36 protein-coding genes, 3 pseudogenes and 1 other annotated feature are annotated in these 56,364 nt (G+C 37.5%); of the genes and pseudogenes, 27 read left to right on the plus strand and 12 right to left on the minus strand.

Features of this window, described 5'->3' with window-relative positions; all coding sequences use genetic code 11:
- The first annotated feature begins 1,097 nt into the window (after positions 1-1,097).
- Both AAHB12_RS22595 and AAHB12_RS22600 read left to right on the plus strand, forming a co-directional pair.
- On the plus strand, positions 1,098-1,511 hold the full coding sequence (locus AAHB12_RS22595; protein WP_379949766.1) for a hypothetical protein: 414 nt from the start codon (positions 1,098-1,100) through the stop codon (positions 1,509-1,511).
- Between the two features lie 25 nt (positions 1,512-1,536).
- Positions 1,537-2,985: a cell division protein FtsZ gene (locus AAHB12_RS22600; protein WP_342047269.1), complete on the plus strand. Its 1,449-nt coding sequence runs from the start codon at positions 1,537-1,539 to the stop codon at positions 2,983-2,985.
- Positions 2,986-3,651: 666 nt separating this feature from the next.
- Here AAHB12_RS22600 and AAHB12_RS22605 read toward each other — a convergent pair.
- The 3 genes from AAHB12_RS22605 to AAHB12_RS22615 form a co-directional block, all read right to left on the minus strand.
- Positions 3,652-3,792: a hypothetical protein gene (locus AAHB12_RS22605; protein WP_165350911.1), complete on the minus strand. Its 141-nt coding sequence runs from the start codon at positions 3,790-3,792 to the stop codon at positions 3,652-3,654.
- A 102-nt stretch (positions 3,793-3,894) separates the two neighbouring features.
- On the minus strand, positions 3,895-4,143 hold the full coding sequence (locus AAHB12_RS22610; RefSeq protein WP_129731773.1) for a hypothetical protein: 249 nt from the start codon (positions 4,141-4,143) through the stop codon (positions 3,895-3,897).
- Between the two features lie 1,856 nt (positions 4,144-5,999).
- A complete protein-coding gene (locus AAHB12_RS22615) occupies positions 6,000-6,704 on the minus strand; it encodes a hypothetical protein (RefSeq protein WP_129731771.1) in 705 nt (234 codons plus the stop codon).
- A 553-nt stretch (positions 6,705-7,257) separates the two neighbouring features.
- Between AAHB12_RS22615 and AAHB12_RS22620 the strand changes: the two are divergent.
- Positions 7,258-7,832, plus strand: a pseudogene (locus tag AAHB12_RS22620) (transposase); the annotation flags it as partial.
- 149 nt (positions 7,833-7,981) lie between these two features.
- Here the strand turns inward: AAHB12_RS22620 and AAHB12_RS22625 are convergent.
- The gene (locus tag AAHB12_RS22625; protein WP_342047227.1) at positions 7,982-8,608 is read right to left on the minus strand and encodes a hypothetical protein; all 627 of its coding nucleotides are present in this window, start codon (positions 8,606-8,608) and stop codon (positions 7,982-7,984) included.
- Between the two features lie 158 nt (positions 8,609-8,766).
- On the opposite strand from AAHB12_RS22625, the gene AAHB12_RS22630 reads away from it, so the two are divergent.
- The 8 genes from AAHB12_RS22630 (at position 8,767) to AAHB12_RS22665 (ending at position 19,664) form a co-directional block, all read left to right on the plus strand.
- Positions 8,767-8,892: a hypothetical protein gene (locus tag AAHB12_RS22630; protein ID WP_342047228.1), complete on the plus strand. Its 126-nt coding sequence runs from the start codon at positions 8,767-8,769 to the stop codon at positions 8,890-8,892.
- A 431-nt stretch (positions 8,893-9,323) separates the two neighbouring features.
- Positions 9,324-10,514: an IS200/IS605 family element RNA-guided endonuclease TnpB gene (tnpB, locus tag AAHB12_RS22635; protein ID WP_342047230.1), complete on the plus strand. Its 1,191-nt coding sequence runs from the start codon at positions 9,324-9,326 to the stop codon at positions 10,512-10,514.
- Positions 10,515-10,972: 458 nt separating this feature from the next.
- Positions 10,973-12,310, plus strand: coding sequence for an RNA-guided endonuclease IscB (gene iscB / locus AAHB12_RS22640; RefSeq protein ID WP_342047232.1), 1,338 nt, complete (start codon positions 10,973-10,975; stop codon positions 12,308-12,310).
- A gap of 762 nt (positions 12,311-13,072) precedes the next feature.
- A complete protein-coding gene (locus AAHB12_RS22645; protein ID WP_129728826.1) occupies positions 13,073-14,056 on the plus strand; it encodes a LacI family DNA-binding transcriptional regulator in 984 nt (327 codons plus the stop codon).
- 400 nt (positions 14,057-14,456) lie between these two features.
- Positions 14,457-15,980 (plus strand): glycoside hydrolase family 32 protein, encoded by a 1,524-nt coding sequence (locus AAHB12_RS22650; protein ID WP_342047234.1) that lies wholly within the window; start codon positions 14,457-14,459, stop codon positions 15,978-15,980.
- Between the two features lie 175 nt (positions 15,981-16,155).
- Positions 16,156-17,127 carry a carbohydrate kinase family protein gene (locus tag AAHB12_RS22655; protein ID WP_129728828.1) on the plus strand — a complete coding sequence of 324 codons (972 nt, stop codon included), beginning with the start codon at positions 16,156-16,158 and terminating at the stop codon, positions 17,125-17,127.
- 321 nt (positions 17,128-17,448) lie between these two features.
- Positions 17,449-18,246 (plus strand): GNAT family N-acetyltransferase, encoded by a 798-nt coding sequence (locus AAHB12_RS22660; RefSeq protein ID WP_342047236.1) that lies wholly within the window; start codon positions 17,449-17,451, stop codon positions 18,244-18,246.
- 1,229 nt (positions 18,247-19,475) lie between these two features.
- Positions 19,476-19,664: a hypothetical protein gene (locus AAHB12_RS22665; protein ID WP_342047238.1), complete on the plus strand. Its 189-nt coding sequence runs from the start codon at positions 19,476-19,478 to the stop codon at positions 19,662-19,664.
- A gap of 881 nt (positions 19,665-20,545) precedes the next feature.
- Here AAHB12_RS22665 and AAHB12_RS22670 read toward each other — a convergent pair.
- Positions 20,546-21,400 (minus strand): AraC family transcriptional regulator, encoded by an 855-nt coding sequence (locus AAHB12_RS22670; protein ID WP_342047239.1) that lies wholly within the window; start codon positions 21,398-21,400, stop codon positions 20,546-20,548.
- Positions 21,401-21,553: 153 nt separating this feature from the next.
- Here AAHB12_RS22670 and AAHB12_RS22675 point away from each other — a divergent pair, with 153 nt between their 5' ends.
- Positions 21,554-22,963, plus strand: a complete 1,410-nt coding sequence (locus AAHB12_RS22675; protein WP_342047240.1) for a family 4 glycosyl hydrolase — start codon at positions 21,554-21,556, stop codon at positions 22,961-22,963.
- A 1,090-nt stretch (positions 22,964-24,053) separates the two neighbouring features.
- Here AAHB12_RS22675 and AAHB12_RS22680 read toward each other — a convergent pair.
- Positions 24,054-25,709, minus strand: coding sequence for a hypothetical protein (locus AAHB12_RS22680; RefSeq protein WP_342047241.1), 1,656 nt, complete (start codon positions 25,707-25,709; stop codon positions 24,054-24,056).
- Between the two features lie 1,138 nt (positions 25,710-26,847).
- Between AAHB12_RS22680 and AAHB12_RS22685 the strand changes: the two genes are divergently transcribed.
- Both AAHB12_RS22685 and AAHB12_RS22690 read left to right on the plus strand, forming a co-directional pair.
- Positions 26,848-28,563 carry a helix-turn-helix domain-containing protein gene (locus AAHB12_RS22685; protein ID WP_342047242.1) on the plus strand — a complete coding sequence of 572 codons (1,716 nt, stop codon included), beginning with the start codon at positions 26,848-26,850 and terminating at the stop codon, positions 28,561-28,563.
- A 244-nt stretch (positions 28,564-28,807) separates the two neighbouring features.
- A complete protein-coding gene (locus tag AAHB12_RS22690; RefSeq protein ID WP_165350817.1) occupies positions 28,808-28,966 on the plus strand; it encodes a hypothetical protein in 159 nt (52 codons plus the stop codon).
- Between the two features lie 163 nt (positions 28,967-29,129).
- On the opposite strand, the gene AAHB12_RS22695 is transcribed toward AAHB12_RS22690, so the two are convergent.
- Positions 29,130-29,291: a GntR family transcriptional regulator gene (locus AAHB12_RS22695; protein ID WP_446715600.1), complete on the minus strand. Its 162-nt coding sequence runs from the start codon at positions 29,289-29,291 to the stop codon at positions 29,130-29,132.
- Positions 29,292-29,809: 518 nt separating this feature from the next.
- Here AAHB12_RS22695 and araD point away from each other — a divergent pair.
- The 5 genes from araD (at position 29,810) to AAHB12_RS22720 (ending at position 36,281) form a co-directional block, all read left to right on the plus strand.
- Complete coding sequence (gene araD / locus AAHB12_RS22700) at positions 29,810-30,505, plus strand: L-ribulose-5-phosphate 4-epimerase (RefSeq protein ID WP_342047244.1); 696 nt, start codon at positions 29,810-29,812, stop codon at positions 30,503-30,505.
- Between the two features lie 130 nt (positions 30,506-30,635).
- Positions 30,636-32,120, plus strand: coding sequence for an L-arabinose isomerase (araA, locus tag AAHB12_RS22705; protein WP_342047246.1), 1,485 nt, complete (start codon positions 30,636-30,638; stop codon positions 32,118-32,120).
- Positions 32,121-32,864: 744 nt separating this feature from the next.
- Positions 32,865-33,152: a hypothetical protein gene (locus tag AAHB12_RS22710; protein ID WP_342047247.1), complete on the plus strand. Its 288-nt coding sequence runs from the start codon at positions 32,865-32,867 to the stop codon at positions 33,150-33,152.
- 627 nt (positions 33,153-33,779) lie between these two features.
- Positions 33,780-33,995 (plus strand): spore germination protein, encoded by a 216-nt coding sequence (locus AAHB12_RS22715; RefSeq protein WP_342047249.1) that lies wholly within the window; start codon positions 33,780-33,782, stop codon positions 33,993-33,995.
- A 424-nt stretch (positions 33,996-34,419) separates the two neighbouring features.
- Positions 34,420-34,661, plus strand: a binding site (T-box leader).
- A 54-nt stretch (positions 34,662-34,715) separates the two neighbouring features.
- Positions 34,716-36,281 (plus strand): 2-isopropylmalate synthase, encoded by a 1,566-nt coding sequence (locus tag AAHB12_RS22720; RefSeq protein ID WP_342047250.1) that lies wholly within the window; start codon positions 34,716-34,718, stop codon positions 36,279-36,281.
- A gap of 253 nt (positions 36,282-36,534) precedes the next feature.
- On the opposite strand, the gene AAHB12_RS22725 is transcribed toward AAHB12_RS22720, so the two are convergent.
- The gene (locus AAHB12_RS22725) at positions 36,535-37,695 is read right to left on the minus strand and encodes a GntR family transcriptional regulator (RefSeq protein WP_342047251.1); all 1,161 of its coding nucleotides are present in this window, start codon (positions 37,693-37,695) and stop codon (positions 36,535-36,537) included.
- 727 nt (positions 37,696-38,422) lie between these two features.
- On the opposite strand from AAHB12_RS22725, the gene AAHB12_RS22730 reads away from it, so the two are divergent.
- A complete protein-coding gene (locus AAHB12_RS22730; RefSeq protein ID WP_342047252.1) occupies positions 38,423-40,018 on the plus strand; it encodes a xylulokinase in 1,596 nt (531 codons plus the stop codon).
- 320 nt (positions 40,019-40,338) lie between these two features.
- On the opposite strand, the gene AAHB12_RS22735 is transcribed toward AAHB12_RS22730, so the two are convergent.
- A complete protein-coding gene (locus tag AAHB12_RS22735) occupies positions 40,339-41,463 on the minus strand; it encodes an ROK family transcriptional regulator (RefSeq protein ID WP_342047253.1) in 1,125 nt (374 codons plus the stop codon).
- A gap of 219 nt (positions 41,464-41,682) precedes the next feature.
- On the opposite strand from AAHB12_RS22735, the gene AAHB12_RS22740 reads away from it, so the two are divergent.
- From AAHB12_RS22740 to AAHB12_RS22770, 7 genes and pseudogenes are all read left to right on the plus strand, one after another.
- Complete coding sequence (locus tag AAHB12_RS22740) at positions 41,683-42,459, plus strand: SDR family oxidoreductase (RefSeq protein ID WP_342047254.1); 777 nt, start codon at positions 41,683-41,685, stop codon at positions 42,457-42,459.
- 42 nt (positions 42,460-42,501) lie between these two features.
- Complete coding sequence (locus tag AAHB12_RS22745) at positions 42,502-44,031, plus strand: FGGY-family carbohydrate kinase (RefSeq protein WP_342047257.1); 1,530 nt, start codon at positions 42,502-42,504, stop codon at positions 44,029-44,031.
- A 109-nt stretch (positions 44,032-44,140) separates the two neighbouring features.
- A pseudogene (locus tag AAHB12_RS22750) lies at positions 44,141-44,321 on the plus strand (DDE-type integrase/transposase/recombinase); the annotation flags it as partial.
- Positions 44,322-44,471: 150 nt separating this feature from the next.
- Positions 44,472-45,995 (plus strand): extracellular solute-binding protein, encoded by a 1,524-nt coding sequence (locus AAHB12_RS22755; protein ID WP_342047258.1) that lies wholly within the window; start codon positions 44,472-44,474, stop codon positions 45,993-45,995.
- Between the two features lie 41 nt (positions 45,996-46,036).
- On the plus strand, positions 46,037-48,187 hold the full coding sequence (locus AAHB12_RS22760; protein WP_342047260.1) for a BglG family transcription antiterminator: 2,151 nt from the start codon (positions 46,037-46,039) through the stop codon (positions 48,185-48,187).
- Positions 48,184-49,614, plus strand: a complete 1,431-nt coding sequence (locus AAHB12_RS22765) for a PTS mannitol transporter subunit IICB (protein ID WP_342047262.1) — start codon at positions 48,184-48,186, stop codon at positions 49,612-49,614. The genes AAHB12_RS22760 and AAHB12_RS22765 overlap by 4 nt, the downstream gene beginning before the upstream one ends.
- Before the next feature lie 455 nt (positions 49,615-50,069).
- Entirely contained in the window at positions 50,070-51,350 is a 1,281-nt protein-coding gene (locus AAHB12_RS22770) for an MFS transporter (RefSeq protein WP_342047264.1), read from the plus strand.
- Positions 51,351-51,792: 442 nt separating this feature from the next.
- Here the strand turns inward: AAHB12_RS22770 and AAHB12_RS22775 are convergent, their stop codons facing one another.
- The 3 genes and pseudogenes from AAHB12_RS22775 to AAHB12_RS22785 form a co-directional block, all read right to left on the minus strand.
- Positions 51,793-53,121 carry an RNA-guided endonuclease InsQ/TnpB family protein gene (locus AAHB12_RS22775; RefSeq protein ID WP_342047265.1) on the minus strand — a complete coding sequence of 443 codons (1,329 nt, stop codon included), beginning with the start codon at positions 53,119-53,121 and terminating at the stop codon, positions 51,793-51,795.
- Positions 53,122-53,344: 223 nt separating this feature from the next.
- A pseudogene (locus AAHB12_RS22780) lies at positions 53,345-54,803 on the minus strand (IS1182 family transposase).
- Between the two features lie 419 nt (positions 54,804-55,222).
- Positions 55,223-55,699 (minus strand): hypothetical protein, encoded by a 477-nt coding sequence (locus AAHB12_RS22785; protein WP_342047268.1) that lies wholly within the window; start codon positions 55,697-55,699, stop codon positions 55,223-55,225.
- Positions 55,700-56,364: the final 665 nt, after the last annotated feature.

Here is a 56,364-nt window from a genome sequence, read left to right on the forward strand (position 1 = left end):
TGTTGATGTCCACAATATGTATGTTGTTGCGTTCTAAAAGAACCCAAATCAATGATAACTAACCTTGCTCGATATCATGTGCATTTGTAGATTATTCTTTGACTCCAGCTACTAACACTCTTGAAATGACTTTAATCCACTTTTAGTTCCTCGGAACACTGTGTACCACAAGTCCTCCACATACACTATTGAATCATTAATATGATTCCATTACCTCTTAGAAATACGTACATAAAACAGCGCAACTTTGTATATGTCCACTTATCCATTATGTCTTCATATGTACAGAACATCGATCACCAATAAAGTGTAGTGGACAACATGTGGAGAAAAAAGAAATTATTGAAACTAGATGAAACAAACACACACTTCTAACTACTGGATAGTGTGGAGCACCAGTGGATGTCGCTTGTTTGCCATGATCTTTATTCCAGCCCTTGGACTAGGAATCCCTATCTACATGTAACCATAATCAACATAATGAACTCATGGACAAGTGATCTATCTATCACAACAATATAGCACTCTAGCCGATTCTCTTGTGAATCTTATCATAGCTCTTTCAGTAGAAAAGAGAAGGATAAAAAATCCAATAAATACTCATTACATCCAACAACCCTAACAACGGATTTTATTACCATATATTAGGATATAAAAACAATCACTTAATATAGTTACTATATATAGTTATCAATAATAGTAATTATATAAAATTAATTCAATAACATTCAGATAAAACCCAATCAAAATAAGGATATATTTATAGTAACCATTTAAATTAACTATTATACATAACTATCATTTTATTAATCATGAATTCTCCTGATTTTCGAGGTAAAAGAATCATTATTTATTCTTTTTGTCTCTTTTCCTAATTATATAGCCCAAAAAAATCTGATATATCTCTCATTAATCACTAATGATAACTATAATTAGTTACCATAATGAAATCATTGATAATACTAAATTTATTACGGTTAATTATATAAAGATTATACTGAACAGAACTATAAATAGTTACTTGATATGATTACCATAATCTGCTACTATATGATTACTCATCTAAGTTTCGTTGGAAGTAGGAGGTGTGAAAAACATTGAATGAAGCTCTTCACCGAACATACATAGACTTGAAGTTTGATGACGATACATCAGCAATGTTTGCTGATATTATTTCTAAGGATACTGTTTTAACAGAGGTATTTTTATACATAGGGCGCGAACTAAATAAACAGTACAAAGACCATAACCAAATGCTAGGCATTACAGTAAATGAAGTGATAGAAAACGTAGTTTTAGATAGGCTCACCCGAAAGCCTAAGGGCAAAACCTTTGTGTTTGAACAATCGCACACCAATATAAGCAGAAAAGCAGCTGAAAAGTGTGTAGACAAGTTACTTGATATGTCGTTGCTTTACGAGAAACCTAAAAAACCTTACAAATATCTCTTTTTAACAGTTCGTGGTCAACAAGTGTTGGTTTCGTTATCGAAAAAACAAAGCGCAGAATAAAAAATATGGAGGAGTGAAATTTTATATGGCGAAAAATTTCTTTAATAATGAGCCGGCTATTAAAATGACAATGGTTGGATTTGGTCAAGCTGGTACTCGTATGGTAGACACATTTGCAGCAATCAAGAAAGTTGACGGTTCATCTGTCTACAATTGTCTTGCACTGAATTCAAATGATGGAGACTTAACTGAACTAAGGTATATCCCAAAAAACAATCAAGTTTCTTTAAACCTTGGGGGGCTTGGAAAAGATCCGGCTAAGGCTACAAGAGTGTTGGAAGAAGACGAAGTTGCAAAAGAAAAATTAAAATCCTTTATTACAGAACGTGTACGTCCAGACGATGAATTAGTCTTATTCTTTGCAGGCCTTGGTGGGGGAACAGGAACTTCTACGATTGTGAAAGCAATTGAGGAGTTTTCTGCATTCCATAACAGACCTATTATTGCAGAGGAATTAAGAAAAATTGCTGCAGAACATTCCGTAGCTGAAATTAAAGCAAACCAAAACCGATTTAAGAGATTGGCACTAGAAAATGCTATTGATCGTAAAGACTTTATTAAAATTGGTATCGTTGTTACGCTCCCTGTTCGTGCTGATGGTCCAAATGTCTTAAAACAAGTAAATGACTTCTCACAACAAATCTGGAGCCTAGCGAACGACAAGACAAAAGGTGTTGCTTTTGTTATCTTTGCAGACAATCAGCATTTTTATGATGAGTATAATAGTTTAAATGAAAACGAGAAAAAGAACATCGTGAACTCTCGCGATTATGCAAATAAAAGAATTTGTGAGGTTATCCATGAGCTGAATACCGCAGCAACTATTGGCGGTACTGGGGTTGTTTTAGATCCAGCAGACTTCAAACGCATTCTTCTCGAAAAAACAGGTTGCCTAGTAATTAACCGTGTTTCAAAATCAATGGGTGAAATTCAAAATGCTAAGGATATTCAAGAAATGTTTACTGAGAGTATCAAAGGAAGTTCATTCCACGAACCAATTGAACTTATGCAAAAGGATGACCACGGTAATATTGTTACGTCTAAAATCCATCACTTTGGTATGTTAGCTGTTTTAGACCAACCAAAAGGATTTGGAGATGCTTTTATTGATGATGCCAAAGCAGATATCATTCAAAGATTACCGATTCGTGAGACTGTATTTAACGGATACATTGTAAGCAAGAATGACTTTAATACAAGTGTATATACTTTCTTCAAGACAGAGGCCCTGCCTACCCGTCTAGCTAAAGGACTTGTTGAGGAGTATAAAGAATATCAAGAGAAAAACAACAAGTTTATCTATCAACAATCTTCTATCGCTTCTATCAACAGTATTGAAGATGATGAGGACGATTTTGATTTCAACCTTTCTGATTTTATTGATCTGGGTGAAGAGAATACAGAGAACAGCAACCCATCAGAAAAAGAGGAAGAATTAGCAGATTTTCTAGATCCTGAGAAAATGAAATTCTAATTACTGCCCTAAGAATGCAAAGAGAATTAGATTATACGCTTTGCAAAACCTAGTCTATTTAACAGGAATTTAAGCACCACTAGCCTAGATTATTCTAGGCTTTTTTACACTGTAGGAAAGTATAAATTTCCAGCTAGAAGTGAATTCGACGCAGCCGGAAATTTTAGGAATACAGTGTAAGTGCAACTACGCCTCTGTCTTCGCCCAAGGGCAGGGCTCGCCAATCGGCGAGTTTTCTTTATATACCAAATTATTGGGATGGGGCCTGTATCCCCTTCTGAAACTATACAACTTCTTTCAAAACACTGGTGAATTACTCTGACAACCCTACAAAGACACAGGCACGAAACAGGATAGATTCTTAAGTTATAATCCTGGTTCATAAAACTTACTGAAAGTTATCGTTACGCACAAAACTAGAAGTTTTGCATCTCCTTTCGAAGACGTGTGCCCACAGGATTGCACACTAGGGGACTGCTCTTGCTCAGCCAATAAGAGATATTCTTGTTCCTTATTACAGATGTAATCTGTCCCCCAAAAGCTCTCCCTAGCCTTCTTCACGATGTTCCAACTAGGGAGTATTCATTTTTGTAACTATATTCAAAAAAGGGAAAGGTATACTTGAGAAAGATTCTATCCGCTTTAGACAGCTTGTCTGCCTATCATTTAAGCCTTCGCTGCTTTTAATCGTTCCAATTGCAGTTCTACCTCAAGCTGCAAAATAGTGTTTACCCTAGGCCGCCTGTGAGCCGCAAAAGCTTGACCCGCTTTTACCTCTGCTTCTAAAGTCCAGATGCACTCTTCCATTCGGACAAAGCCACGTATTGTATCGTCTGTGCTAAAAGAGTTGATCGTTGTTTGAATGGCCTTTACAGCCTTTGCTGCATCCGCTCTTGCAATGAGTTCCTGCTACTTTAGCTTCAGCTCTTCATGCTTACCCTTCAGCTTTTTTATTTTTTCATACAGGTTAGCAGCTTGTGCCTGGATGGTCTCCTGCTGCTTATACGATGCAAACTTGCGCTCCGGCACAATTTTATTCTGTAATGCTATCTTAGCAACGTTGTCTTCGTTTCGATCCACAGCTAGGTTTGCCTGTCTGACACGCTTTTCAATGATGTTATCTGCTTCTGCAACAAGCACCTTATACTTCATCTCCAAAAACAACTGATCAGCTACTACTTTCTGAACTCTTATAAGCTGCCCCCCCTGTTCACGCAGGTATTATACTGCCATGCTAATTGGACCTTCTGCCTGATTAAGCACCTCGTGAATGTCCGCAAGTACAACATTCTTGATACATTTAAAAATATCCATCTGAGTTTCCTGGCCATCTCAATAATCAAGTTTTTGTAGGTCTAAGTTAGAGAATCCTGTTCCCCCTATTTGTACATATTGTACATAGCTTGCAGAAGAAGTATTGTCATTTCGTCTGATTTTATGCGTAAAGTAAGCGACCATAAGAATAACGGGCAGAATCAGTACCTACGCGAACAGTCTCCAATTCCATCAGTGCAAGTCTGACCCATTTGCAGAGACGCTCTGCCAGCTTCCAGGTGGTCCAGCTAGCTACGATAGCCTTAAATCTCTAGTTTTGGGTTTATATAGCCCCGTATCACCTGTAAGATCCCAAATAAAAGGGATTCTTATTGGGTAAAAATAGACACATTAAAGACTTCTCTTCAATCATCCCCTTATAATATCGTTATAAATGTGGTCCCTTTGTGGTATGTACTACACATGTGCATAACGATTTATGCATAAGTGCATCAATACAAGTAACGTTTTACAATGCGTCCACTATGCCACCTAACATTCTACAGAAATACTTAATCCACTACGGTACCACACTTTTAATTAACAACAAAATAGAATTCTATTAAGATATACAGCCCTTCGAACTATTCCCTCTTTCCCTAGAGAAAAGCATTCGCACGCCTTGAATCCCTAGTTTTCGACTCATCTAGTTCTGTATCACCAAGGCCCGAATAGAAAGAGGGTTTCTTTGTATGAAAAACAGATTAGAGTTCTGTAGGAATTTCTCTCCAAACAATCCCTTATAATGCCCCCATAATTGTAGTCCCCCTGTGGTATGTTCTACACATGTTCATGACGATTTATGCATAAGTACATTAACACAAGTGAAGTCTTACAACACACTAACCATGTAGCTTTAACATTTCATAGAAAGATTTTATCTGCATAATACTGTATTATTAATTAACAACAAAACAGAACTTCATCAAGATCCTCAACTTTTCAAACTAACTTCTAGACAATAAAAGATAGTTAAAAATGTAGTCCATTTGTGATTTGTTGTCCACCTGTGCATTAACATATATGCATAGGTACACGAGTACAAGTACACTCTGGTATTTCTATCTAACTAGAATCATCTAAGTTGGCTATGTTTATAAATAGTAATTATTACGAATCATCAGGAGGTCATCTATCTTAGTGTGCTCTTTTGTAATATCTACATGATTACTAATCATCTATAATTACAGTATCTGTATTGAATGTAATTAGTTCTTTTATGTGTCCCACTTGTGCTTTGTTGTGACTAAATACACCTCAACATGTGCACAAGTTGAGGTGTAAAACCTAGGTATTCTTCACTTGTATCAAATAAAAATTGAAGATGCTTAGTAGATCTAAATCACGTTTATGCCTGAATTATAAAAGCAAAATGGGGATTGATTATTGTGCAGACCGAAGAAAAGTTAGGCAGGGATTCTCCTAGTCAGAGATCCTATCCTTACTAATTTCTGTTAAATCCATAGAAAAAAGGGGGAGATAACCACTACTTATTGAAATTCATAACTCCTCAAAAACACTTCTCCAGTTACAATATTTGTTCTTATTCTATGAAAGATAATAAAGGCACTTCCCAATACCACATAATACTTGTTATTGAATTTCTGATTCCTTAGGTGTCTACAAGTAATCTCTAATTCGAAGCGCTAGTGATAAAAGAGATACAAATAAAATAAGGGTTAGCAGTGGGGGATCAGCTGCTAACCCTTAAAATGTTCTTCAATTCTAGCTTCCAAATACTTATTTATATAGTCGTTAATAAATCTTTGCATCTTTACCACATCTTCACTCTTGCTAAATAAGCCTGTACGTATTTTACGCTCAGAATCAGGTTTTTGCTCCCAAAGTTCTAGGGCTTCCTGCTCTAATTTGGCACGTATCCTTGTTGTAGCAATGGTCCGCTCTATTCGCTCAGCCCGTATTTGTTCAGAAGGTTTAGGTTCCGGGAGTTGTTTCCTTAATTCTAGTTGCATCTGAGCTGTAATGTGGCTTAGAGTTTCCTTCATATGCTGCTCATACTCATATTTAATTTCTTTACGTATTGATTCTTGAGCTTCCTTAAGAAGGTTAGAAAACTCATCTCTCATTCTACTTATAGCAGAATTCACATCAATCCCAGTTTCTCCATCATTGAAATCGTCTGGAAAAGGTCTTGTATCAAAGTTACTCTCAATATAGGAATATATCCCGTTCAAAGGCCACTTTGCTTCTCTAAGAGCTACGATTCGTTTTCCAATTTCAAGATCGTGTTCTGTAAATATCTTTTCATTATTAACCCTTAAGTTATAATGAATCCGTCGTTTTTCGAGCTCATTAAACCATTGCGTTACCGTATTAGGATGCCTTTCAAGCATCGCAGCAAATTCAGCTATTTGCCACGAATTAATAATCTCCTCGGTTTTCATCTAATCACCCTTTTCGTTATTTACTATACATTCTAGGTAATCTTTGTAAACATGTGTACCACAACCTATGTATATATGTGCAGAATCCTAGTTTTATTTTTAAAAACAGTGCATTTGTAGACCAAAACATATCTACATAAATAGCGCATAATAAAATGTTACACACTAAAACACTTAAAGTAAATAGATGATTTTGTTCCCTGCCTAAAACCTTAGGGCTTAATAAAGTACATTTGTATAGTTATATATTCTCTCAAAATCAATTAAACCCCTTTATTTGTAGACACCTTGTGCTTCGTGTAGCACATGTGCATTAATACTTGTGCACACATACAAAGAAAATAGGCAGAGGTTCCTAGGTCTCCATGTAACCAAGGAAGAGAAATTGAGTACACCTATTCATAAAGACAGGGAAAGCCTTGTAAATTATCAATTAATTTCATAAGATGTTTCCTTAGGCTGTGGAGAAAGTCTTCTCCACAGCCTGTTTTTATGTTTGAGAGCTCTTTTATCTGTCAACACTGATAGAAAAGAAGAAAAGGAGTGATGCTGTATGATGGGAGCGTTAAATAACCATCGAGAGGAACGAGTTATGGTGTCGGTAGAGGAATTAGTTCCAGAGGATCACTTTTTACGTACAGTAGAAGCAACCATTGACTTTGATTTCATAGAAGAAAAACTGCGTCCGTATTATTGTAAGGACAATGGGCGTCCGTCCCTACATCCGATTACACTGTTCAAAATGATTTTTATTGGGTATTTTTATGGTATTCGTTCCGAACGCCAGTTAGAAAAAGAAATCAAAACCAATGTCGCTTATCGCTGATTTTTAGGATTTTCTCTATCAGATCGTGTTCCTGATCATACAACGATTAGCTGGAATCGTCGGACACGCTTCGTTCATACGAATATTTTTGAAGAAATCTTTGATGAAATTGTTCAACAAGCCTCTGCATACGGCATGGTAGGGGCAGACTCGACTCATATCAAAGCAAATGCCAACAAAAATAAGTTTGTGCGCAAAGCGAAGGAAGAGCGTCCGAAAGCCTATCTTGAAGGACTAGAAGCTGCCGGTAAAGGGGACTGTGTGGAACACGTAAAAAAGAACTAAAACAAAAAAAGGAAAATGCCGCTAAAGATGACTTATATTTTACAACTCTCATATTTTTCACAGCTATGAAGTATAGTCATGCATTCTATGTATTATTTTTGTGAAAATAAAAACCCCTTCCCAGATCAAGCTCTAAGGTCAGTAGGGAAAGGGGATTTACCAATGTCTATTTCTCAATATATTGTTCAATAAATTGTACAAAGGTTCTCTTGAAGTCCTTTGTCTTTGTAGACGCTTTATCTAAGATATAGCTTACTAACATACGTATATCGATAGGCTCCTCCTTATTACTTTCATTAATGAAATCAACAATGTACTGCAACTGATTCATTCTAGCTTCTGTAGTCTCATCATCTAGATGTTTTAGAATATAATCTACAAAAATGCTAGATTCATAAATAGCCGTTTTCAGTAAGAGTGCGGTAGTGCTTGATACAGTCATATCCAATGCATAGGCTAATTCGCTCAATTTATCATGAACTGATTGAGAAAATCGAATTGAGATTCTTCTCTTTTGACTATCGCCATCTTTAAATGTATAGGGCGCTCTGCTTACGTCCCCCCGAATAAGCTTCCGTTCTTGAATCCAATAGTCTCTTCTAAAATAACCGGCCAGCAAATCTATAGTCTTCTCTGATTGCAAGCCCAGTACACATATCTCTTCAGCCACATCCTTAATAGGATTTGTAGTCATATAAGAAAGCCGATCTATACATTCATACAAACTCATAGTAATTGTAGGTTTTACTTCTCGTTTTTTATCTGAACGAACCTTCCTCACTCTTTCCAACATTTGCTCTTCCCCTCCAAATTTTTCAAAAATATAGCAGCGACACTTTCGCTCTGTCTCTTGTACATCCTATGAAAGGGGAGGGGTTGGTATACATGTTTATTTTTAATACAGCCTGTCCATAATAGATATATATAAACTCCTACTGAGAAGGTGAAGGTATGAAGGTAAAGATAACAAAAAAAGAGGCGAAACAATTGTCTAAAGATATCCGCAATGTTGCTAAAAAATATGGGTTCTCTACTCCGGGCTCCAAAGCTAATGATAAGCAAGCGGCTAAATCATGATGACAGAAATATATACTATATCCCTAGGAATCTGTCCCAGACATAATAGAATATCCTAGAGACACTGTATTGACCCTACATTTGATTGGTGGAATTTCCTCTAAAATATCCAGGCAATTTTATTTCTTGATTTTATGGTTTTCTATAAGCTATGAAGAGGGCTTTTCTTACACTTTAAGAAAATATAAGGGCAACTACGCCGCTGTCTTCGTCCAAGAGCAGGGCTCGCCAGTCGGCGAGTTTTCTTTGTTACAGATTTTCCGAACGGGAAAGCCCACTCCTTCAGGTGTGGGCTGAAAGTGAGATCAAACAAGACGTACCTTTAGGTACGTCAATTGTTTGATTTTTTTATGTTGTCTGTCATAATTGCTTTTCAAATATTTCCTTTTTTTGTATAATAGATACAGAACGTATGTACTGGAGGTGGGGAAATGAAAATTCACAAGGGATATAAGTTTAGAATCTATCCAACTAAAGAGCAGAGAATGTCAATACATAAAACATTAGGATGTTGCCGTTATATTTGGAACCTGGCTTTAGGTGCTCAAAAGAAACAAGATGCTTATTCGTATATAACTGAGGAAATGGTTCAAAACGGACAACTTCCTGAAAACCGATGGGAATGGGATTTTTTTAACGCAGAGAAGGAACAAAAAGAATTAACAGAATTGAAAAAACAATTGGATTGGTTAAAAGAAGCAGATTCTACTGCTTTGCAAAATTCTCTACAAGATTTAGGGGAATCCTTTAAACAATACTACCAAAAGAAAAAGAGAAAACCTAAGTTTAAAAGTAAGAAAAATGAGGTACATTCCTATACGTCCAAATGTAACTATAGTAAAAGTGGTCCAACTATTCGGATGGAACAAGGCCGTTTTATGAAAATCCCAAAGTTAGGGCTCGTTGAATTGGTTCCCGCACAACAAGTGAAGGGAAAAATATTGTCTGCTACAGTCAGTATGAATGCAACAGGAAAATATTTTGTTTCGCTTCTAACCGAGCAAGAAATTGAATTTGTACAACCTTCACTCTTTCAAGTGGGTATAGATGTGGGATTAAAAGATTTTGCTACATTTTCCGATGGAACAAAAATTGAAAATCCAAAGTGGCTTCGGAAACTAGAAGACAAACTCATAAAAGCACAACGGGTTCTATCAAGACGGAAATACAACAGCTCCAATTGGAATAAACAACGCAAAAAGGTAGCGAAAATTCATGAGAAAATAGTCAATGCTCGTACAGATTTCCTGCACAAGATAACTTCTTCGCTTGTTCACGAAAACCAAGTGATATGCATAGAAGATCTTCGTGTGAAGAATATGTTGAAGAATGGGAAATTGGCAAAAGCACTATCTGAGGTCTCTTGGTTTGAGTTTCGACGTATGTTGGAATATAAGTGTAAGTGGTATGGTAAAACACTTGTCGTCGTAGGCTCCAATTTTGCTTCTTCTCAATTATGTTCATGTTGTGGGCATAAGAATCCAGAGGTAAAGAACTTAGGAGTCCGAGAATGGACATGTTCAGAATGCAATACAATTCATGACAGAGACGTAAATGCTGCAAATAATATCTTGGCTGAAGGGCTGAGAATTTTCGTCGATGGGCAGTCGATGATAGCCTAATGGGTACCGAGCAGTAAGAGGTACATCCTTTTTGAACCGAAAGTTCAAATGACGTAGGAAAACCTGACAGCACAGATTGACCGCTGTGAAGCGTTATGTCTAACGGGGTGGGAGGTTAGAATCCCACTGCTTCAGCTGTGGGATTCTCAAAAAACCAAAAATATATATAAAGCCGTCCTAGATACTGCAAATCACTTATGTCAACTACCCACCACTTAAACGTTAACACGTTTTGAAGTGGGGGCTTGTAAAAGCCTAGTTGTCTAGTCTGAGTCTCCGGTATATGGTGAGCCATAGCGAGTGACTACGTTGGGTAAGTCAATACGGCTTTGTGTGATTCCCAAGCACAATCTGTCGTTCAGGCTCTGTAACAGTTCTGAGAGGAGGAACGGTCAACCTGAGGCAAGAAGCTTATCCAACATGGACGAAGGGAAACAAACTCTAAGGAGGGACGAAACTTGCGAGTATTCGTCAGAAACTTACGAGGAGAGCCACTTACGCCTTGTTCGACTCGTAAGGCTAGAATTCTACTCAAAGAACAAAAAGCAACCATTGTAAGATACAACCCTTTTACCATTCAGTTATCGTATACAACTGGAGAAACAACACAAGAAACAAAATTAGGTATTGATTTAGGTGCAAAGCACATGGGAGCTGCCGTTACATCCGATGAAAAGGTTTTTGGAAAAGCAGAAATAGAGCTGCGTCAAGATGTAAAAAGCAACCTAGAAACAAAGAAAATCTATAGAAGAAGCAGAAGAAATCGTAAAACACGATACAGAAAGTCAAAATTCAAGTACAAAACAAAACGTGTGTATGTAGAAGGGAAAGGAAAAAAGAAAGGAGGATATCGTAAAATATCCATATCCTTCACTTTATCCCGTCCAAAGGGTTGGCTTCCACCTTCTATTCAGAGCAGAATAAATAACACATTTCATTGGATAGATACCTTTTATTCATTCCTTCCAACATGTAAACTTCACATAGAAGTAGGAAAGTTTGACGTACAAAAGATGATGAATCCAGACATTCAGGGCAAGGAATATCAAGAAGGTGATACCTTTGGGTATTATGATGTACGATATTTTGTCTTTGCAAGAGACAACTATACTTGCCAAGTCTGCAAGAAAAAAGGCGGCATTTTACAAACGCACCATATCATCTATAGGAGCCATGATGGCAGCAATGCAGCATCCAACTTAATTACGGTTTGCACAACTTGCCATACCCATGAGAATCATCAGGAAGGTAACATTCTTTGGAAGTGGATGGTTGAGAAGAAGAAAACCAAACGCTACAAAGAAGGCCCCTTTATGAACATCCTTCGTAGAAGGGTATTTGATCAGTATTCAGATGCCCACATTACATATGGCAGCATCACTACACCAAGAAGAAAAGAACTTCAACTGGAAAAAACACATTATCATGATGCCGTTGCAGCTACAGGGATAACAAACATCAAAGAAAATACAGATCACGTTCTCTACATCAAACAATTTAGAAAGAAAAAACGCTCTTTACATGAAGCAACTGCACGTAAGGGCAGAAAAGAGAAGAATAGAACAGCTACACGCAATGAAAAGAATACAAAATCAGTTGGTTCCTGGCATTTGAATGACAAAGTTTGTGTGTTTGGACAAGTTGGTTGGATTAGTGGATTTAGTGGACAAAGTTGTTATGTAAAAAACATACAAGGAGATTACATTACGGTTCCAGGCAAATCTTATAAACAGGTGAATTTGAGTCGTTTAGAATTGCTTTGCCACAATAATAACTGGCAATTCTCAGTTTTGTAGGCTTGCGCCTACCGGAAATTCATCCCCCACCTACTCGTTTGGGCTATGCCCTTCCCACTTCTTGAGGAGGGGGACTTCTTTCCGGAAAATCTGTTAAAGATAGTACGGAAAAATGGTTCCATGTGCTTATATCGATATAGATTGTTGCAACTCATAAAGACCTGTGCAATACCATATGTCCTAATACACCTTTATGTGGATGATCATTCCTTTGGCATCCTATTACCTCAAAAGGCTTCACTTTTTCTAAGACAAACGTTGTATAATTTGCTTATTTGATCCTACATAAATTGTTTAAAATAAGTGCTCATGAATAGTATCCATATGAGGTCCCTAACACCTCTGACATTCATATTTGGTTTGTTTTTTGTAAGATATCTATGATTGATAAACTAATGGTTATATATAATAGTGACCCTATATAATCACTATAATTTATACATCTATAACACTACTTTAAATTGATTTTAAAGGAAACCGGTTTGAAATAGATACCTTTATCAATAACTTTTTATAGTGACTATATTGGGTGACTTTATTTCTGATTATACTCTTTGTTATATAGTGAGGCTTTCACAGAAGGAAACCTGAGTGATTAGCTTTTCACGTAGGATGCGTATTATAATGTTTATAAAGTTAGAAACGGGCAGGAAATGCCTGTTTTTTTATGAAATTTATTTATTTGTAATAAACAAGAACTTTCCTAGCTGTTTGGGTACTAGTATAATATGTATGGGTTTTAAAAGCGCAGGAGGACATGGAATGAAGCCTAAAATTGAGGATGTGGCAAGATTAGCAGGTGTTTCACGAACAACGGTTTCTAGGGTATTGAATAATCGTGGTTACATCAGTACGGAAACAAGAGAAAATGTTCACAAGGCAATGAATGAATTGAATTATTTTCCAAACGATGTTGCACGCTCTTTATTTAATAAACGAACGAACTTGATAGGATTAATTTTTCCAACAATAAGTAATCCGTTTTTTGGTGAACTCACCTTTCACATAGAGAATATCTGTGCCAAATTAGGTTATAAAGTGTTGCTTTGCAACAGCTTAAATCGTATAGATGAAGAAGAGAAATATTTAGAAATGCTTATGCGAAATCAAGTAGATGGAATCATTGTTGGGACACACAATCGAGGTATTCTGAATTATCATCAGCAAAATTTAAATGTTGTAGCAATTGATCGTAACCTCTCAGAAACAATTCCTGTAGTTAGTTCCGACAATTATGCGGGTGGTGAAACAGCGACAGAATTGTTAATCTCGAAAGGCTGTCAACATATTGTTCATATTAATGGATCAGGCGAGTTGGAAACACCGGCAAAATTAAGGAGAAAAGCGTATGAGGATGTAATGGAAAGGTACGGGAGAACCCCCATTACATATGAAATTCTAGAGGCATTTGATCGGCCAAGTCAACAAGAAGTAATGAGTAAGATCCTTGATGAACAACCAGAAGTAGACGGTATTTTTGCGAGTAGTGATTTATTTGCAGCCGCCTTCATGGCTGAGGCAAAAAAACGAGGGAAAGATATACCAAAACAAATAAAAGTTGTCGGTTATGACGGAACAGAAACGGGTCAAATATTACTGCCGGAATTGACAACGATACAGCAGCCAATTAGTTTAATTGCCCAAACGGCAATTGATATATTATTAAAAAAAATTGAAGGTGAAGTTACTGATTTACCACTGGAAATCCGCCTTCCAATTAAACTTTTAAAAGGGGAAACTACGTAAAAGCTAATTTGTTCATGTAACAAATTTAACAGCTTACAGTTGAAAAGCTTTATAACAAGTTGAAAAAGAAACAAATTATACTCCATTTTTCAAATAACCTAAAAAACATTGCCGTTATACAATGTTTTTTAGGTTTTATATATCATGTGACCTATTTGTGAAACCGGTTGACATGTGAAACCGGTTGACATATAATACAGTTGAAAATGCTTGCACTATTCAAGTAAAAGGTTCTAAATCTTTCTTTCAGGGGAGAAGTTTAAAAATCCTGTATTGGAAGTTAAGTATGTATGTTTTCTTTTTTATTCACAACATAGGCTTCAACTTTACCTTATAAAAAAAGCAAAGGCTTACAAGACAATTCGAAAAATTACAAAAGGATAGATAGGGAGAGGATAGGATGTTAGCAGTAACCAAACTTCAACAGGCGGAAGAAGCACTTAAGAATGCTAAAGAAAAAGTAAACGATCACTACCGACTGGGATACCATATTATGGCACCGGCTAATTGGATTAATGATCCTAATGGTTTAGTTCAGTATAAAGGGGAATATCATGTGTTTTACCAGCATCATCCATATGACGAAAATTGGGGACCGATGCACTGGGGGCATGTTAAAAGCAAAGACCTGGTTCACTGGGAACACTTGCCGATTGCGCTTGCACCGACAGAAGCGTATGACAAGGATGGCTGTTTTTCAGGAAGCGCAGTTGATGATAACGGAGTACTGACGTTAATTTACACAGGTAACATATGGGTTGATCGTGAGAAGGATATTCTTGACCAATCACAATGTATTGCGACAAGTACGGACGGTATTCATTTTACAAAAGAAGCTGTCAATCCGGTTATCGCGAAACACCCTGAGGAAGGATCTGGGCATTTCCGCGATCCAAAAGTATGGAAGCATGAAGACCATTGGTATATGGTCCTAGGAACTAGAAAAGAAGATACTGGAAAAGTTGTTTTATATAAGTCAAAAGATTTAAGACAGTGGGAATATCTTGGCGTATTGGAAGAAAGCGATGGAACAGAAGGATATATGTGGGAGTGCCCTGATTTCTTTGAACTTGGCGGAAAGCATGTGCTGTTATTTTCACCACAGGGAATGGCAGCTGAAGGAGAGAAGTATCAAAATCTGTTCCAAACAGGTTATATTGTGGGAGATTTTGATTATGATACACTCAAATTTTCGCATGGTGAGTTTACAGAGTTAGATTATGGACACGATTTCTATGCTGTTCAAACGTTGCTTGATGATCAAGGTCGACGTATCGCTTTCGGCTGGATGGATATGTGGGAATCCCCGATGCCAACAAAGGAGCATGGTTGGGCCGGTGCTTTAACATTGCCTCGCGAGCTGACTCTTGCTGATGATGGAAAGCTTGCGATGAATCCTGTTTCTGAGCTGGCAATGCTTCGTGAGAAACCCATTGATCTATCTATAGAGGCCATTAATAATGAGAGCATTCATACAGGGATCAAAGAAGAACTGCTCGAAATAAAAGTAGAATTTTCACTGAAAGATGTGACAGCAGATGAGTTTGGTTTAAAACTTAGATGTAATGAGGAAGGAACAGAGGAGACAATCGTTGGATTTAATGTTAAGACCTCTAAATTATTTATTGACCGTGAAAAATCAGGTAGTGGTGTAAGTGGGATTCGCAACAGTAAAGTCGAACTGCAATCTGATACGTTGTCACTTCATCTTTATCTAGATCGCTCATCTGTCGAGGTATTTGCTAACGAAGGTTTTAATGTAATGACAAGTAGAATCTATCCACAAACATCAAGTTTGGATTTTCAACTCTACGCGAAAAATGGAGCGGTTCGTATCAAAGATTTAAAAGTGTGGAAATTGAAAGATATTTGGAAAGAAAATAAAAAAAGTAGTTTGTTTCAAGAATCTGTTACGTACAGCTAGGATTATGTCCTTATGTTATGTTGCTCCATAGGTTTAGAAAAAGAAATATAATAGATTTCCTTTAAGGAATTTATCAAAATTAAAGTTCGCCAAGTGCTTTCACAAAAAGCCTTGGCTTCTTAATTATAATTTGAGCTAAGAACAGGAGTTTTAAACTATAAATGAGGTGGAACATGTGGGAAAGCTATATTGTATTGGAGAAGCACTAATTGATTTTATCGCACTGCAAAAAGGGGAGCAACTAAAGCACGTATCAACTTTTGAGAAAGTACCGGGCGGGGCTCCAGCAAATGTTGCTGTGGCTGTTGCTAAGTATGGAGGAAAATCCTCCCTCATTACAAAGCTGGGTAATGATGCATTTGGAGATTTTCTCATTGATACTCTAAAACATAATGATGTTGAGGTAGATAAAATTTTCCGAACAAATGAAGCGAATACGGGTTTAGCTTTTGTCTCTGTGAAAGAAGATGGGGAACGTGACTTTGCATTCTATCGTAACCCATCAGCTGATTTATTGTTAACAGATCATGATATACAATCAGATTGGTTTTCAACAGGAGATATTCTTCACTTTGGTTCAGTAGATTTAGTGGAAAGCCCTATGAAATATGCTCATGGAAAAGCCATTGAAGCAGTAAAATCCTGTGGGGGCATTATCAGCTTTGACCCGAATATACGACTGCCTCTCTGGAATAGTCCTGCAGCATGCCGAGACACAGTCCTAGCATTCCTGCCGCTAGCTCACATTGTTAAAGTGTCTGATGAAGAATTGGAGTTTATTACGGGCATTTCGGATATAACTGAAGCAATCCAGTCTTTATTTGTAGGAGATGTTCAAGCTGTTTTATATACACAAGGTGCAAAAGGTGCCGAATTATATACTAAAGAAGGGATGTATAAATCCTCAGGGTTTAAGGTAACCGTTGCTGATACAACTGGGGCGGGAGATGCATTTATGGGAGGATTTTTATATAAATTACTTGAAAAGGATGTTCAAGTGACAAACCTGGTTCAGTTATTAAATATGCATCACAAGGAAATTTTGGAGTTTTCCAATGCTAGCGGAGCCCTTACAGCCTCTGTAAAGGGAGCAATACCTGCAATACCTGCAAAGAAACATATTTTAACCTTTTTAAGTACTAGATAAAATAAGCTGCTAGTATCATGTTGTTCATCTTTGTGAGAGTGGTAATGGAAATAGTCTCAATTCCTAAGGGATTGAGGCTATTTCCATTTTAGAAGGGGGGATCCAGTGATTAAGCACATCAAGAAGATTTTAGGGACTAATAAGGGCTGGACAACAAATGTATCAAGCAGGATTCCATCAACATAAAGAAAATTTTATATATATTTTAAGATCATTTGGAGTGGAGGGATCATTTATTAAATAGAGTTTTCATCCTGTGGGTAAGACAATATATTGTATGAGTTGTTCATGAGGTCAACAAAAAATAGGGGGTATTCAAACATGAGTTTCTATTTTCAAGAATGTGCACAAACTGATGTTGAAAAAGTAATCCAGAAATATGTAAGTACATTAAGCTCTCCTATCGATTCCTTCTTGGAGGAGCACATTCTCAATTCCGCATTTTATACTATCAATTATAATTCTAAAGTGGCAGGTTATTTTGCCGTTCATAGTAATCAGTATCTTACACAATTTTATTTAGAGTTACGCTATTATAAGGAATCTCAGGAGATTTTTAAAAATGTTCTTAGAGATCATTCCGTCCAATCCATCATGGTTCCAACATGCGACGAACTTTTTTTAAGCTTGGCATTAGATCATGATTATAAAATTGAAAAACAAGCTTACTTTTTCCAAGATAACAAAGTGGAAATTCCAACAGAAAAACTTTATAAAGAGGGGGAATTCAGAGCTGCCGTTCCTAATGATGCTAGCAAAATAACCGAGGTATGTCAGGACTTCATTGATAAAGTGGAACAACGCATTGAAAATAGAGAAATATTCACCTTCATCAAAGGAAATATACTGCTTGGAATAGGAATTGTAGAACGAAGTAAATTACTTGACGGGTATGCAAGTATCGGAATGTTTACAAATGAACAGTACAGAAAACAAGGAATAGGTCGAACAATCATACATCACCTAAAGGAATGGTGTTATGACAATAAACTAAATCCGATTTGTGGGTGCTGGTATTATAATGTTCCCTCAAAGCAAACGTTAGAAAGTGCTGGTATGGTCTCTAAAACAAGACTATTAAATATCAAAGTCCCCGAATGCTATGAAAATTTGAAATAAATACCTTATACAAGGAATGGAGAGATGGAAAGATTCATAAACGGAGGCATTTTTCACATAAAAACGCCGACTCGTTTTTTTATTTTTGTGAGTCGGCTAGTGAATTTTATGATACGGAGAAATCATTATTATTTACTCCTCGCTTTTGATGACTTAAGTTAAAAAACTTATTTGGTACGAATCCGAGCATTTCCGTATGCATCCATTAATTTTCCGTACTCTTCCATTGCTGTAGCGACTAAATTTAAAAGTTTTTTCATTTGAATTACCTCCTTAGTGTATTGACTACACTTTATATTTTTTATGCTTTTTTAGCAAACTGGCTATAGAGTCGTGGCAACGGAAACAATGAAACTGAAAACGAATAACTGTTTTATTTGAACTACCAATACGACATGTTAGGTACATTTAGAAACATTTTGGGTGCCGTTTTTCAGAAAGGTAGAAGAGCATAAGGGGTTTTTGTCCCCACTCTGGGTGTGGAGTCAGGCAAAGCCTGACAAAACCATGGGTACACGAAAATGGTAAAAATGTCTCCATTGTGTCCCCCTATTTTTGAGTGGTGTCCCTACCGTGTCCCCATAAAAAGTAACTCCTGTCCCCCTTACGTCCCCATCACTTTTTCACGAGTCCGAATATTTTTAATCCAATCCATCCGAAAAAACAGACAGAATCCAAGTAGATAAAGAAAAAAATTATGTTATCAAAGTCCCTCAATTTTATCTAAGGAACAATTATATACTTGCTTCATAAATGCCCATTGCAAAGTTATTTTGGATTTATTTTTCCCACAGCGGCTTAGGCTAAATGGAAGCAAGAAAAAGAACAGAAAAAATATCCAAAACCTAAAGAAAGTGATACAGTTCTAAAAAATGTCGTGAAGAATTTAGGTGCTAAACTTATTGAAAACATTATATGGTATATCGCTTTGTCTACTGGGGAGTTTCTTGATGGGATTAACAGTTAATAGTCTTGGAGACATGGGTAATAGCCTAATGAAAGTAATAGGGATTATATGTATTGCATTAGGTATCAGAACAGTAATAAAACATAAGAAAAAATTAAACTAAATTACTCAAGAAAAAGGCTGTCTACTGACAGTCTTTTTTACGCTTTAAGTATCATAACTTAAGAGCTATGGCAGGGGTTCTTTTCAACGAACAGGACAGAAAAGTTTCAATAAGGATATGTTAAAATAAGTCATAGTTTCTTTAATAGGTGTTGATTAAATGGATGCACAAGTTCAAAGTTATTTTGAGGATTTAGAGTCAAAAGACAAAGGAATACAATATAAAGCCTATAAGAATTTATTAACCGTAACAGAAAGAAAAATAAGCTGGGCATATGAAGTTTCGGATCAATTACTGCAAGACCTAACTAACCGTGATAATCATAAAAGATCACGTGCAGCACAATAGCAATAAGTGATTCAGAGAAAAGAATGCTTAATGATTTGCAAAGTTGTGGGAGGTAACGCAAGATCCTAAGTTTGTAACAGCAAGACATAGTTTACGATCCATTTGGAGGGTAGATTTAGCTGGAGATGAACAACAAAAATTAATAATTAATAACTTTACTGACCATTCTATAAACTGCCCGGATGAAAAAAATTATACTTTGATTCGATATGCTTTTTGTGACGTCTATAATTTCACCAGTGCAAGTAAAAATTCAAAGATAAAAGAATTAACATCTTATGTGATTAAAATATCCTAACTCAAAACCTTAAATTTATATATATATATATTAATATTACGATTTAAAATGGACACTTTTATAAGTTAAGTTATTGAGCTAAAAAGTGCTAATGTTACATAAACAAACTGTACGTACTTCCGTTTTCATTCACTATGTCAACGAGCAGCCTCAGTTGGGGCTGTTCGTTGAACGCCGGAAAGTAAGATCTTCCCTTTTAAAAGCAAAAAAGCCTGTCCATAATCCTGGATAGCTTTCTAAGATAATGTATTTACAAAGTAAAAAGGAACTCTATCAGTCCTGTTCCCCTGGTACCAGCCCCACCTACGCTGTATACCCCTGACAGCCACGCGCGCCATCCAACCCAATTACTATCATACCAGATAACGCTTACATTTAGGGGGTTAACCTTTCGTCAAATCTTGCAAAGGCACATGTCGAAAACTGTATAAACTCAGGAAAAGCAGAAAAGATCATACATAATATGGAAGCGATGCCTATGCTTCAAAAGAAGCAAGTTTTCTTACGGGAGAAGTCCGTCAAAAACCAGAAAGAATTTATATTTGTGGGCGTAAAACCACGATACCTTTAGGTTCGTGGTAGTTCACACATCTATTGTATTTGTACCAGAACCATTTTTTCTATACTTCAGCGGAGAAGTTCCAGTTATTGTTTTAAAAACACGCCCGAAGTGAGTAGGATTTTCATATCCCACTTTTTCAGCAATGGAAGTAACATTTAAATTTGTAGTTTTTAACAATTTTTGTGCTTCGTTAATCCGTACCTGATTCAGATATTCCACAAAAGAAAAACCCGTCACCTCTTTATAGACTCTGCTTAGATAATAAGGACTTATATGAAATTGCTTTGAGAGAGACTGTAAAGTAAGTACATCCATATAATGGCTGTTGATATACCGTACGATTTCAGACACTTTTTCATGCAAGGAATTGGGATATTCTATAGGTTCAATTTTATTCTTTTTTATGTGCCGATATATATAAAGTAACAGCTCCACCAGAAGCAATCTTAAATAGGTCTGATATCCTTCCGTCTTGTCTTCATACTCTTCTATCATTTTTCTCAGAATAGATTCCACGGCTCCTTGTTCTTTAATATTTAATCGAAGCACAGGAAACTTCTGAAATATTTCGTAAAAGCTTTCTTCCATTCCATTGGCCATTCTTTGTATATAGTCTGATTTAAAGTTGATTAATATCCTTTCGTGGTTTGGTGAATACGCTTCCGTTGTTTTATGCAAATCATACATATTTACTAAAACAAGATCTCCTTCTTTCACATGATAAGTACGTTCTTTAATAAAGTAAAGCCTTTCTCCCTTAGACATATAATAAATTTCATACGCGTCGTGACGATGCGTGGATTTCATACTATATGCTTCAGTTCGTTTGGTTTTTTCAACACAAAAGTCTCCAATCATGTCCACGTTATTTAACAAGAGCATTCCCTCCTAATTTAAGAATAACATTTTTTTGGAAAATCAAATAGCAAGAATTGTAGAAAAAATAATAAATTGAGCAAATACTGAAAGGATTCTTTTTCATTATTGCTATATATTTGAAGTAGATTTTATTGAATGGAGGAGAAAATAATGAGTTATACGAATGAAAAAGTAACCGATTTGAAAATCGCTTATATCGGCGGAGGTTCCAAAGGATGGGCTTGGGGATTGATGAGTGACCTTGCGATGGAAGATACGCTTTCGGGTAAGGTAAAACTGTATGATGTCAATTATCAGGCTGCCTATCAAAATGAACTAATTGGGAACCATCTACATGATCGGACGGATGTAGCTGGAAAATGGGAATATGAAGCTGTTAAAACATTAGAGGATGCCTTAACGGGAGCTGACTTTGTCATTATCTCCATTCTCCCTGGGTCATTTGATGAGATGGAATCCGATGTTCATTTACCAGAAAAGTATGGTGTGTATCAATCTGTAGGGGATACGGTTGGGCCTGGTGGTTTGGTTAGAGCTTTACGAACAATTCCGATTTTTGTGGATTTAGCCCAACAGATTCGGGAGCATGCACCAAATGCTTGGGTGATTAATTATACTAATCCAATGAGCCTTTGTACACGGGCTTTGTATGCGACGTTCCCAGAAATTAAAGCAATTGGCTGCTGTCATGAAGTGTTTGGAACACAAAAGTTGCTAGCGTCTATGGTAGAAGAGTTATTGGGAGTAGGGGACGTGAAGCGTCAAGAGATTAAGGTCAATGTGTTAGGTATTAATCATTTTACGTGGATTGATCAGGCTTCTTATAAAGGGATTGATTTGTTTCCGTTGTATGAACAGTTTGTAGACAAATATTATGAAAGTGGTTTTGAAGGATCGGAGAAAGGCCATTGGATGAATAATCATTTTGCCTCAGCGGAGAGGGTGAAATTTGATTTATTTAAACGTTTTGGCTTGATTGCAGCGGCAGGGGATCGCCATTTAGCTGAATTTATGCCGAATACGTGGTATTTAACAAATCCTGAAACCGTAAGAGAGTGGAAATTCGGGTTAACGCCTGTTGCCTGGCGTAAGAAAAATAAACAAGCATTAGTAGAAAAAAGTAATCGGTTAGCTACTGGCGCTGAGCCGTTTGAACTAAAACCAACAGGAGAAGAAGGTATTGATATCATTAAAGCTCTTCTAGGCTTGGGTGAATTTATTACTAATGTGAATGTACCGAATCAAGGCCAAGTAAGGGGGATTCCAAATGGGGCAGTGGTAGAGACGAATGCTGTTCTTAGTTATAGCAGTGTCCGTCCAGTACTCGCTGGTGAATTGCCAAAACCTGTTCAAAATCTGGTGGTGCGCCATGTAATGAATCAAGAAACCACCCTGCAAGCTGCGCTTCAAAAGAATAAGGACTTAGCATTCCAGGCCTTTGTACAGGATCCTTTGCTAAGTACACTTAAACCTGATGAAGCTATCAAACTATTCGATGAAATGTTGGCTAACACTGCCCGCTTTTTGGATGGATGGAACCTTAAAGTTCATACAAGCTGACAATTGTGAAGTTAGACCGATTCTAGTATAAAACTCAACTTGACACATAAGGCCTAATTATTTATTAATATGCTAGAAAAGACTAAAAGCTAAGAGACTAGTTTCAAGCAGAGCAGGCGCATGAATGATTCATGCGCCCTATGTTGTTGAAAAACGTAGCGACAGAAGTAGTATCACTAAAGTTTATTTTGTATGGACAAACCGATGATTGTGCAAAATTTTTCAAACTTTTATTGTATTTGCACCAGAACTAAACAAGTTATATGTTTGTTTAGATTTGTTCACAACAATATGTACTAGAAGCATTAAGCCTAGCATATAAACTAATATAACTGTGTAACTTTTATATTAAAAAGAATTAAAAGAAAAACTATTACATATAGCCACAGACTCAGGCGGGAGAAGGAATCTCCTGCCTTTTCAGTACATAAAATTTGAAAGTTTGCGAGAAAATCACGGGTTAGACAAGGAAAAATACTCAAAAAAGCTGAAACATTAAAAATAATTGCACATAAAAGTATAAGGATTATGATACATAAAATCTAATAAATAAAAATAACTAAATTTTCTATTAATAATCAGAAATTTTATAAAATATGAGATAATTATCCACATTTTATAAAAATCTATAAATATTTAATAAACACTATCCAGATAAATCACATATTACACAGACATCATTAAGATTATTTGTGTTTTTGGGTATAAACTTCATTCATATCAAGCCTTCTATGTTTTTATATCCACATTTTGCTTTCTTTATCGGCCATATAAACAGAAGTATTTCTAAATCCACATATCTCTTTAAGCTTTTTTGTTTTATAAGTGGGGTATATAAGTATCTTGTGCATTGTTGAACAAAGAATTTTATTCACAGTCAAGAGAACCCATTATAAAGTTTGTATAATTATTTGCTGTGTATAGCGGAAAATCAAGACCTAAATCCATCTCCAAATTGGATCTGTTGCTTTCATAAAAATATATAAGCATGACAAAAAGCCCTCATAACAGCTTATTTTTTTCAGCTGGAGGGCTTATCACCATGAAGAGATCTGGCTAGAATTTTTGCTCCACAAATAAAGGGAGCTGTTTACACCAGAACTTCCCATTCTCTCTGGACACGGGGTTTGCGTAATGTTTGTTCCAATTCTGCTAGGAATGCTGTGAGATCAAAATCCCTTGGCGGATAGAGAACACGCATTGGAGCTTGTGGGAGATGCTCGATTTTCTTGAGCATTTCTTCCCGTAAATGACCTGGCACAGTATTTCCTTTGTAGTTGAGCTTCTTTCTTAACTCAGCCTCCAATTGGAAATATGAATGCAACTCAGCCCCATGCTTACATGCATAATCACGGAATAAAGCTTCTTCTGGATAGCGGATGTCTTTCTCATAGTACATTTCTTCCTGAAGCGGAACCATATATTTTTGTTGTAGCACTTCTTGTGCGGCAGTAAATAACTTTTTAATACTGCGTACAGAGTGCATGGAATAACGATTACCGAACTGGAACAAAGCTTCTTCTGCCATAGAGGCCTTCACGTTATGGGTGATGAGTGAATAAATGCCTGTCTTGGCAGCTACATCTAAAACTCTGTGATGAAATGCTTTACGAACAAGTTTATGTAAAACAACTTCTAAGTTATCAGGCTGGCCATTACCTGCAATTAGCATACGAAGGCGTCTTAACACTTCTCGCGTTTGCATATGGCATGTATGTTTTAGTACATTGATGAACTGGTTCATATGTATAGCTAAGTCACCCAGATGCAGCTCTTGCAATGATTTTTCGATAAAGGCAGCTTTACGCTTATAAATCGCTTTTGGTCGTAACCAATTACGATAAGTCTCTGCATTGGAAGATTCGTTTGCAGACCGTAGTTGTTTGTTAACGGATACAATTAATTTGTTGAATTTTCTACTGTACTCTTTCACTAGCATACACTTCTCAAAAAGTGGGATGTTGAGAGAAGGGAGTGGTGTAGTCAACTCTTTTAAGACGCCTTGAATTTGATGCAGATGCTTCTTATGCAGGAATTGAAATAAGCCGCCCATATAAGCCTTTTGTCCTTGCAGCGTTTCCTCTGACAGCATACGTGCTAATTCTGGACGAGTTCCTTGTTGGATACAAATGTCTAAAAATAATTTCTTCGCGGCAACGGAAAGCTTAAAGAAATCGTATGTAAAGACAACAGGGTGAATAGAAGCATAGTAATTAGGCTTCTTTGTTTCTTGATTCATAAAGTGACAAATTTCAATCGTATAGCGCCCGTACATGTTTTTCGTAGTAGAAATCACTTGATGTAAGCGTAATTTTTCCATTGCCACATAGAACTGCATATGGGAGATAGAAGCATCCCATTCTTTATAGGTAAGGTATTCTTCATAGAGCTGATGAATCGTAACATCACGGATAATACCGTTTGTGTTGCATAATTTATGTAACATAATAAAGACGTCAATAACAGCATTGGTTACACCATGCAATAGATAACTTTTAGGCTGAGCTGTCCCAAATTTGGAAGGAAGGGAAAAAGCATCCACACGAAACATACTTTTATGAATCTGTCTTTCTTCGTACGGTAAATGTTTGATGTAAGCTGGTGAAGACAAACGCTTCGCCTTGTAGTAGTCTTCTTCCATACTCTCGAGTAAATGAACCCAAGATTCTCTAGAAACTAGTACAGCATTTGTTTCAAGGCCTTTTAAACTACGTTTATTTTTTACTAATAATTGAGAGTGTGGCACTTTTTTCCCCTCCTTTCCATAATTCGTATAATTTTGCCTATGTTACAGTATAGCAGATAGCAAAATCGGAAAATGGCGTCCTTAAAGAGAAAGTGCAACAATGCAACATGGGAAAAGCCCATGTGTACCAAGGGCTGAAAAATTTTTTAAAAATTTTTTAGGGAAATGTAAGTGCCAGAATGTTGCACTTTTTAGCGAAGAAAGAAAAGGAGCTATAATTACATCAATCCAGATATATCAAGGGTTTAAAGGTGTTGCAAGTTGGAAGTTGGTCAAAGTAGGTGCCAGGATGTTGCACTTTTTTATTAAAAATCGAAATTTCACGTCAAAATAGGTGCCAGCATGTTTCGTTGCAGATAGCGGAGGAAAAGAACTCATTAAAAATGAGATAAAGCTAGATGTATCAAGGGTTTAAGGGGATTACAGGTTTAGAAGTTGGTCAAAGTAGGTGCCAAGATGTTGCACTTTTTAGCGAAAAGAAAGCAAGTCAAAAAAACAAATAAGTCCAGATGTACCAAGGGTTTGATTGGATTGCAAAGTTAAAGATTGGTCAAAATAGGTGCCAGGATGTTGCACTTTTTGGTAGAGGTTTGTGCCAGAGGATGAACATGTTTTTAGCTATAGAAGTGTTATAATTCAGTAGTAAAAAGAAATCATTGTTTGTGAAGAAGCGAATTGGTCAAAATGAATGCCAGGATGTTGCAACTTAGAGTATAAAATTGCAACTAATAAGTAGGGGTCTTGAATGAAAATGGGATGTTACGATATGTATATAATCCAATAGAGATGAAATGAAGAACGTTGGTCAAAGTAAGTGTCAGGTTGTTACACTTTCCGAAAACGAAAAGCCGCATATTAATAAATCAATCTAGTAAAAGTAAATCATGTATTCGTTACTAGCTATACAGTTGGTGAAGATAAGTGCCAGGTTGTTACACTTTCCGAAAATGAACAGCCACGTACTAATAAATCAATCTAGTAAAAGTAAATCATGTATTTGTTACTAGCTATGCAGTTGGTGAAGATAAGTGCCAGAGTGTTGCACTTTCTATAAAAAGTGCAACAAAGGATAACACATGCCAGAGGATATGTTGTATGCTAAACAGAGGCAAGTTGTTCTGAGAGGGGGAAGCGTAAGATGGATCATACCTTTAAAACGGCACTATTAATCGCACGGCAGCTCTTTGGGAAAGAAGAGTCGGTGTTGTCAAAATGGCAATCATTTTATAACGATATTGAAAAAGATATGATTAACTTATACGATTCACCTTTTATGTCTTTTTCTTTTTTGGCACTTATTAAATGGTTAAGAAAGAAGGAAAAAGAGGGTATCGAACTCTATGACATTCTTTTTAATATAGAATCATATGTGCAAGAGATTTATTCGTATTTAGGACCGCTTATTCAACAGGAATTTGAGGATAGTCTAGACATAGTGAGGGGAGATGAGGGTCAGGACTTATATCAGGAAGCTTCAAGTTATTTAGAAATGAATAACACGGATGTGTTGTATTACTTACGTGATGGAATATCAAAAAATAAATTTACCTTTAGCAAAGATACGGGAAGGAAAATGTATCAGCTACCCGATAAAAAGAAGCATGTTGTTCAACTGTCTAATCATAAGGATGAAGATTTAAAGCTAAAGAGTATCGAGGATTCCATGCTTTGGGAAAGAACCATTACTAACGTTTTAAGCGCGATGGACGACTTAACAGCAGATTGCTTAGATGTAATTACAATGGCCTGGACTGAGCAAACAAACTCTTCGACGGAAATGATTCAGTTTTCTTATGAACAAGTACTGGAAGTTTGCGGTTATCATAGAAGGAAAGATGGTGCAAAAAGCTTTCGGATTAAGGACCGTTTAGAGGTCATGAAAAGATTAGCGGCTCTAGCAAGCATATTTATTTACGTTAATGAAGATAATGAAATCGTTGTACTCAGCAATGAGGAACAAAAGAATGATTTTTATAAGTATAAAAGGCAGCATATTAAACGATTGTTCGTATTAGAGGACATTGTGTTAGCAAAGGATATTAATACGGACGAGGTAATAGGAATAGAGAGCTGCACAATACGTCCTTCTGAGTTCTTATCTAACTATCTCATAGGAGAAAAAAGCACTACGGCCCTGATGCCTATTAAAGCTTTGCAATACTCTAAGGATCGTCATAAGTATCATAAGAGACTTACCCGGTATTTAAGCTGGCAATGGCGTATTCGTCAACTGAGCCGTACAACGATGTACCGTCCCTTCTCGATAGGTGGGGAGAAAGGGCTATTGTCAGTTATGGGAATAGACAGTAAGAACCATAAACCAGCTAGGTTAAAAGAAGTATTTGAAAATGTACTAGACAACCTACAGGCTGACCATGTCATCGCTTCTTGGAGTTATCATCAGGCACTAAATGAACAAGCAATGAATCAAAGGGATTGGTTCAAGAGCTATTGGGTAAATCAACAAATTGTTATTGTGCCGCCGCAGGAGATGTTACACCTGCAGAAATCGTTGCAATGGAGACAAGAGTCTAATGAACAACAATTAGAGATATTTGCAGAATCATCGCTGGACCAGTTTGTGAGCTCAGTGAATCAAAAGCAAGAATCGCCTGTCATCGAGATTCAAAATGGTGCAAATGATGGTCAGGAAGAATTTGAAAATATTCGTGACACTATTAATCAGTACAAAGAACAATTAAAAATTCCTCTGCGTACACTTGCGGAGGAGGTGGGTATTTCGTATTCTACGCTTTCTCGTTTTCTAAGTAATAAAACAAAGCGTATCAATGGTGATAACGTTGAAAAGATAAAGAAATGGATCAAGCATCGTGAATTGGTTGATATCCTGTAAGGAGATCTAATATTTTTCCTTGGTACAGAAATTTTAATGTATGTTCGGTTGTTATCTACTGGAACTATATGGTATTATTTAAGTATACGCTTTCTTTTTTATTTTTTGACGTATTTTTAGTCTCTAGGGTTAGCGATTTAATAAAAAAGACGTATATTTCTTGTTCGTTCGTAAAAAATTTCACCATAAGTGCAACTTTATAAGAAACCAAAAAATCTGGTTCATAAAGGAGTGGCAAATCAATATGGGAAAATTACATTGGAATGGAAGAGAACTAACGGAAACGGAGTTAAAATTTATTGCGGAGTTCTTACGGGCAACTGTTAAAGGAACGACGGACGAGTTTTATCTTCAAACAGAAAATGTTGGACTGGCTAAGTCATTCGGAATAGTCAAAGAATAAGGAGCAGATTTGCTTCTTTTCTTAAGGGCTTATCATTACGCATAACATACGTTATGTGTAATCGAGAGGGGGGATCCCCTCTCTTTTTTTATTTGCCGTAGCAACCGAATAACAACTTTGTGCGGCGCCTTGTTCTCTATACGGCCATCCTTGGTGTACCAGGTCACCGGTCACCTGCAGCTTGACGAATAGTGTGTCTGCTGACATTGGCCATTTTTACAAGTTCATTTTCAGAATAAATCTTTTCTTCAGGCTTCACTTCATCGCTCGTGATCCATTCTTTTCTTGTTTCCTTCATCATATTGTACTTCGTTTGTTGCTCCATACGACCACCACTTTCAACTTGTATGTAAATTGAATTATTTATGCGTACAACTAAAAGATTATTCTATAGTAATGATGTAAATAGGATGTATCCGGAGATTGTAATAGGAATATTTGAATGAGTACCCTTATATTTTTTCTTTATTTTACCAAGACATAAGGTCTTTATAAGAACCTGTTCGCGGGATTATGGACAAATCAGCCAGGAAAGCGTGCAAAAAATAATGAGATTCTTAAAATTTATATTGAAAAAAACAAGAAAGATGGTAGAATCTAATTAATGTTATACGTACAAGTTAGACTGTATCTCATGGGTACATATAAAGTTATAAGTATGAATAATGAGGGTTATTCCTGTCAAAATCCTGTATTTGTACGTATAAAATAATCTGAATCATTAATGTTTTAAGAAGTTGTGCATATCATTCGTATGATTTGTAGTTATATCCGCATTTAAATTTGATAACGATGTAATGAAAGCGCTACAGCGCATTTGTTGTAACAAAGGGAGGAAACGGTATGCTAGAGAAGCTGAAGCAGGAAGTACTGGAAGCAAATTTGCTGCTTCCAAAGCATCAATTGGTTACCTTTACGTGGGGGAATGTCAGTGGCATTGATCGTGAGCAGGGTCTTGTGGTCATTAAGCCGAGCGGAATCCCTTATGAAGAGCTTAAGGCAGAAGACCTTGTAGTTGTGGATCTAGAGGGGAGAATCGTTGAGGGGGATTTGCGGCCTTCCTCCGATACGCCAACTCATCTAGCTCTGTATAAGGCATTTTCTCAAATTGGAGGAGTAGTTCACACGCATTCGCCATGGGCAACAAGCTGGGCGCAAGCCGGGCGCCCGATTCCTCCGTTAGGAACAACACATGCTGACTACTATTACGGAGAAATTCCTTGCACACGTTCGTTAACAAAAGAAGAAATTGAAAGGGCATACGAACTTGAAACAGGGAATGTGATCATTGAAACCTTTCAAAATCGAGCAATCAATCCGACCGCCATGCCGGGTGTACTTGTTACAGGCCACGCACCTTTCTGCTGGGGGAAAAATGCTCATCAGGCTGTTCATAATGCGGTTGTACTTGAAGAAGTTGCAAAAATGGCACTGCAAACATATCAGCTAAATCTGCAAGTGCAAGAAATCGATCAGTTTTTATTAGATAAACACCATTTGCGCAAACATGGTGTTCATGCTTATTATGGGCAAAAATAGTGTCTGTTGAAGTGATCGAGCAAGAAAGTCCGAGGAGCTTGAGAGAGTTACTTATCCGTATGAGTTTAATAGATTAGGAAAATCTTTGCTAGAATAATAAAGTCTATTATACATATAGGAGGATTATACAATGTTAACAATAAAACCTTATGAATTTTGGTTTGTGACTGGCAGCCAATTGCTTTATGGGGAAGAAACATTAAGAGAAGTTGAGGCTAATTCAAAACAAGTCGTTCAAGGGTTAGATCAGGATACTTCAATCCCGTTCAAGTTAGTATTTAAGTCTGTAGTAAAAGAGGCTGACTCTATTCGCCGCCTTGTTCTAGAAGCTAACGCAGATGAAAATTGTGCCGGAATCGTCACTTGGATGCACACGTTCTCACCGTCCAAAATGTGGATTGCGGGTCTTGGAGCACTTCAAAAGCCGATGCTTCATTTACACACTCAGTTTAACCGTGATATTCCTTGGGATTCGATCGATATGGATTTTATGAACACAAATCAAGCTGCACATGGTGACCGCGAACATGGTTTCATCGGTACAAGAATGAATATTAAACGTAAAGTAGTTGTGGGACATTGGGAGAATCCAGAAGTTAGAGAGCGTATTGGTAGCTGGATGAGAACTGCGGTCGCTGTTGCAGAAAGCAAGCATTTAAAGGTTGCAAGATTTGGCGATAACATGCGTCAAGTAGCTGTGACAGAAGGCGATAAAATTGAAGCACAAATCAAATTTGGCTGGACCGTTAACGGATATGGTGTAGGCGACCTAGTTCAAAGAATGAATGACATTTCTGAACAAGAAGTCGACCAACTCTTCGAAGAGTATAAAGAACTGTATGAGATCGTCCCTGATGGTCTTGGGGAAGGAACTGTTCAAGAATCGATTCGTGAGCAGGCAAGGATTGAATTAGGATTAAAGGCGTTCCTGAAAGAAGGCAACTATACCGCGTTTACAACAACATTTGAAGATTTGCATGGAATTCGTCAGCTTCCAGGTCTTGCAGTTCAGCGCCTGATGGCGGAGGGCTATGGTTTTGCCGGAGAAGGGGATTGGAAAACAGCAGCATTGACACGCCTAATGAAGATCATCGCTGGCGGGGTAGGAACCTCTTTCATGGAGGATTATACGTACCATTTTGAGCCAGGCAACGAACTTGTCCTTGGTGCCCACATGCTTGAAGTGTGTCCGACTATTGCGGCAACTAAGCCAAGAATTGAGGTTCATCCACTTGGAATTGGCGGTAAGGAGGATCCGGCGCGGCTTGTGTTTGATGGGGCAAGCGGATCCGCTCTAAATGCTTCCATCATTGATCTTGGAAACCGTTTCCGACTATTAATTAATGAAGTAGATGCCGTGCAGCCTGAAAAAGCAATGCCGAAATTACCAGTTGCCAGAGTATTATGGAAACCGCAACCATCTTTAAGTGAGTCAGCAGAAAATTGGATCTATGCCGGCGGAGCGCACCATACAGTCTTCTCCTATGTTGTAACAACAGAACAGTTAAGAGATTTTGCTGAATTAATGGAAATAGAATCTGTTTTGATCAATAAGGATACGAACGTACATGTATTTAAAAATGAATTGCGCTGGAACGAAGTGATTTTCCGTTAATGTTGCAGTGATCTAACTGTTTTCAACTATATACCGTTCATCGATATGTTAGATACACTGAATGCAGAACAGGCCTGTTGAAAATAGTAGGTGTGAAGTTGTATATCTATCAGAAAATGCAGAATGGGTATTATGATCGGACCTATTTTCCAAGGGATTGAATTGCTTGTTTCCCTTTTTAAATATTTAGCTGATCATGCAAAAAAGCTCTCCAATTCAATTGAAGAGCTCAGACTGTAAACAAACTCGAGAAAATCTGGTTTGTTTACAGTCTTTTTTATTTAAAACAATAGTAATAAGCCGTTTGATGTTAGAAATTAATTTATTGGATGCATAGCATACTCTTGATAAGGTAAGTCAGTTAAATCGACAGATAGACGATATAACCTCTGAAATGGATTATTTGAAACAAGCGCTTGAAGCCATTAAGTAAGGGAAAGTGTCGGAATTTGAATTGAATAAGGAGTGATATTTTGAACATAAAACCCTGTGAAAAATGCGAAAATGAGTTTTTCTACAAAGTTACTGATATGCAAGAGGTATCCTCCTGTCCATGGTGAATGTTAAAAAGACACCACTTACGAAAAGAGGAACCAATATGAAACTAGGTACAAGTAGTAGTAAAGGATACCATACTGTGCTATGTGTTAGCCCTGTACCTGCAGAAGTATTAAAATGTTCTAAATGTGATGAATCTCTCAGTATAAGAAGCATAAATTATCAAACAGTGGAGAGGTATTGAAAATGGCAAATTTTATAAAGTTATACACATTTAAACATAATGCGAGATTTGTATATTTTTATTTATCAAAAACTGAAAATCTAAATGATAAACTATGGATTAGATTTCGTTATGAAGACAAAGAAATAAAATTATTAAATATGCATGTACAGGAATATGATATTGGACCTCATGAAAAAGGAGCTAAAGTGAAAGTAGATTTAGGGGAACCAACAAGTAACACAATAACGTTATATATAGAATTTCTTTCTCCTTCTATAAAGTTAAAAAGGCTAGGGTTAGAAAATTAAGTGAATGGACCTTCCTTACCCTTGGGCTTCGCCCTTCACAGGCTTGAAGAAGGGGAATGCTTTTGTACTTTAAGAAAGTATAAATTTCTAGCAGGAAGACAATTCGACGTAGTGAGAAATGTTAGGAATAAAATATAAGTAGGGCTACGCCTCTGTCTTCGCCCAAGGGCAGGGCTCACCAATCGGCGAGTTTTCTTGAACCATTGATAGTCCCCGCTAACGAGCAGTCTCAATCAGGGCTGTTTTTTGTTGTTTATGTAGAAACAGTGAGATTTTTCCTTCCGAAAACAAAAAATCCTGTCCATAAGTAGGGAGACTTGTCAACGGATTGGGAGGCCCAAAGCCGATTGCCTAAAATCCTGCATATTGTATAATGTCTGAAAATGAGAGAAGCCCAGTCTTGGTGCGGATGACCTAGGGGGATCCCGCTTTTGGTAATGTGCGATGATGTCAATCTGATAGCAATGCAGTATACAAGTAAAAAAATAGGGGATATAAAGCATATTGATAAAAAAATAAGCACCAACATTCCACTAATTTTATACATTAAGATTGTAACCTTCAGTATATAAAGGGGCTTTAACTTTTGTTTGTAGAACAAAGAATACTAAGAAAGTAGGGGAAACAATGCCTGCAACTATTCGAGGAGTTGTAATAAACAGAAATAGTGGTTCTTTTAACTTAGGAGATATTTATGAAGTAACGCCGATACTAAATGGAAAGACCTATCATGGATCTGGATCATCAAATGTTGGATATTCGATAAACACATTTAATGGTGTTAGTAAAACGAATGTAGCAGATACTGATAAATCTGATCAAAACAAAATATTTACTCTCTAAGTATTTTTTAACTATATGTGACGTCTGTCCACAGTAACCGTTTTGACTTGTTTACTGATGGCACAATTGTTAAATACTTAAATCCCAATATCTCATTTTCCTTACTGAGATATTGGGATTTTTTAATACTGAAAGATTTTTAACTTTGTAAAATTCAAGTTAATTTGAAAGGTATTTATCAGGCTCCTTTCTCAAATAAATAGAACGATAAAAATGTAATGAGTTTTTTGTACTTTAAGAAAGTATAAATTTCTAGCAGGAAGCCAATTTGACATAGTGAGAAATTTTAGGAATAAAGTATAAGTACAACTACGCCTTTTCCTTCGCCCGGGGGGGGGGCAGGGCTTGCCAATGGGCGAGTTTTCTTTAAAAAATACTTGACTCTTACATGAGACAAAAGTAAAATATTGGTTAAATCAATAATAAGCAGGCAATGATTGGAAATAGTAAAAGGACTCATAAGCTTATCAGAGAGTCGATGGTTGGTGAGAATCGGCAGTTATGTTCCTTTGAACTCGTCCAAGAGCTACTCCCTGAACGAAATAGTAGGGGATGTCGGTGTTCTACCGTTATAAAGATAGGTGGTGATGGCCACCGAAAAGAGTGGGTTCATTATGTGTAATGGATCAATTAGAGTGGTACCGCGAGCAAAGCCTCGTCTCTATATTTATAGAGACGGGGCTTTTTTATATTTAATCATGAAAAAGGAGTGACACTGGCATGTCGAGAAAAATCTTGGTATTTGATACGACTTTACGTGATGGAGAACAAGTTCCTGGAGCGAAGCTTAATTTGTACGAGAAATTGGAGATTGCGTATCAATTAAAAAAACTGGGAGTGGACATTATTGAAGCGGGTTTTCCCGCATCTTCAGAGGGCGACTTTCACGCTGTGCAGGAAATTGCCAAGTGTGTCGGAAATACAGATACTGTCATGATTACAGCGCTTGCCCGGGCAGTTGAAGCAGATATTGATGCTGTTTACAACAGTATCAAATATGCCCAGAAGCCCCTTATTCATATAGTACTAGGAACCTCCAATATTCACGTAGAGAAGAAGTTTGGGAAGTCCAAGAACCAAATTTTAAATCTAGGAGTAGAGGCAGTGAAGTATGCGAAAACGTTACTGCCTGATGTTCAATATTCAACAGAGGATGCATCCCGCTCAGATTTCGAATATTTGTGGGCAACCATTGAAGCAGTTGTAAGAGCAGGAGCTACCATGATCAACGTCCCTGACACAGTGGGATATGCTGATCCTGAAGAGTTCGGCCACTTGATTTACAAATTGAACGATCGTTTGAAAAATTTGAATGATACAGTCATTTTAAGTGTTCATTGTCATAATGACCTCGGTATGGCAACGGCCAATACCTTGGCAGCTATCAAAAATGGGGCTGATAAGGTCGAATGTACAATTAATGGAATTGGGGAACGTGCAGGAAATGCAGCGTTGGAAGAAGTTATCATGGCTCTTCATACGCGCTCCTCCTTCTATAACGCCCATACAAATATTCACACCAGGGAAATTATGAATACATCAAAGTTAGTCAGTAGTTTGATGGGCCTTGATGTACAGGTAAATAAAGCCATTACAGGGGATAACGCATTTGCTCACTCCTCAGGCATACATCAGGACGGTTTGCTGAAATCAAGGGAGGCTTATGAAATTATCAGTCCCACAGAAGTTGGTTTAGACGATATGGAGCTTGTGTTAACAGCTCGTTCCGGACGTCATGCGGTCAAGAATGCAATTGAGAAACTAGGATTTACGCAGCTTACGGATAGACAATTTGAGGATCTGTTTGTTGATTTTCTTACGTTGGCAGATACAAAGAAGGAGGTATACAATCATGATTTATATGCCATAGTGGAGAATTACTATACGCGGCATGCGATTAATCCTCAGGGCATTGGCTCTTATAGCGGACGTTTCTATGAATTAGTTGACCTTCAAGTCGTGAGCAACACAAGCTTTCCTTCCGCAAGTGTGGAAATAAAAAAGGGAAATCAGACATTTAAAAGCAGTGCAGTAGGATCCGGTCCAATCGACGCGTTATATTCCTGCATTGCTGAAATTATCGAACTGGATGTCAAGTTGTTGGAGTATAAAATCAGCAGTGTTTCAAGAGGGAAGGAAGCATTGGGGAAAGTGAAATTACAAGTAGAGTTTCAGGGGGAAAAATATATTGCCAAGGCAACAGACACAGATGTGATTAAAGCGAGTGCGCTTGCCTATCTCAATGCTGTAAATAGCATTATAGTCAATTATGCACCTTCAGTATAGCGAAATAGGAAGGGAAGGAAATGAAGATGCCGTGAAAAACTAGGCACTCTCTTTCCTTTGCCTTCTATATCGGGTTAAATAACAAAATTTTTGAAAGATAGGCGGGTGACGTATACCAGTTTTTGAAGTTCGGCCCATCTCTACGCTGCCATAAAAGCTGGTCTTGTCCGCTTTTCTTGCACTGTAGGAAAGTATAAATTTCTAGCAGGAAGCCAATTCAACGTAGTGAGAAATTGTATTCCGCTCTCAGGCCTTATTTATTTTCAAGTAATTCCTTATTTGGAACACTTGTTGAATTTCTTATGATAAGCTCAGGCTCGTATACAATGGATTGTTGGGGAATGGCTTCTGAACTTTCCTTCTCTACAGCGGCAACAATCCATTTCGCAGCTTCGATTCCCATTCGTGTTTTGGGATGGGCAACGGAAGTAAGCTTTACCTCAGAAGCCTCAGCCAGATAAGAGTCATCGTATCCGACAATAGAAATATCATCGGGGACTTTCAAATCTAGATCCCGAAGTAAATGGAGCACAGCTAAAGCAACCTGATCGTTATAACAAACAATTCCAGTAGGGGCTGTTTTAGGGGATACGAAAAGCTCCTTTAACTTTTCCAGCATACGCTCTAGTTCGTGTTTCCCCGTTGCATAGGTGATAATCATTTCAGGGAATAATGATATGTTATTCTCTCTAAAAGCACGTATAAAACCTTGCATACGATTGCTCCCCTGTAGATCGTCAGCCTTAAAAAGACCAATAATTCTTTCATGGCCGAGCTTGATTAAATGCTCTGTTGCAATGAAGCCACCATTTTCGTCATTTACGATAATATGCGGCGGATTAAGCTGAGGATACACTTGATTGATCATTAAATAAGGAATGTGATTTTGCTCCAGCTCTAAATAATAGTTCATATTAGGATTGTAACTGCTGCTTTTTGTAGGCTCAACGATTAACCCATCAATGTTTCTGCTTAGCATGGTTTGTAAACACTGCTTTTCTTTTTCGAGATCATTATCTGTACAAGCAAAGCTTAAGGAATAGCCATGGCTCGTCAAATAGGATTCGATGCCCTTAATGATTGAAGGGAAAATATAGTCCGAAATATATGTGGTAATGACACCGATATTTTTTCCGTTCCCATTCGTAGGTTGTTGCTGTTCATTTTCTTGCATGTGTGGTTGACCATTTTGCTGAATTTTGTTTGAACAAAATGTGCCAGCGCCTTGTTCTCTGTACAACCATCCTTGGTGCACGAGGTCACCCACAGCTTGACGAATCGTGTGTCTGCTGACATTGAACATTTTTACAAGTTCATTTTCAGAATAAATCTTTTCTCCAGGCTTGACTTCACCGCTTGTGATCCATTCTTTTATTGTTTCCTTTACCATATTGTATTTTGTTTGTTGCCCCATGCGGCGACCACCACTTTCAACTTGTATGTGAATTGAATTATTTATGCGTACAACTAAAACTTTATTATATACTATAGTAACAAAGAGTATAGAGCGGTGTAAATAGGACGTATCCAGATGCTGTGATACAAACATTTGAATGAACAGTCTCGGAATTTATAGTTGTTGAACCTTCGCTGTATATATATTTGTTCAGATGCTACTTCCCTACGTTAACTTGATGGGCATGTGTCAGAATCTTCAAGAAATTTTTATTGAAAAAAACAAGAAAGATGGTAAAATCTAATTAATGTTATACGTACAAGTTAGACTCACCCCCATGAATAAACGCAAGTTGTAATTATAAAAAATGGCGGTTATTTCTGTCCTAATTTTTTATTTGTACGTATGAGTAATCTGAGATGAACTAGTTTTTTGATAGACTATGTATATCATTCGTATGATTGGTAGTTATAGCCGCGTTTAACTCTGATACAGGACGGTGAATAGGGTAAAACCTTCAATTGGTGTCGATCTTTGGACACAGTCTGGAAAAGCATTACTGGTAGGGATAGAAAGAATGTAAGTTTTTGAGAGGGAATTCTCTCTTAAGATAAGGGAGTTTATATGATTCATCATCTAATGGTAATCACAGGTACTGGAAGTAGGTTAGCGGGGATCCCCATGATAACTATCAGCGAATTGAATAGTTACGCATAAACAAATATGAGGATTGGAGGAAAATTACATGAGTCTTAATATAAAAAATGCTATTCAAAGGGGCAAAACAGTACTTGGTATTGAACTTGGTTCAACCCGAATTAAAGCAGTTCTCATTGGAGAAGATCATGCACCGATCGCATCTGGTAGCCATGACTGGGAAAATAGCTATGTGAACAACATCTGGACATACAGCATTGAGGATATTTGGAAGGGCATACAAGACAGCTATCAAAGGATGGCTAACGATGTAAAACAGCAATATGGTATCACCTTACAAACAGTAGGAGCAATCGGTTTTAGTGGGATGATGCATGGCTATATGACTTTTGACAAAGATGGAGAGCTTCTGGTGCCTTTTCGCACTTGGCGTAACAATATGACTGAACAATCTTCGAAAGCGCTAACAAAATTGTTTAACTACCAAATTCCTCAAAGATGGAGCATTGCTCATCTGTATCAAGCGATCTTGAATCAGGAAGAACATATTGCTGATATTCGCTTCCAGACAACGCTAGCTGGTTATATTCATTGGAAACTGACAGGGCAGAAGGTTCTGGGAGTTGGTGAAGCGTCGGGTGTATTTCCAATTAATTTGAATACGAAGAACTATAATCAAACAATGAGCAAGCAATTCAATGAATTGATTGCATCTCGTAATCTGCCGTGGAAGCTTGAAGATATTTTGCCTAAGGTTTTGGTAGCGGGCGAAAACGCCGGCGTACTTACAGAAGAAGGGGCGAAGCTTCTGGATGTTACCGGAGAGCTGAAGGCTGGTATTCCACTTTGTCCGCCGGAGGGTGATGCAGGAACGGGTATGGTCGCAACGAACAGCATAGCGAAGCGTACTGGTAATGTTTCTGCCGGAACATCAGTATTTGCAATGGTTGTACTGGAAAAGGAACTGTCCAAAGTATATTCCGAGATTGACCTCGTTACCACACCTGCTGGTAATCTGGTAGCTATGGCTCATTCCAACAACTGCTCCTCAGACCTGAATGCATGGGTCGGATTGTTTGATGAATTTTCAAAAGCAATGGGTATAGATGCTGACATGAATAAGTTGTATGGAACTTTATATAATTTGGCTCTTCAAGGAGATTCGGATTGCGGCGGCCTATTGGCTTATGGGTATCTTTCCGGTGAGCACATTACCCACTTTGAAGAAGGTCGTCCATTGTTTGTTCGCTCATCAGATAGCAATTTCAATCTGGCTAATTTCGTACGTGTACACTTATTTACAGCATTGGGCGCACTGAAAATTGGTATGGATATTCTTCTCAAACAAGAAGAAGTGAAACTGGATGAAATTCTAGGCCACGGAGGTTTGTTTAAGACGAAAGATGTTGGACAGAGCATCATGGCTGCGGCTCTTAATGTTCCTGTTTCCGTTATGGAAACCGCAGGAGAAGGCGGAGCATGGGGTATTGCCCTGCTTGCAGCTTATATGATGAACAAAGCGGATAATGAAACGCTAGAGGAGTATTTAAGCCAGAAAGTATTTGCAGAAAAAGCCAGTATGGCTATGTCCCCTGATCCTAGGGATGTAGAAGGCTTTGAACGATTTATGAAACGTTACACCGAGGGGCTTGCAATCGAAAGAGCGGCAATCGAAAGTCTGTAATAAATATTTAGAAATTGATTACTTAGCAATGCACTCAATAGGAGTATAAAAACAATTTCAATACATCTAACTCAATCTACTCACTCTAACCTTTAGTGAGTAGATTTTTCCGCTTTAAGAAAGTAAAGCGTTTCGAACAGCCGAACAGGTCCTTTGCGGAGTGAAGGTGCTGCATATGCTGAAAAAAGGACAACTCCAACAAGAGGTGAAGTCTGTCCAAAGTGAGATTGAATTCATACATAATTTATTTGGGGTAGTATTATAATTCACAACTGAAAAGGATATTGAGATTCTATGCTTTAACAAGTCATATTTGTATCTTAAATTGCGTTCAAAAATGATTGAATAAATGGGATAGCAGCACCTATAGGAACTCCATTTTCAGGTGAACGGCTAATATGAATAAAGGGCTCATTGCTTGGAAATGCCGTTCTTTCATAAACTTTTTCATGAAGAATTTGAATATCTTTTTTCTTTAAATAAGAGGATATATGCCCGCCTAGAATAAATTCTCTGTTAATGACAAGATGGATATTGTTGATCGAAAATGCTAAATGATCTAAAAAAGTATTCCATCTCTCCACATATGGAAGCGTCCCGGAACGCACCTGTTCGAAGAAAAAATCTAATGATTCTCCTTCTTCTAAGAGCGCATTAACTGAGCAATAGGTTTCCATGCAGCCTTTCTTTCCACAGTAACAAGGAGAACCATTTGGATCCATCGTCATATGTTCTACCGTACCGCTATGTCCTTCTTTTCCCATCTCAATTTGATCATTCATGATAATGGCTCCCCCAAGGTGCCTACCAATGGACAGATAGATAGCATCTCCAATGTCATTTCTTACCCACAGCTCTGTTGTTGCTGCACACTTTGCATCATGTACAAAGATACAAGGGTACTTGAGATACTGTGAAAAAACACCAATCTCTAACCCTGTACAGTTTAATATTTTTCCGTACGTAATTTTTTGTCCATCAATTGATGTTAATGCTTGTACAGCAAGCCCAATCCCAAGAACCTGCTCTTCTGTCACATCTAAAGATGAGATGAACGATTGTACAGCATCGCTTAGCTCTTTGTAATAACTATCTGTATTGGAATAACTAAGCGACAATTCCGTTTGCTGGAAGGCAGCACCAAGTAAATCAATTGCTAAGATTCGGACAGTCTCTTTCTGAATTTCTACGCCAATACTAATACGGGCTTGAGGACATATGTCATAAGCAGTTGCGCGCCTGCCAACGGAAGATTCAAATTGTCCGCTCTTCTCAATTAGTTTTTTTTCCTCTAAGCGAACTAGATTTTGGGTTATAGTAGGTAAACTCAAGCGAAGTTGATTCGCAATTTCTTGTTTTGAAAGCTTTCCATTTTGATAAATGAGATGGTAAATCGCTGAGTAATTACTCTTTTTTATATCTTTAAATGTAATGCCCTGATCCATGAAAATACCTCATTATATAAAATAGTTTTATAAAACTTCTTTGCTTAATTCTATTTAAATATATCACACAAGATAAAGTAATAACAACTTTGGCAAGATGTATTTTGCCAATTTTAAACTTTTTGAATGTTGACTAACAAAGAAGGAAGTTTTATTATGTGAGTATATTTTATAAAATGATTTTACAAAATTAATTTATAAAAGGGGAGAGGATTAAACATGGGAATTATTGAAAAAATGAGATTGGATGGAAAGAAAATTTTTGTCACTGGCGGCGCAAGGGGAATTGGTAAAAGTGTTGCAACCGCTTTCGCTGAAGCGGGAGCAGATTTAGCGATTGTGGACTTGGATCTCGACGAAGCAAAAAAGACAGCTGCAGAACTCGAAGAAAACAATGGAATTAAAGCGATTGCAATTAAAGCAGATGTCACAAAACAAGAAGATGTAGATGCGATGATCGAAGAAATTTTGAATGTTTTTGGACGTTTAGATGTTGCCTTCTGTAATGCAGGGATCTGTATGAACATTCCAGCTGAGGAAATGACATATGACCAGTGGAAAAAAGTAATTGATATTAATCTTAATGGTGTATTTTTAACAGCACAAGCAGCCGGAAAGGTTATGTTAAAACAAGGTGGCGGTTCCATTATTAATACTGCATCCATGTCAGGACATATTGTGAATGTGCCACAACCACAGTGCTCCTACAATGCTTCTAAAGCAGGTGTGATCCAGCTGACAAAATCGCTAGCAGTGGAATGGGCAACAAGAAATGTACGCGTTAATTGCATCAGCCCAGGATATATCGGAACAGAGCTTACCTTAAATTCTCCAAGCTTACAGCCTTTGATTGAACAATGGAACAAGGTGGCACCGCTTGGGCGAATGGGAAAACCTGAAGAACTTCAGTCCATTTGCGTCTATCTTGCAGGGGACACTAGCAGCTTTACGACAGGAGCTGACTTTGTTATAGACGGTGCGTTTACTTGTATTTAATAGATTGAAAGAATCTGACTTTTTTATAAAAGGAGACTATCAATGAACTACTTACTTGGAACAGATATTGGAACATCTGGTACCAAAACGATTTTAATGGATACAGATGGCAATCTGATTGCTCAAGATTTACAGGAATATGATGTATTAACCCCAAAGCCTTTATGGGCCGAGCAGTGGCCGGATGTATGGCTGCATGCAGCGAAAGCATCTATTAAAAATACGGTACAGAAATCAGGAATTCCATCAGAGAAAATTCGGGGGATAGCTATTAGCGGTCTGTATGGGGGTTCTGGAATTCCATTGGACGAAAACATGGAACCTGTCAGGCCGTGTATGATTTGGATGGACCGTAGAGCAGAGAAAGAAACAAAGTGGGTCCTAGATCATATCGGAGAAGAAAGGCTTCTAGAAATTACCCATAATGGAGCTGACCCTTATTACGGCTATACGAAAATATTATGGATGAAAAATCATGAACCGGAAAACTGGAAAAAAACAAAGATCTTTTTGCCGCCAAATGATTATGTCATTTATAAACTTACCGGAGAAATTGTCATTGATTATTCTTCTGCAGGAAATATCGGCGGTATTTTCGATATGAATAACAGAACCTGGTCTAAAGAAATGATGGAGGCAATGGGAATTCCTCTGTCGATGATGCCAGAAAAAATCGTTGAATCAACGGATATTGTTGGTGGATTGACAAAAGAAGTTGCAGCTGAGCTGGGGCTTTCTGAAGGAATGCCAGTGATCGCAAGTGGTATTGACTGCGGTGCTGCCAATATCGGCCTTGGTGTATTTGAATCTGGTATTTATGCAGCGGCAATCGGAACTTCTATGTGCGCAGCATTAATTTCTGATAAACCAGTGAAAGGAAAAGGTTTGATTGTTTGGCCATATTTATATGATGCCAAAAGACTATCCTATTATTTTGCTGGTGGAGCTACAGCTGGAGCAATTGTGAAATGGTTCCGGCAAACGATGTGTCAATTTGAAATCGAAGCGGAAAAAGCTGGTGGGAAAAATGCATATGATGTTTTAAATGAACAGGCAGCTAATATTCCGGTTGGAAGTGAAGGTCTGATTGTACTTCCTTACTTTATGGGAGAAAGAAGTCCTATTTGGGATTCAGATGCAAAAGGAACAATCGTTGGGCTTTCATTGGCGCATACAAAGGCCCATATGTACCGTGCATTTTTAGAAGCGGTTGCGTTTTCTTTAAGAGATGCGATGAAAACGACCGGAGAAAATCTCGGCGAATATATCTTGCTTGCAGGTGGTGTGACAAAGTCAAAGTTGTGGAGACAAATCTTTGCAGATGTTACTGGCTATCCAGTTGTTTGTCCAGTTCACGATGTAGAAGCGAATATGGGGGATGTTATGCTTGCTGGCATTGGAACAGGTCTTCTATCCTATGAAGATGTGAAAGAGTGGCAAGTATTAGATGAAAAGATTATGCCAAATAACGAGAATCATGAAAAATACAATGAATATTATGGTGTTTATAAATCTATATACAAAAATTTAAAGAATGATATGAAAACGCTGACAAACATTTCAGCAACATAATTTATAGCGTATGCTTCAAAAAAATAATCTGAAATTAAACAGATATGCGTTGCAAATGAATAAATGGAAAAAAGAACTGGATATGGGGCTGACGATCTAGCAGGCAACTTTGTATTTATATCGTGCAGTCGGTTTAGAAGGGAATACCATTGATTTTGATCTAAGTGAATCAAGAGATAAACAAGCAGTCAAGCGCCTTTTCAAGAAAACCTTGGCTGCTTCTCATATTTGTAAGCCTCGTGTTATAAACAGTAGACAAAAATCCCGCCTATTCTGTAGCGATTCAAGAGTGAAAAGAAGAGAACATATACATTCCTTTCATCATACTGTAATCATGCTGATTATTATTAATAATCTCTTATAAGCAAAATTATTTAAGAGTCGTATAGTGAATAAGTCTATGCGATTCTTATTTTTCTAAAAAGGAGAATAGTAACGTTGTGAGAAGAGGATTTTGGGTGAAAAGTTATCCCTTTATAGTGATTGCAATCGTCTCGTTGCTTGTAGGAGGAGCGATAAATAGTTTCTTTTTATATAACGACGTTAAGATGAAGGATAAACCGAATAAAAAGCTAGCGACTCCGTTGTTTTTCGAAAAAGAAGTTAAGGACCTTCCAGAAATTCAGGAACCAGAGGGATTTGATTGGAGACAATTTGACGGAGTTACAATTAATATGATCACTGAAAATACGCCGCCTTCAATAGCTTTAGCAGCGAATATTTGGAGATTTGAGGCTGTAACAGGAATTAAGATCAATATGGAACTCGATAATTTGGGGACAGTCATTGAGAAGACAGGGCTTGATATGAATGCGGCAGCAGCCAAATATCAGATTATTTATGCCGATCCATACCAAATTCTTCCCCAGTATGATAAGGGATTTGTTGATTTACACAAGTTTAATGATGACCCTAAATTGCCGCATGTACCAGGAGGATTAGGAGATTTTATTCAAAATCAGCTTAACGTTGTCAGCTACATGGGCAATAAAGATAAGCTGTTAACATTGCCATATGATGCGTCTACAATGCTGCTTGCGTATAGAAAAGATGTGTTTGAAAAATACAAAGACAGCTTTATGGCGGAGCATGGGTATGATTGGACGCCTGGTCCCAATCTGTCGTGGGATCAGTATTATGAAATTGGCAAGTGGATTAACGAGAAGGCTGCAAATGGCACTATTACTGAGGTAAAGTATGGGATTGGGCATCAAGCAAAGCGTGGGGATTCCTTAATGAATGATTTTAGTAATATTCTTGCGGCTAATGGCGGTGATTATGTTGAGATGTCAAATATTGAACAGGGGAAATCAGATGCTGTGCTGCAATCAGTTCGTTTTTATCGGAAGTTGATAAAAATAGCTGCACCGGAGAGTATTTCATGGGATTGGACACAGCTTGCAGATGCCTTTGCAAATGGGGATCTTGCAATGGCGCCCGAGTGGCATGATTTTTCTGCATTATTTGAGGATAAAACAAAATCCAATGTGTCCGGCAAGGTGGGTTGGGCTATCCTGCCAAAGGGAAAGAAGGGCTATGCCAATTCATTTGGCGGCACAGGATTGGCAATTAATAAATATGCGAGTGAGAAGGAGCAAAAGGCAGCATGGTTATTTCTTATATGGGCTACAGCACCGCAAACACAATATATGCTTTTGCAATCAACTACTGGTGGATCAACACCAACCCGTTATTCTGTGTATGCACTTCCTGACATCCAAAAAGACTTGCAGGATGGGACGCCGGATTCAAAAAAACTACCTAATTTACTACCAATGAAGGCTGCCTTTGAGGCTTGGAAAGATGAAAATACGTACGTACGACCAAAAATACCGCAGTGGCAGCAAGCAAATATGTTGATTTTTACTGAACTATCGAAAATGCTCTTAAATAAGCAAACTCCGGAAGAAACGGTACGAAGCATTGCTAGGAAAAGCAATGAAGCACTGGGTAAGAATGAGTAACAGGCCATGTTCATACTTGCAACGGGGAGGAGAATGACACAATGAATCAAGAGCTAGCCATGATTAATTCTCGACAGAAAGAGCTAATAGGTACACTATTGCTTGCCAAGAAGCCGATTTCATATGAACAGTTAGCTGATATATTTAAGGTGAGCGTACGGACAATCCAAAGAGAAGTAACATCATTAAAGTCGGTGTTAAAATATTATGATTTAAAAATAGGGAGGAAAATAGGGTTTGGAATTGAGCTGAAAGGTTCTGTAGAAGGAAGAGAAAGGTTGGAAGAACATCTCGGACAGATAAAAGCGTTATCAGCGTATTCTCCTGAAGAGCGTTGGGAAGGGATTGCATATGAATTACTGCTTTCTAAGGAGCCAATGAAGCAGTTTGTGTTCGGCAGCCACTATGGTGTTACAGAGGCAACAATTAGTAATGATTTAGATAAAGTAGCTGTATGGTTACAGAAAGGAAATATTGAACTTGCGCGTGTGCCAGGAATTGGCGTTTATGTGAAAGGGACAGAGCAACAGCGTAGAACAATGTTATCATATTTGCTTCATAAAGATATTGCATTTGAAGAATGGCTGGAACTGTTTTATCGATCTAAACAAGATGAATCCTCTGGAGAAAAAGATACCTTGGGCTCGGTAATTAGGAATAGGCTTCTTAAGTTTGTACACACACCGAATATTTTAGTTGTTGAACAGGCTGTGCATAAGGCATTAAGGGAAAAACAATCAAGTGTTGAGCTAACCGATCGTAATTATGTAAATCTTATTGTTCATTTAATGCTGGCAGTAGAACGAATTAAACACGACAGGGTAATTGAAGAGTCAACGGCACTACCAAATCCGAGCATAGATGAAGCAATTTATTCACTTGCTGAGAAAATCGTCTCCAATATTGAAAATGAACTTGCTATCTCTATTCCAAACATAGAGGTAAACTATATTGCTCTCCATCTTGCAGGAGCCCAGCTATTAAGAGAGCAAATGATAAAGGCTGAAGAGCCCCAGGAATTTGAATGGCTCGAATTAACAAGCAGCTTTATTCATACAGTCGAATATTATCTTGGAGAGTCATTTGAAGGGGATGAGTTGCTGCTTGAGGGGCTAGTTTCTCACTTTGTTCCAGCCTTTAATCGCTTAAAACTAGGTTTACAAATCCATAATCCAATGCTTGAAAAAATTAGAGATCGCTATCCAGAAATTTTTATTGCATGTGAAAAAGCTTGTATGATTCTTACAGAAAAAACCGGATACTCCATACCAGAAGGCGAGATTGGTTATTTGGCTATGCATATTGGTGCAGCAATGCTTCGTAAAAAAGAGATGTTACAAAAGGACTACCGGGCTGTTGTTGTGTGTGCAAGCGGACTCGGTACATCGACGTATCTTGCGTCTCAGCTGCGTACTGAAATACCGAATCTGAAAATAGAGGGGGTTATCTCTGTAAATCAAATTCAAGAATGGATTCAAGATCATGGTTCGGTTGATATATTTATTTCTACAATTGTGTTCCCTCCGTTAGAAAATGAAAATATTGTTATTGTTAGCCCCTTCTTACGGAAAGAGGATGTATCCAGAATTCAGAGTTCTTTAAAAGATATTCCGAAGCAACGGTTATTGGAACAAAAGGAAGCAGCAAAAGGGGGTCAGCAGCTTTCGATGATGTCACTGGCTAGATTTGGCGAAGCAATGGTACAAATTTTGCGGAATGTAGCAGTGATTGAAGATATCCAAGTCAAGGGACCGATTTTAGCAACTATATTAAATACAATGCAACATAATAGCGTAGTGTGTGAGTACGATACGCTGTATGAGGATATTGAAAGGCGTGAACGGCAGGGGAGCTTTGTATTAGATGATTTAGCGATGATTCATGCTCGGTCAGAAGGGGTAACTGAGTTATTAGCAGTGGTTTTTCGGACAAGGGAACGTGTAAAATGGCGTCGTGATGATAATAAAGAACAGCTAATCAATACATTTTTATTATTAGTAGTACCTAAGGATGCCCCAAAAGAACATGTTAAGATGCTGAGTAAAATTAGCTCCATGCTAATTGAAGAATCATTCTTGACTATGTTAAAAGGAGCGCCACTTCATGAAGTGAAAGCTACGCTAGATGATGTGCTATCGAAAGCATATGCCGCTACAGCAAAAGGCACCTTAAAGGGGTTATCGAATAGATGAGGAAGCTTGGTCAGTTATTGAGTGCCATGATATGGCAAAATATTGCTGTGATTATTTCTGTGGGCATGATTCGCGAAGTGTTTGGAGTATACGGTTGGTGGTATAATGAGCGGATTCTATTACTAGTTGATCCTATTTATAATACGTTATTGCCTATTTTATTAGGATATACTGGCGGTAAATTGATCGGAGGGCAGCGAGGTGCTGTTGTAGCATCCTTTGTTATCTATGGATTAACGCTTTCTAGCTCTGCCCCTGTTATCTTTGCCGCTATGGTGATAGGGCCCCTGATTGGTTGGATGATTCGTAAGTGTGATCAGACTATAAAAGGAAGGATTCCAGTTGGTTACGAATTATTAATTAATAATGTACTAGCATCGTTGATTGGGGTTAGTTTTACCGTTGTTTGCTTTCTTTATGTTGGTCAAACACTATCTGCGGGGGTGGAATGGTCCACAAAGTATTTAGAAGAAATCATTTATTCGGGTTGGCTGCCGTTAGCCGCTGTTATCATTGAACCCGCTAAGGTATTCTTTCTTAATAACATAGTAAACTACGGTATATTAGCCCCTTTGGGTATCCAACAAACAAAGGAACTTGGTAAGTCTATATTTTTTCTATTAGAATCAAATCCTGGTCCAGGTCTGGGGATTTTGCTTGCCTATTGGTTAAAAAGTGCAGGAGAAAAACGAAGGGGAGCTCAGTTAGCACTGTTTATTCAATTTTTTGGGGGAATTCATGAGGTTTACTTTTCTTACGTTTTAAGAAGGCCCATGCTCATTTTAGGTTTAATGCTAGGCGGAATGACAGGAATTATTATATTTCAGATGTTTGATGTTGGTACCGTCTCTCTTCCATCGCCAGGAAGTATTTTTTTATTTTTAGCGTTAGCTCCAAAAGAAGATATGGTGTTTGTGTTTATGGGGGTTTTTCTTTCGGCAGCCGTTACATTCCTTTGCAGTATGCTCATATTAAAGCCATTCACTGAATCACCGACAGAGCAAGAGAATAGAGAGCAAGTTACTTTTATGAATAAATTAGAAACGATAGAGAATCTGAATGAAGAGGAGGTAGCAATACACCAAACTATCAACACTGGTGAACCCGATTATATAGTTTGTGATCCGGGAGCAATCAACTATACCTCCAGCATTGAAAAAATTGTATTTGTTTGTGAAGTTGGCCTAGGCTCAAGCGCGATGGGTGCTGCTATGTTAAGGAGAAAGCTAGAACAAGCAAATCTACAAATAGAAGTAGATAATTCATCTGTTGATGAAATTCCTCAGGATACGGACTTGATTATCTGTCATCAGAAGCTTGTCGCAGACGTGGAAAAGTATGCCCCAAACAAAATATATTACCCTTTGCAATCATTTACGGATATAGATGCATATGATACGCTTATTGATAAATTAAAACTACAGTAGCAGTTACAAAAGGCTAGTTCTCATTCTAAATAGAATGGGACTAGCCTTTTTTATAAGATAAGTATAACTTTTCGGGGTGGTGTCTAGCTCCCAAGGCCCGCTTTTTCTTAGTAGGAAACTATAACAGCCTATTCATGCCTTTCCCTTCTTCCGCTTGCAACATATTGCAATACATAAAACTTAGTAAAAGGAAAAGACTGATGCTTTGAAAGGCTTAACCGGTATTTCATACGGAGACTACGTTACTCCCTCATATAAAAGGCTTTGATATACACCTTAAATTTTTTCAATTTCTACATATGACAAAGTTATGGCAACTAAGGAATGAACATTCTTTTATATACAAGTAAAATTGAAGTATGAAAACGTAATCATCCTTCCTCATTATCAGTAAGAAAGGTTGTAAGGGCTATAGTGGGCAGGGGGATGAAAAGAAGAATATGGAGGGTGAGGGCATGAATGCAGTAGGAAGAAAACAGAACTTTTTAGACAGACTGGGTATTCCTTCAAATTTAACCTGGGGATTTATCGGAATTACTTTATTTATGATTGGAGACGGTTTAGAGGCCGGTTGGCTATCTCCTTATTTAATTAAAAATGGATTGACGATGCAACAATCAGCTTTTCTTTATACTGTTTATGGAATTGCATTAACTATCTCATCTTGGTTATCGGGAATCTTCGTCCAAACTTGGGGCCCAAGAAAAGCCATGACGATTGGCTTAACTGCCTTTATAGTAGGAACAATTGGATTCGCTGGCTGGGGGTTACCTAATAATGAATACGTTGTCATGTTAGCAACATATGCTCTAAGAGGTGTAGGGTATCCATTGTTCTCGTATTCCTTCATCGTATGGATCACGTATCGAAGCCCGGAGCAAAAATTAGGTTCAGCGGTAGGATGGTTCTGGTTTGCATTTACACTCGGCTTAAATGTTTTAGGATCGTATTACTCAAGCTATGTTATTCCGAGGATTGGTGAAATACCGACATTATGGAGTGCGTTAATCTTTGTATCACTTGGCGGTTTATGTGCAATCGTGTTAAATAAAGATAAATTTGATGGGCAAGCCATGGATAAGAATACATCAAAGCTCAAGGAATTGGCAAAAGGGATTACGATTATGTTTGAAAACCCTAGAATTGCTATAGGAGGAGTTATCAGAACCATTAATACAACAGCTTCTTTTGGATTTGTTGTATTTTTCCCATCCTATGTAGGACAATATGGCTTCACGATTTCAGAATGGCTTCAAATCTATGGAACTCTATTCTCTGTAAATATTATTTGTAATTTAATTTTTGGAATTGTTGGCGATAAGCTTGGCTGGAGAGCTACAGTCGCATGGTTTGGCGGAGTGCTATGCGGGGTTTCGATAATAGCTATGTACTACACGCCGCAGATCGTCGGTCATAACTATTGGGTAATGACCATTGTTGCTAGTTTATTTGGCGCAGGTTTAGCTGGGTATGTTCCATTATCCGCTTTAATGCCTTCATTAGCGCCAGATAATAAGGGAGCAGCGATGTCTATTTTGAATTTAGGTGCAGGTTTAAGCGCATTTGTAGGACCAGCGCTCGTAGGTTTGTTTATTGGAAGTATAGGCGCAGGTGGTGTGATATGGATTTTTGCGAGTCTGTATTTTGTAAGTGCAGTGTTAACTAAGTTTCTTAAGGCAGCTAAGCAAAGCACAGCCGCGAATTATGAGGTAAAGCAAGAATGGACAGCAGGGTAAGGTTTATTATTATATAATCCGTTTAAATGAATTTTTAATTTCTTTAAACCAAGGGTTAAATATGTAATACTGAAACTGAGATAATTAAAGAAATGTAAATATTACTACACGACGACATGTTGTTTAACAATGTAGTTTTAAGGCGTATCAACACTTTGTTTGATACGCCTATTTTTTATGACTTTTTCTTCGTTTTATCACTACATTTTGGGGATTTATCAAGATTTTTATCGCTACATTTGATCTTTTTATCACTACTTTTAATACCACATTGATTTAAGTGAACTACCCACCACTTATTCGCTGTACGTCTTGAAGTGGGGGCTTCGAAAGACAAACAACATCTTTCTCTTTTATTACTACTTCACTCACAAACCTAACGGTTCATGTCCATAGCCTTGCATTTGCGGCGTTCCTACCGCTATTTGGAAACTGATACACATTATGCAGACAACACGCTCATTTCCTTCAAAACATGAGTACCGTATTGCTTGAGGTTAAGTGCTGCATTATAATCTCTATCAGTTTTTGTACCACATTCGGTACATCTGTATATCCTTTCGGATAATGTAAGTGTATCTTTCTTATGTCCACAACAATTACAGATTTTACTAGATGCGAAATATGTATCAGCAACAATATAATATTTGCCTTTTCTTTCACATTTATATTTTAGCATCGTACGGAACAGCCCAAATCCGTTGTCATGTAACTTTTTCCCTAAACGTAAGCATTGTGCCAGGTTTCGTAAATCGATATCTTCTACCACAACAGCCTGATAATCATTGGTTATCTGATTTGTCATCTTGTGGAGAGTATCTCTTCTTTTATTTTTTACCTTTGCCACGACCTTTTGGTATTTACGTACTTGTTTTTGATAATTCTTACTATATAGAATATTGCCGTTTTCATCTGTTTTCGCATGGCTCTTCTTACGAGCAAGAGATTTATTTATACGCCGTTGACGCTTTTCAATGATCTTATAGTATCTTGTATAACCAGCAATGTGACCATTGCTATCTACATACAGTTGTTCCTGACTATAATCTAAACCTATTACATCATCAGGAGATAGATCCTCTTGAGGCTGAGGTACCTTGAACGGATAATCGATGGACAAGGAGACCATATATCGAGTTCCCTCACGTTTTACCGTCGCTTTTTTAATGACACCATCCGCTGGAACATCGCGATGTAGAATTATAGAAATTCCTTCTTTGAATTTCGGAATACATAAAAAACATTCTCCGTTTTCTTGTCTTATTTTTATATTTCCGTTTGTTTGGTTTGTCGTGTAGCTTAACTTACCTTGCTTTTTACTATGGAATTTAGGTACACCTTTGATGTCTCGAAAAGTAGGAATATAACCCATGGTTTTCATTTTTTTACATACAGGTTTTTTATACTGCATAGGTTTTTTTGCATATTCCTCATTGTATTTCTGAATAGCTGCCTGAAACCTCATTTTCGCATCATTGTAGACAAAAGAATCATTGCTTTTATCTAAATAATCGTACTGGGCAGTAATCGTTGTGTAGGAAGGAACCTTATAACGAATAAAACCGCCCTCAAATCCAATTCCTTCTAAATACTCATACAAATCAGCTATATATACATTGTAAACCTTTCTCTCACACCCAAATGCTCGTTCTAGACGTATCGCTTGTTCCTCAGTAGGAACAATAGAAAAACGAAAACCAGAAGTGATCCAACCATCTGGTAAAGATTTTTTTGTTCCTTTTATATGAGTTCCATCTTCCCTAGTTGCCATTTTAAACACCACCTTCCATGTATTGGTAATACCATTATAACGAATATGTGTTCGATTCTCAATAACCAACTACAAAGAAGAGAAAAAATAGGCTTACGTCTACTGAAAATTCATCCTCCACCTACTCATGAGGGCACTGAAAAACTAACAGTCAGTTCCAAAGAATGTAAGAAAAAAGACGACATTTGTCGTCTTTTTTCTTATGCATGTTCCTCCTGATCGCTCATTCCTGCTCCATCAGTTTCAAAATTCGCTTCAGGTTGACCGTGAAAATAGCCATTGCTCCTTGTAATTCCATGCCAACGAGGCCCGAGGAGAATGCCACATCATACCCGTGCTGGTGTTTTAGCTCGCTGTTTTTTGCTTCAATCTTGTAACGTTCCTTCGCTTTTTTCTTAAAATACTCGCTGTTCTGGAACTCTTCCTGATCTGTCTGTTCCGTACTTTTGATGGATACAGAATACGTTTTGCTTTTGGCTCCTTTTTTGTAACACCCTTCTTGAAACGGACATGTCTGGCACTTCTTCACATCAAAGTAATACCTAAGGGTCGGGTTCTTTCCGGTTCCCGTCTTTCCATGACGTTTCTTTCTGATTGCCAGATGCCCAGCCTTACACACAAACATACGGGCATCCTTATTGAACTCAAATTCATCTTCTTTTTTACGAATTCCTTGTGTTACGACAGGGTTCAGTTTTGAAATGAGTTTCATATCCTCTTCCTGACAGTATGAGATGTTGTCCTTCTCTGAATATTGCCATGTCACCAATCGCTTCCTCAACCTCTATTCCAGCCACTTTGCTCTTTTCAACCAGTGTTGGAAGTTGTTTGCCATCCGGCTTTTCACCTGTCGTAATGTGGGCAGCCGTAATGATCCGCTCTTCGCATATGGCAAGATGGGTTTTGTAGCCCAAAAAGGAGGAATCTGCACTCTTGTGCCCCACTCTCGCATCTTGGTCTCTCATGCTGCGTAGCTGTTCAATATCATCGGCAATTGTTTCCTTCAATAGGTTCAACGGCTCCTTAATTTTTGGATACTCGCAAAGATGTGCTTCCTTCTCGATGACTTCCACGAGTTTCTGGCAATGCGTAATTTCGTCATCTAATGTATCCGTTGTAGGTTTGGCTGGAAACCTTTCTTTCATGGCTTCATCAACTTTATAGATGGCTTTTCTTACGTTTTTGGAACGATTCATCAGGATTTCTCTTGGTGTTTTCTGATTGTACCGTGCCTTCGTATGGGTGGAATCAACAATAATGGTTTTACTTTTGAACATTCTCTTTTCAATGGCAATCTCGACAGTCTTGTTAATCAGCAGATCCAGAAGGTTCATATCTTGCAGACGCAGTTTTCGAAATTTGGTCAGTGAGCTCGGTTCAATCACTGCTTCCTCTGGTGTCATATCTAAGAAATATTTAAAGGACATATCATATTTCGAGCGTTCTACCACATCTACATCTGATAAATCAAAGATGGTTTTCAACAATAAATATTTGAACATGCAGATCGGGTCAATCGCGTTTCGACCGTTATCATGGCAATACTTATTCTTTAGTTCCTCATAAACAAATGAAAAGTCTAAGAGATCATTTATTTTTCGTAAGAGATTATCTGCCGGAACAACAAGATCATAAATCGCCATATATGGACTCGAAACCGCTGTCTTATGTTTTTGAATCATCGCCATCACCCGTATCTAGTAATATACCTATTAATACAAAAAAACAGGCACCCATTCCTCCTTAACGGAGGAATGGGTGCCTGTTTTTTTGTAGAGTGGACTTTTTCAGTGCCCTCCCTACTCATTGGGCTACGCCCTTCGCATTCCTTGAGGAAGGGGACTTCTTTTCAGAAAATCTGTTAAAAAGCTCTGTTAAACGATAATGTTGATATTTTATAAAGGAAAATGGAGCAAAAAATAACGATCTTTTTAGTATTACCTACCTTTAATCATTTATTTAACAATTCAGATAAAAAGCAAAAGAGCTCGGCTATTCAACTAAACTGCAACGTTAGTGGAACAAGGAAAGCGACTGCCCTTATTTGACAATCGCACCCGTTTGTTTAAGTACAATATTTCACAAATTGGGAAAATCTTTTTTAAAAGCTTGTCCTGGTTTTGTTTTCTGCCTTACATACCAATTTGTAATAACCTAACAAAATAAGCAAAAGTATAGGGTCAAAAATAGCTGCATGCCATAATTTCCACCATCCATAACGAAAATATCCCCAAGGTTCAGGAAGTAAGGTAATTGCCTCATACATTACGCATGCTATTGTGAAAAGGAAAATGTAAGAAACTTGTTTTGTAACTTTGGTTCTAAAAGGAAACCAATTTAAAAACATTATGTTTACAGGTGGGACTACAAACAAATGCGGAAGAATACTTGCCCATTCTAAAACACTTTTTTTGAAAAACCAGTATCCTTCGTATTTATAAACCACAAAAACGTCAAATACACTTTGAAACGCAACGGAAAATGTCCAAATATGAAGAATTTGATTAAATGTCAGTCTTTTATTGGTTTTAAATGAAATGAAATTAAATATAATTATTGTGGTAATTAGACCTATCATTTAACCCCTCCTCTTCTATATAATTACCATTTAATAGAAAAGGATTCAGTTTTATTATTCGGTAATCACAAAATTCAATGTTCCACTAAACTGCAACGTTCGTTAAACAACATGTCTTCATTGCTAGATCAAGCCTTAAACTTCATTTTTCTTGTCTTTCAGTAAAATCTTGAGACCCTTGGTTTTTTGAAGCTATTTTAGGTTGCGTTTTTTTACTTGGAGTAGAACAAAAATCAAGTCGATACCTTAGAATCTTCTTTTCATAGTCTTAAACCAATCCTTTTTTATAAAAACCAATCTTAAATCTGCTGAAGAAGAATTTTTCAAAATGGATTCTATTTGTTTGCTGTAAAATGAGGGTTTGAGCAACATTTTTAATCAAACTTTATTTCAAAGTTACATCCCAAAAATAAGCAGGACTTATGCAAAAAGTAGGGGGATGTGTTAAGGGATAGGGAGTCCAAAACCCGCACCGCCTGGGCATTGCATAAAATCCTGCATATGTGATAAATTCAGAGATTGTGAGAAATCCAGTATTCATGCGGATTCCCGAGGGGATCCTACTTCCGGTAATGAGATGTTATGTCTACTTGACACGTATACAATATGCATAAATTTTATTCCTTTTTGGAAACGTAAAATTGTACTGTTTATAAGAAAACACG

The organism is Bacillus sp. OTU530 (assembly GCF_038440375.1).

What these genes read in the sequence shown, in the direction of transcription:
- AAHB12_RS22600 (WP_342047269.1), top strand. Translation starts at nt 1,537, where the DNA reads ATGGCGAAAAATTTCTTTAATAATGAGCCGGCTATTAAAATGACAATG.
- AAHB12_RS22605 (WP_165350911.1), bottom strand. Translation starts at nt 3,792, where the DNA reads ATGGAAGAGTGCATCTGGACTTTAGAAGCAGAGGTAAAAGCGGGTCAA.
- AAHB12_RS22615 (WP_129731771.1), bottom strand. Translation starts at nt 6,704, where the DNA reads ATGAAAACCGAGGAGATTATTAATTCGTGGCAAATAGCTGAATTTGCT.
- AAHB12_RS22625 (WP_342047227.1), bottom strand. Translation starts at nt 8,608, where the DNA reads ATGTTGGAAAGAGTGAGGAAGGTTCGTTCAGATAAAAAACGAGAAGTA.
- AAHB12_RS22630 (WP_342047228.1), top strand. Translation starts at nt 8,767, where the DNA reads ATGAAGGTAAAGATAACAAAAAAAGAGGCGAAACAATTGTCTAAAGAT.
- tnpB (WP_342047230.1), top strand. Translation starts at nt 9,324, where the DNA reads ATGAAAATTCACAAGGGATATAAGTTTAGAATCTATCCAACTAAAGAG.
- AAHB12_RS22645 (WP_129728826.1), top strand. Translation starts at nt 13,073, where the DNA reads ATGAAGCCTAAAATTGAGGATGTGGCAAGATTAGCAGGTGTTTCACGA.
- AAHB12_RS22650 (WP_342047234.1), top strand. Translation starts at nt 14,457, where the DNA reads ATGTTAGCAGTAACCAAACTTCAACAGGCGGAAGAAGCACTTAAGAAT.
- AAHB12_RS22660 (WP_342047236.1), top strand. Translation starts at nt 17,449, where the DNA reads ATGAGTTTCTATTTTCAAGAATGTGCACAAACTGATGTTGAAAAAGTA.
- AAHB12_RS22665 (WP_342047238.1), top strand. Translation starts at nt 19,476, where the DNA reads ATGGATGCACAAGTTCAAAGTTATTTTGAGGATTTAGAGTCAAAAGAC.
- AAHB12_RS22675 (WP_342047240.1), top strand. Translation starts at nt 21,554, where the DNA reads ATGAGTTATACGAATGAAAAAGTAACCGATTTGAAAATCGCTTATATC.
- AAHB12_RS22685 (WP_342047242.1), top strand. Translation starts at nt 26,848, where the DNA reads ATGGATCATACCTTTAAAACGGCACTATTAATCGCACGGCAGCTCTTT.
- AAHB12_RS22690 (WP_165350817.1), top strand. Translation starts at nt 28,808, where the DNA reads ATGGGAAAATTACATTGGAATGGAAGAGAACTAACGGAAACGGAGTTA.
- AAHB12_RS22695 (WP_446715600.1), bottom strand. Translation starts at nt 29,291, where the DNA reads ATGGAGCAACAAACGAAGTACAATATGATGAAGGAAACAAGAAAAGAA.
- araD (WP_342047244.1), top strand. Translation starts at nt 29,810, where the DNA reads ATGCTAGAGAAGCTGAAGCAGGAAGTACTGGAAGCAAATTTGCTGCTT.
- araA (WP_342047246.1), top strand. Translation starts at nt 30,636, where the DNA reads ATGTTAACAATAAAACCTTATGAATTTTGGTTTGTGACTGGCAGCCAA.
- AAHB12_RS22710 (WP_342047247.1), top strand. Translation starts at nt 32,865, where the DNA reads ATGGCAAATTTTATAAAGTTATACACATTTAAACATAATGCGAGATTT.
- AAHB12_RS22715 (WP_342047249.1), top strand. Translation starts at nt 33,780, where the DNA reads ATGCCTGCAACTATTCGAGGAGTTGTAATAAACAGAAATAGTGGTTCT.
- AAHB12_RS22720 (WP_342047250.1), top strand. Translation starts at nt 34,716, where the DNA reads ATGTCGAGAAAAATCTTGGTATTTGATACGACTTTACGTGATGGAGAA.
- AAHB12_RS22725 (WP_342047251.1), bottom strand. Translation starts at nt 37,695, where the DNA reads ATGGGGCAACAAACAAAATACAATATGGTAAAGGAAACAATAAAAGAA.
- AAHB12_RS22730 (WP_342047252.1), top strand. Translation starts at nt 38,423, where the DNA reads ATGAGTCTTAATATAAAAAATGCTATTCAAAGGGGCAAAACAGTACTT.
- AAHB12_RS22735 (WP_342047253.1), bottom strand. Translation starts at nt 41,463, where the DNA reads ATGGATCAGGGCATTACATTTAAAGATATAAAAAAGAGTAATTACTCA.
- AAHB12_RS22740 (WP_342047254.1), top strand. Translation starts at nt 41,683, where the DNA reads ATGGGAATTATTGAAAAAATGAGATTGGATGGAAAGAAAATTTTTGTC.
- AAHB12_RS22745 (WP_342047257.1), top strand. Translation starts at nt 42,502, where the DNA reads ATGAACTACTTACTTGGAACAGATATTGGAACATCTGGTACCAAAACG.
- AAHB12_RS22760 (WP_342047260.1), top strand. Translation starts at nt 46,037, where the DNA reads ATGAATCAAGAGCTAGCCATGATTAATTCTCGACAGAAAGAGCTAATA.
- AAHB12_RS22765 (WP_342047262.1), top strand. Translation starts at nt 48,184, where the DNA reads ATGAGGAAGCTTGGTCAGTTATTGAGTGCCATGATATGGCAAAATATT.
- AAHB12_RS22770 (WP_342047264.1), top strand. Translation starts at nt 50,070, where the DNA reads ATGAATGCAGTAGGAAGAAAACAGAACTTTTTAGACAGACTGGGTATT.
- AAHB12_RS22775 (WP_342047265.1), bottom strand. Translation starts at nt 53,121, where the DNA reads ATGGCAACTAGGGAAGATGGAACTCATATAAAAGGAACAAAAAAATCT.
- AAHB12_RS22785 (WP_342047268.1), bottom strand. Translation starts at nt 55,699, where the DNA reads ATGATAGGTCTAATTACCACAATAATTATATTTAATTTCATTTCATTT.